Annotated in this window: 76 protein-coding genes (1 of these 76 cut by a window edge); 34 read left to right on the top strand and 42 right to left on the bottom strand. The window is 68.8% G+C overall.

Going from position 1 to position 48286, the window contains the following annotated elements; translation table 11 throughout:
- On the bottom strand, positions 1–116 hold the 5' portion of the coding sequence (locus tag ACK4TT_RS03465; RefSeq protein ID WP_410212449.1) for a hypothetical protein. The gene continues 67 nt to the left of window position 1, outside the view; 116 of the gene's 183 nt are visible here — the first part of the coding sequence; its start codon is at positions 114–116; its stop codon lies beyond the left edge, outside the window.
- Positions 117–147: 31 nt separating this feature from the next.
- On the opposite strand from ACK4TT_RS03465, the gene ACK4TT_RS03460 reads away from it, so the two are divergent.
- Entirely contained in the window at positions 148–270 is a 123-nt protein-coding gene (locus ACK4TT_RS03460; RefSeq protein WP_410212448.1) for a hypothetical protein, read from the top strand.
- A 120-nt stretch (positions 271–390) separates the two neighbouring features.
- On the opposite strand, the gene ACK4TT_RS03455 is transcribed toward ACK4TT_RS03460, so the two are convergent.
- The 3 genes from ACK4TT_RS03455 to ACK4TT_RS03445 are packed head-to-tail and all read right to left on the bottom strand — an operon-like array spanning position 391 to position 2257.
- Positions 391–834 (bottom strand): flagellar basal body protein, encoded by a 444-nt coding sequence (locus tag ACK4TT_RS03455; RefSeq protein ID WP_410212447.1) that lies wholly within the window; start codon positions 832–834, stop codon positions 391–393.
- Positions 834–1139: a rod-binding protein gene (locus ACK4TT_RS03450; RefSeq protein WP_409641263.1), complete on the bottom strand. Its 306-nt coding sequence runs from the start codon at positions 1137–1139 to the stop codon at positions 834–836. The genes ACK4TT_RS03455 and ACK4TT_RS03450 overlap by 1 nt, the downstream gene beginning before the upstream one ends.
- Positions 1139–2257, bottom strand: a complete 1119-nt coding sequence (locus ACK4TT_RS03445) for a flagellar basal body P-ring protein FlgI (RefSeq protein ID WP_409641260.1) — start codon at positions 2255–2257, stop codon at positions 1139–1141. The genes ACK4TT_RS03450 and ACK4TT_RS03445 overlap by 1 nt, the downstream gene beginning before the upstream one ends.
- Before the next feature lie 200 nt (positions 2258–2457).
- Between ACK4TT_RS03445 and ACK4TT_RS03440 the strand changes: the two genes are divergently transcribed.
- The 3 genes from ACK4TT_RS03440 (at position 2458) to ACK4TT_RS03430 (ending at position 5596) form a co-directional block, all read left to right on the top strand.
- A complete protein-coding gene (locus ACK4TT_RS03440) occupies positions 2458–2889 on the top strand; it encodes a flagellar assembly protein FliX (RefSeq protein ID WP_409641257.1) in 432 nt (143 codons plus the stop codon).
- Between the two features lie 92 nt (positions 2890–2981).
- A complete protein-coding gene (gene dksA, locus ACK4TT_RS03435; protein WP_409641254.1) occupies positions 2982–3410 on the top strand; it encodes an RNA polymerase-binding protein DksA in 429 nt (142 codons plus the stop codon).
- A 140-nt stretch (positions 3411–3550) separates the two neighbouring features.
- Positions 3551–5596 carry an NAD(+) synthase gene (locus tag ACK4TT_RS03430; protein WP_410212446.1) on the top strand — a complete coding sequence of 682 codons (2046 nt, stop codon included), beginning with the start codon at positions 3551–3553 and terminating at the stop codon, positions 5594–5596.
- Between the two features lie 109 nt (positions 5597–5705).
- Here ACK4TT_RS03430 and ACK4TT_RS03425 read toward each other — a convergent pair whose 3' ends face one another.
- Complete coding sequence (locus ACK4TT_RS03425; protein ID WP_410212445.1) at positions 5706–5843, bottom strand: hypothetical protein; 138 nt, start codon at positions 5841–5843, stop codon at positions 5706–5708.
- Between the two features lie 101 nt (positions 5844–5944).
- Here ACK4TT_RS03425 and ACK4TT_RS03420 point away from each other — a divergent pair, with 101 nt between their 5' ends.
- Entirely contained in the window at positions 5945–6895 is a 951-nt protein-coding gene (locus tag ACK4TT_RS03420) for a LysR substrate-binding domain-containing protein (protein WP_410212444.1), read from the top strand.
- Here ACK4TT_RS03420 and ACK4TT_RS03415 read toward each other — a convergent pair.
- Positions 6892–7500: a TIGR00730 family Rossman fold protein gene (locus ACK4TT_RS03415; RefSeq protein ID WP_409641243.1), complete on the bottom strand. Its 609-nt coding sequence runs from the start codon at positions 7498–7500 to the stop codon at positions 6892–6894. The genes ACK4TT_RS03420 and ACK4TT_RS03415 overlap by 4 nt on opposite strands.
- Positions 7501–7666: 166 nt before the next feature.
- On the opposite strand from ACK4TT_RS03415, the gene ACK4TT_RS03410 reads away from it, so the two are divergent.
- Positions 7667–9496, top strand: a complete 1830-nt coding sequence (locus ACK4TT_RS03410; RefSeq protein ID WP_410212496.1) for an ABCB family ABC transporter ATP-binding protein/permease — start codon at positions 7667–7669, stop codon at positions 9494–9496.
- On the opposite strand, the gene ACK4TT_RS03405 is transcribed toward ACK4TT_RS03410, so the two are convergent.
- Genes ACK4TT_RS03405 through ACK4TT_RS03395 form a run of 3 tightly spaced genes read right to left on the bottom strand, consistent with a single transcriptional unit; the run spans position 9493 to position 14345 of the window.
- Entirely contained in the window at positions 9493–10020 is a 528-nt protein-coding gene (locus tag ACK4TT_RS03405; RefSeq protein ID WP_410212443.1) for a GNAT family N-acetyltransferase, read from the bottom strand. The two genes, ACK4TT_RS03410 and ACK4TT_RS03405, sit on opposite strands and share 4 nt — an antisense overlap.
- A gap of 2 nt (positions 10021–10022) precedes the next feature.
- Positions 10023–13250 (bottom strand): efflux RND transporter permease subunit, encoded by a 3228-nt coding sequence (locus ACK4TT_RS03400; RefSeq protein ID WP_409641237.1) that lies wholly within the window; start codon positions 13248–13250, stop codon positions 10023–10025.
- A gap of 27 nt (positions 13251–13277) precedes the next feature.
- Positions 13278–14345 (bottom strand): efflux RND transporter periplasmic adaptor subunit, encoded by a 1068-nt coding sequence (locus tag ACK4TT_RS03395; protein WP_409641234.1) that lies wholly within the window; start codon positions 14343–14345, stop codon positions 13278–13280.
- A 229-nt stretch (positions 14346–14574) separates the two neighbouring features.
- On the opposite strand from ACK4TT_RS03395, the gene ACK4TT_RS03390 reads away from it, so the two are divergent.
- Both ACK4TT_RS03390 and ACK4TT_RS03385 read left to right on the top strand, forming a co-directional pair.
- Positions 14575–15015, top strand: coding sequence for a VOC family protein (locus ACK4TT_RS03390; RefSeq protein ID WP_409641231.1), 441 nt, complete (start codon positions 14575–14577; stop codon positions 15013–15015).
- A 212-nt stretch (positions 15016–15227) separates the two neighbouring features.
- Entirely contained in the window at positions 15228–16472 is a 1245-nt protein-coding gene (locus ACK4TT_RS03385; protein WP_410212442.1) for a tyrosine-type recombinase/integrase, read from the top strand.
- Here the strand turns inward: ACK4TT_RS03385 and ACK4TT_RS03380 are convergent.
- The 32 genes from ACK4TT_RS03380 to ACK4TT_RS03225 form a co-directional block, all read right to left on the bottom strand.
- Entirely contained in the window at positions 16469–16648 is a 180-nt protein-coding gene (locus ACK4TT_RS03380; protein ID WP_410212441.1) for a helix-turn-helix domain-containing protein, read from the bottom strand. The genes ACK4TT_RS03385 and ACK4TT_RS03380 overlap by 4 nt on opposite strands.
- Positions 16645–17268 (bottom strand): hypothetical protein, encoded by a 624-nt coding sequence (locus ACK4TT_RS03375; protein WP_410212440.1) that lies wholly within the window; start codon positions 17266–17268, stop codon positions 16645–16647. Before ACK4TT_RS03375 ends, ACK4TT_RS03380 begins: the two co-directional genes overlap by 4 nt.
- Positions 17265–17498, bottom strand: coding sequence for a helix-turn-helix domain-containing protein (locus ACK4TT_RS03370; RefSeq protein ID WP_410212439.1), 234 nt, complete (start codon positions 17496–17498; stop codon positions 17265–17267). Before ACK4TT_RS03370 ends, ACK4TT_RS03375 begins: the two co-directional genes overlap by 4 nt.
- Positions 17499–17879, bottom strand: a complete 381-nt coding sequence (locus ACK4TT_RS03365; protein ID WP_410212438.1) for a hypothetical protein — start codon at positions 17877–17879, stop codon at positions 17499–17501.
- Entirely contained in the window at positions 17869–18357 is a 489-nt protein-coding gene (locus ACK4TT_RS03360) for a hypothetical protein (RefSeq protein WP_410212437.1), read from the bottom strand. Before ACK4TT_RS03360 ends, ACK4TT_RS03365 begins: the two co-directional genes overlap by 11 nt.
- A complete protein-coding gene (locus tag ACK4TT_RS03355) occupies positions 18350–18652 on the bottom strand; it encodes a hypothetical protein (protein WP_410212436.1) in 303 nt (100 codons plus the stop codon). The genes ACK4TT_RS03360 and ACK4TT_RS03355 overlap by 8 nt, the downstream gene beginning before the upstream one ends.
- Positions 18645–18881: a hypothetical protein gene (locus ACK4TT_RS03350; protein WP_410212435.1), complete on the bottom strand. Its 237-nt coding sequence runs from the start codon at positions 18879–18881 to the stop codon at positions 18645–18647. Before ACK4TT_RS03350 ends, ACK4TT_RS03355 begins: the two co-directional genes overlap by 8 nt.
- Entirely contained in the window at positions 18874–19128 is a 255-nt protein-coding gene (locus ACK4TT_RS03345) for a hypothetical protein (protein ID WP_410212434.1), read from the bottom strand. The genes ACK4TT_RS03350 and ACK4TT_RS03345 overlap by 8 nt, the downstream gene beginning before the upstream one ends.
- A gap of 34 nt (positions 19129–19162) precedes the next feature.
- Entirely contained in the window at positions 19163–19873 is a 711-nt protein-coding gene (locus ACK4TT_RS03340) for a hypothetical protein (protein ID WP_410212433.1), read from the bottom strand.
- Complete coding sequence (locus tag ACK4TT_RS03335; protein WP_410212432.1) at positions 19870–20187, bottom strand: acyl carrier protein; 318 nt, start codon at positions 20185–20187, stop codon at positions 19870–19872. Before ACK4TT_RS03335 ends, ACK4TT_RS03340 begins: the two co-directional genes overlap by 4 nt.
- Positions 20184–20483: a hypothetical protein gene (locus ACK4TT_RS03330; RefSeq protein ID WP_410212431.1), complete on the bottom strand. Its 300-nt coding sequence runs from the start codon at positions 20481–20483 to the stop codon at positions 20184–20186. Before ACK4TT_RS03330 ends, ACK4TT_RS03335 begins: the two co-directional genes overlap by 4 nt.
- Positions 20480–21145, bottom strand: coding sequence for a hypothetical protein (locus tag ACK4TT_RS03325; RefSeq protein ID WP_410212430.1), 666 nt, complete (start codon positions 21143–21145; stop codon positions 20480–20482). Before ACK4TT_RS03325 ends, ACK4TT_RS03330 begins: the two co-directional genes overlap by 4 nt.
- The gene (locus ACK4TT_RS03320) at positions 21138–21434 is read right to left on the bottom strand and encodes a hypothetical protein (protein ID WP_410212429.1); all 297 of its coding nucleotides are present in this window, start codon (positions 21432–21434) and stop codon (positions 21138–21140) included. Before ACK4TT_RS03320 ends, ACK4TT_RS03325 begins: the two co-directional genes overlap by 8 nt.
- Entirely contained in the window at positions 21431–22042 is a 612-nt protein-coding gene (locus tag ACK4TT_RS03315; RefSeq protein ID WP_410212428.1) for a hypothetical protein, read from the bottom strand. The genes ACK4TT_RS03320 and ACK4TT_RS03315 overlap by 4 nt, the downstream gene beginning before the upstream one ends.
- Complete coding sequence (locus ACK4TT_RS03310) at positions 22039–22272, bottom strand: hypothetical protein (protein WP_410212427.1); 234 nt, start codon at positions 22270–22272, stop codon at positions 22039–22041. The genes ACK4TT_RS03315 and ACK4TT_RS03310 overlap by 4 nt, the downstream gene beginning before the upstream one ends.
- 25 nt (positions 22273–22297) lie before the next feature.
- A complete protein-coding gene (locus tag ACK4TT_RS03305; protein ID WP_410212426.1) occupies positions 22298–22480 on the bottom strand; it encodes a hypothetical protein in 183 nt (60 codons plus the stop codon).
- Positions 22477–23850, bottom strand: coding sequence for a DUF5131 family protein (locus ACK4TT_RS03300; protein ID WP_410212425.1), 1374 nt, complete (start codon positions 23848–23850; stop codon positions 22477–22479). The genes ACK4TT_RS03305 and ACK4TT_RS03300 overlap by 4 nt, the downstream gene beginning before the upstream one ends.
- Positions 23850–24068: a hypothetical protein gene (locus ACK4TT_RS03295; protein ID WP_410212424.1), complete on the bottom strand. Its 219-nt coding sequence runs from the start codon at positions 24066–24068 to the stop codon at positions 23850–23852. Before ACK4TT_RS03295 ends, ACK4TT_RS03300 begins: the two co-directional genes overlap by 1 nt.
- The gene (locus ACK4TT_RS03290; protein WP_410212423.1) at positions 24061–24357 is read right to left on the bottom strand and encodes a DUF1153 domain-containing protein; all 297 of its coding nucleotides are present in this window, start codon (positions 24355–24357) and stop codon (positions 24061–24063) included. Before ACK4TT_RS03290 ends, ACK4TT_RS03295 begins: the two co-directional genes overlap by 8 nt.
- Positions 24350–25261 (bottom strand): hypothetical protein, encoded by a 912-nt coding sequence (locus ACK4TT_RS03285; RefSeq protein ID WP_410212422.1) that lies wholly within the window; start codon positions 25259–25261, stop codon positions 24350–24352. Before ACK4TT_RS03285 ends, ACK4TT_RS03290 begins: the two co-directional genes overlap by 8 nt.
- Entirely contained in the window at positions 25258–26316 is a 1059-nt protein-coding gene (locus tag ACK4TT_RS03280; RefSeq protein WP_410212421.1) for an AAA family ATPase, read from the bottom strand. The genes ACK4TT_RS03285 and ACK4TT_RS03280 overlap by 4 nt, the downstream gene beginning before the upstream one ends.
- Positions 26313–27242 carry a PD-(D/E)XK nuclease family protein gene (locus tag ACK4TT_RS03275; RefSeq protein ID WP_410212420.1) on the bottom strand — a complete coding sequence of 310 codons (930 nt, stop codon included), beginning with the start codon at positions 27240–27242 and terminating at the stop codon, positions 26313–26315. Before ACK4TT_RS03275 ends, ACK4TT_RS03280 begins: the two co-directional genes overlap by 4 nt.
- Complete coding sequence (locus ACK4TT_RS03270; RefSeq protein WP_410212419.1) at positions 27239–27442, bottom strand: hypothetical protein; 204 nt, start codon at positions 27440–27442, stop codon at positions 27239–27241. The genes ACK4TT_RS03275 and ACK4TT_RS03270 overlap by 4 nt, the downstream gene beginning before the upstream one ends.
- Positions 27439–27732, bottom strand: coding sequence for a hypothetical protein (locus ACK4TT_RS03265; RefSeq protein WP_410212418.1), 294 nt, complete (start codon positions 27730–27732; stop codon positions 27439–27441). Before ACK4TT_RS03265 ends, ACK4TT_RS03270 begins: the two co-directional genes overlap by 4 nt.
- Positions 27729–28001, bottom strand: a complete 273-nt coding sequence (locus tag ACK4TT_RS03260) for a hypothetical protein (protein WP_410212417.1) — start codon at positions 27999–28001, stop codon at positions 27729–27731. Before ACK4TT_RS03260 ends, ACK4TT_RS03265 begins: the two co-directional genes overlap by 4 nt.
- 207 nt (positions 28002–28208) lie before the next feature.
- Positions 28209–28577 carry a hypothetical protein gene (locus tag ACK4TT_RS03255; protein ID WP_410212416.1) on the bottom strand — a complete coding sequence of 123 codons (369 nt, stop codon included), beginning with the start codon at positions 28575–28577 and terminating at the stop codon, positions 28209–28211.
- Complete coding sequence (locus ACK4TT_RS03250) at positions 28577–28840, bottom strand: hypothetical protein (RefSeq protein ID WP_410212415.1); 264 nt, start codon at positions 28838–28840, stop codon at positions 28577–28579. Before ACK4TT_RS03250 ends, ACK4TT_RS03255 begins: the two co-directional genes overlap by 1 nt.
- The gene (locus ACK4TT_RS03245; protein WP_410212414.1) at positions 28840–29088 is read right to left on the bottom strand and encodes a hypothetical protein; all 249 of its coding nucleotides are present in this window, start codon (positions 29086–29088) and stop codon (positions 28840–28842) included. The genes ACK4TT_RS03250 and ACK4TT_RS03245 overlap by 1 nt, the downstream gene beginning before the upstream one ends.
- Positions 29088–29333 (bottom strand): hypothetical protein, encoded by a 246-nt coding sequence (locus ACK4TT_RS03240; protein ID WP_410212413.1) that lies wholly within the window; start codon positions 29331–29333, stop codon positions 29088–29090. Before ACK4TT_RS03240 ends, ACK4TT_RS03245 begins: the two co-directional genes overlap by 1 nt.
- Positions 29334–29335: 2 nt before the next feature.
- Positions 29336–30523: a hypothetical protein gene (locus ACK4TT_RS03235; protein WP_410212412.1), complete on the bottom strand. Its 1188-nt coding sequence runs from the start codon at positions 30521–30523 to the stop codon at positions 29336–29338.
- A 9-nt stretch (positions 30524–30532) separates the two neighbouring features.
- Entirely contained in the window at positions 30533–30820 is a 288-nt protein-coding gene (locus tag ACK4TT_RS03230) for a hypothetical protein (protein WP_410212411.1), read from the bottom strand.
- Complete coding sequence (locus tag ACK4TT_RS03225) at positions 30820–31080, bottom strand: hypothetical protein (RefSeq protein ID WP_410212410.1); 261 nt, start codon at positions 31078–31080, stop codon at positions 30820–30822. The genes ACK4TT_RS03230 and ACK4TT_RS03225 overlap by 1 nt, the downstream gene beginning before the upstream one ends.
- A 125-nt stretch (positions 31081–31205) precedes the next feature.
- Between ACK4TT_RS03225 and ACK4TT_RS03220 the strand changes: the two genes are divergently transcribed.
- A complete protein-coding gene (locus ACK4TT_RS03220; RefSeq protein ID WP_410212409.1) occupies positions 31206–31706 on the top strand; it encodes an HIRAN domain-containing protein in 501 nt (166 codons plus the stop codon).
- On the opposite strand, the gene ACK4TT_RS03215 is transcribed toward ACK4TT_RS03220, so the two are convergent.
- Positions 31703–32386 (bottom strand): S24 family peptidase, encoded by a 684-nt coding sequence (locus tag ACK4TT_RS03215; protein WP_410212408.1) that lies wholly within the window; start codon positions 32384–32386, stop codon positions 31703–31705. The two genes, ACK4TT_RS03220 and ACK4TT_RS03215, sit on opposite strands and share 4 nt — an antisense overlap.
- Positions 32387–32443: 57 nt before the next feature.
- Between ACK4TT_RS03215 and ACK4TT_RS03210 the strand changes: the two genes are divergently transcribed.
- The 25 genes from ACK4TT_RS03210 to ACK4TT_RS03090 all read left to right on the top strand — a co-directional run bounded on the left by ACK4TT_RS03210 (position 32444) and on the right by ACK4TT_RS03090 (position 48146).
- Positions 32444–32674, top strand: a complete 231-nt coding sequence (locus ACK4TT_RS03210; protein ID WP_410212407.1) for a hypothetical protein — start codon at positions 32444–32446, stop codon at positions 32672–32674.
- A 2-nt stretch (positions 32675–32676) separates the two neighbouring features.
- Complete coding sequence (locus ACK4TT_RS03205) at positions 32677–33564, top strand: hypothetical protein (protein ID WP_410212406.1); 888 nt, start codon at positions 32677–32679, stop codon at positions 33562–33564.
- Positions 33548–33994: a hypothetical protein gene (locus tag ACK4TT_RS03200; RefSeq protein WP_410212405.1), complete on the top strand. Its 447-nt coding sequence runs from the start codon at positions 33548–33550 to the stop codon at positions 33992–33994. Before ACK4TT_RS03205 ends, ACK4TT_RS03200 begins: the two co-directional genes overlap by 17 nt.
- Positions 33995–34178: 184 nt before the next feature.
- Positions 34179–34658: a hypothetical protein gene (locus ACK4TT_RS03195; RefSeq protein ID WP_410212404.1), complete on the top strand. Its 480-nt coding sequence runs from the start codon at positions 34179–34181 to the stop codon at positions 34656–34658.
- A gap of 102 nt (positions 34659–34760) precedes the next feature.
- Positions 34761–35450, top strand: a complete 690-nt coding sequence (locus ACK4TT_RS03190; protein WP_410212403.1) for a hypothetical protein — start codon at positions 34761–34763, stop codon at positions 35448–35450.
- Complete coding sequence (locus ACK4TT_RS03185) at positions 35450–35899, top strand: RusA family crossover junction endodeoxyribonuclease (RefSeq protein WP_410212402.1); 450 nt, start codon at positions 35450–35452, stop codon at positions 35897–35899. Before ACK4TT_RS03190 ends, ACK4TT_RS03185 begins: the two co-directional genes overlap by 1 nt.
- A complete protein-coding gene (locus ACK4TT_RS03180; protein WP_410212401.1) occupies positions 35896–36573 on the top strand; it encodes an HNH endonuclease in 678 nt (225 codons plus the stop codon). Before ACK4TT_RS03185 ends, ACK4TT_RS03180 begins: the two co-directional genes overlap by 4 nt.
- On the top strand, positions 36573–36797 hold the full coding sequence (locus tag ACK4TT_RS03175; RefSeq protein ID WP_410212400.1) for a hypothetical protein: 225 nt from the start codon (positions 36573–36575) through the stop codon (positions 36795–36797). The genes ACK4TT_RS03180 and ACK4TT_RS03175 overlap by 1 nt, the downstream gene beginning before the upstream one ends.
- Entirely contained in the window at positions 36794–37135 is a 342-nt protein-coding gene (locus tag ACK4TT_RS03170) for a hypothetical protein (RefSeq protein ID WP_410212399.1), read from the top strand. Before ACK4TT_RS03175 ends, ACK4TT_RS03170 begins: the two co-directional genes overlap by 4 nt.
- Positions 37135–37632, top strand: a complete 498-nt coding sequence (locus tag ACK4TT_RS03165) for a GcrA family cell cycle regulator (protein ID WP_410212398.1) — start codon at positions 37135–37137, stop codon at positions 37630–37632. The genes ACK4TT_RS03170 and ACK4TT_RS03165 overlap by 1 nt, the downstream gene beginning before the upstream one ends.
- A complete protein-coding gene (ctrA, locus tag ACK4TT_RS03160; protein WP_410212397.1) occupies positions 37632–38327 on the top strand; it encodes a response regulator transcription factor CtrA in 696 nt (231 codons plus the stop codon). The genes ACK4TT_RS03165 and ctrA overlap by 1 nt, the downstream gene beginning before the upstream one ends.
- The gene (locus tag ACK4TT_RS03155) at positions 38324–38809 is read left to right on the top strand and encodes a hypothetical protein (protein ID WP_410212396.1); all 486 of its coding nucleotides are present in this window, start codon (positions 38324–38326) and stop codon (positions 38807–38809) included. The genes ctrA and ACK4TT_RS03155 overlap by 4 nt, the downstream gene beginning before the upstream one ends.
- Positions 38809–40200, top strand: coding sequence for a hypothetical protein (locus ACK4TT_RS03150; protein ID WP_410212395.1), 1392 nt, complete (start codon positions 38809–38811; stop codon positions 40198–40200). Before ACK4TT_RS03155 ends, ACK4TT_RS03150 begins: the two co-directional genes overlap by 1 nt.
- Complete coding sequence (locus tag ACK4TT_RS03145; RefSeq protein WP_410212394.1) at positions 40197–41204, top strand: DNA-methyltransferase; 1008 nt, start codon at positions 40197–40199, stop codon at positions 41202–41204. Before ACK4TT_RS03150 ends, ACK4TT_RS03145 begins: the two co-directional genes overlap by 4 nt.
- The gene (locus ACK4TT_RS03140; protein WP_410212393.1) at positions 41201–41404 is read left to right on the top strand and encodes a hypothetical protein; all 204 of its coding nucleotides are present in this window, start codon (positions 41201–41203) and stop codon (positions 41402–41404) included. The genes ACK4TT_RS03145 and ACK4TT_RS03140 overlap by 4 nt, the downstream gene beginning before the upstream one ends.
- A 72-nt stretch (positions 41405–41476) precedes the next feature.
- Positions 41477–42262 carry a DUF1376 domain-containing protein gene (locus tag ACK4TT_RS03135; protein WP_410212392.1) on the top strand — a complete coding sequence of 262 codons (786 nt, stop codon included), beginning with the start codon at positions 41477–41479 and terminating at the stop codon, positions 42260–42262.
- Between the two features lie 223 nt (positions 42263–42485).
- On the top strand, positions 42486–43973 hold the full coding sequence (locus tag ACK4TT_RS03130) for an AAA family ATPase (protein WP_410212391.1): 1488 nt from the start codon (positions 42486–42488) through the stop codon (positions 43971–43973).
- Positions 43970–44545: a hypothetical protein gene (locus ACK4TT_RS03125; RefSeq protein WP_410212390.1), complete on the top strand. Its 576-nt coding sequence runs from the start codon at positions 43970–43972 to the stop codon at positions 44543–44545. The genes ACK4TT_RS03130 and ACK4TT_RS03125 overlap by 4 nt, the downstream gene beginning before the upstream one ends.
- Complete coding sequence (locus ACK4TT_RS03120; protein ID WP_410212389.1) at positions 44542–45201, top strand: hypothetical protein; 660 nt, start codon at positions 44542–44544, stop codon at positions 45199–45201. The genes ACK4TT_RS03125 and ACK4TT_RS03120 overlap by 4 nt, the downstream gene beginning before the upstream one ends.
- Positions 45198–45395 (top strand): hypothetical protein, encoded by a 198-nt coding sequence (locus ACK4TT_RS03115; protein WP_410212388.1) that lies wholly within the window; start codon positions 45198–45200, stop codon positions 45393–45395. The genes ACK4TT_RS03120 and ACK4TT_RS03115 overlap by 4 nt, the downstream gene beginning before the upstream one ends.
- A complete protein-coding gene (locus ACK4TT_RS03110) occupies positions 45392–45967 on the top strand; it encodes a transcription termination/antitermination protein NusG (protein WP_410212387.1) in 576 nt (191 codons plus the stop codon). Before ACK4TT_RS03115 ends, ACK4TT_RS03110 begins: the two co-directional genes overlap by 4 nt.
- Complete coding sequence (locus tag ACK4TT_RS03105) at positions 45968–46300, top strand: hypothetical protein (protein ID WP_410212386.1); 333 nt, start codon at positions 45968–45970, stop codon at positions 46298–46300.
- On the top strand, positions 46290–46670 hold the full coding sequence (locus ACK4TT_RS03100; protein WP_410212385.1) for a GIY-YIG nuclease family protein: 381 nt from the start codon (positions 46290–46292) through the stop codon (positions 46668–46670). Before ACK4TT_RS03105 ends, ACK4TT_RS03100 begins: the two co-directional genes overlap by 11 nt.
- Before the next feature lie 259 nt (positions 46671–46929).
- Positions 46930–47331 carry a hypothetical protein gene (locus ACK4TT_RS03095; RefSeq protein ID WP_410212384.1) on the top strand — a complete coding sequence of 134 codons (402 nt, stop codon included), beginning with the start codon at positions 46930–46932 and terminating at the stop codon, positions 47329–47331.
- 308 nt (positions 47332–47639) lie between these two features.
- Positions 47640–48146 carry a GIY-YIG nuclease family protein gene (locus ACK4TT_RS03090; RefSeq protein ID WP_410212383.1) on the top strand — a complete coding sequence of 169 codons (507 nt, stop codon included), beginning with the start codon at positions 47640–47642 and terminating at the stop codon, positions 48144–48146.
- The last annotated feature ends 140 nt before the right edge of the window (positions 48147–48286 follow it).

Raw genomic sequence — 48286 nt, 5'->3', positions numbered from 1 at the left:
ATCTCGGCGTCGCCGACGCCCAGCTCCTTCAGGGTGGCGGCCAGGTTCTCGACCACGGCGTCGAAGTGGCTGTCGTCCAGGCCGCGGGCGACGAGGTGGGCGTGGCCGCGGCGCATGTCGGCGCCCGAATAGGCGTTGGGGCCGCCGGTGTGCCGGCTGAAGCACAAGCTGAACGCGGCCCTAGAGGCCTACCTGACCGTGCTGGACGACTGCACCATCGCGGAAATGGCGGCGAACGGGGCCGAGCTGCGGGGCCTGCTGAAGCTCTAGGCCCAATGGGATATTCGAAGGCCCGCAAAGACCATCCGAAGAGCCGGGAGCCCCCTTTCTCTCCTCCCCCACTGGGGCAGGAGAGAGGACGGGTCGGACGGCTGCCGATGAATTTGGACCCTAGGCCCGCTGGTTGAGCGTGATGGCCGTGGCCGTCCCGTCGGTCGAGGCGCGGGCCGAGGGGCCGTAGGAGACGCCGCGCGTCCGCTGTTTGGCGACTTCCTCGGCGATGGCCTTCACCAGGCCCTCGGTCACCGTCTTGGCGGCCTCGAGCGCGCGGCCCTGGCGGGCGAGCACGGCGTCGAAGGCCTCGGTCGCGCGGACCAGGCGGGTGCGCTGGGCCAGGGGCGCGCCGGACACCAGGGTGGGGTCGGCCCGCACCCGGGCGGACTCGTGCCGGTAGAGATTGGCCAGGCGGCTGGTCTCCTCGTGCAGGGCGGCGGCGTCCTGCGGGCGGCGCTGCTCGAAGGCCTGGGCCTGCTCGGCCACGAGTTCGGTCAGGCGCTCGGTCAGGATGATGAGCTGTTCGACGCGGTCTTCGGCGTTGCTGGCGGCGATGGCCATCAGGCGAGCCCCTGGAGCTTGAGGATTTCACGTTGGACAGTGTCGGCCAGGCCGATGCCGCCGTGGCGGGCCATCTGCCTGCCCATGGCCTCGGTCATGAGGGAACGGAACATGGTCTCGCCCGGGCCGCCGCCGAAGGGGCCCTCGACGTCGGTCCCCTCGAACATCGGTTGCAGCATCACCGACAGGAACTGGGCCTCGAACTCCTCGGCGGTGTCGCGGATCTTGGCGCGCTTGGCGAGCTCGGCCGCCGAGGGCGTGACTGGCGTCATGGTGAAGGCGGGGGGGACGGCCAGGTCGCTCATCACATCACCTCGATTTCGGCCTGCAAGGCGCCGGCGGCGCGGATGGTCTGGAGGATCGAGATCATGTCCCGGGGCGTGACGCCCAGGGCGTTCAGCCCGGCCACCAGGTTGGAGAGCGAGGCGCCCGACTTCACGGTCAGGAACTGGCGGCCGCGCTCCTCGTCGACGCTGATGTCGGTCTGCGGAACCACCGCGGTCTCGCCGGTGCGGGCGAAGGGGCCGGGCTGGCTCACCGCCGGCTGCTCGCGGACGGTGATCGTCAGATTGCCCTGCTGGATGGCGACGGTGGAGACGCGGACGTTCTCGCCCATGACGATCACGCCGGCGACCTCGTCGATGACCACCTTGGCCGGCGCGTCCGGCTCGACCGCCAGGTTCTCGACCTGGGCCATGAAGCCGATGAGGTCACCGCCGGCGGGCCGCAGCGAGACGATGGTGGGGTTCTCGGCCACCGCGCTGCCGGGGAAACGGGCGTTGATCGCGTCGGCGATGCGCCGGGCCGTCGTGAAGTCCGGATTGCGCAGGGTCATGCGCATCTGGTCCATGTGGGCGAGCTGGAAGCCCGTTTCCAGTTCGACGCTGGCCCCACCGGCGATGCGCCCGGCGGTCGGCACGCCCTTGGAAACCGACGAGCCCGATGCGCCCGAGGCGCTGACCGAGCCGGTCTGCACCGTGCCTTGCGCCACAGCGTAGGCGCGTCCGTCGGCGCCCAGCAGCGGGGTCACCAGCAGCGAGCCGCCCTGCAGGCTCTTGGCGTCGCCGAGCGCCGAGACGCTGACGTCGATCTGGGAGCCCGGCGCGGCGAACGCCGGCAGCTTGGCCGTGACCATCACCGCGGCGACGTTCTTGGTGTTGAGCTGGGCGTCGCGCGTATTGACCCCCAGGCGCTCCAGCATGGCTTCCAGGCTCTGCTTGGTGAAGGGCGCGTTGCGCAGGGCGTCGCCCGTGCCGTTCAGGCCGACCACGATGCCGTAGCCGACCAGCATGTTCTCACGGACCCCCTCGAACTCGACGATGTCCTTGATCCGCGACTTGGCGGACGCCGGCTGGGCGGCCACGCCGCCGAAGGCCAGGGGAACGGCGAAGAGGAGGGCGCTGAGAGCTTTGAACCGACGCATGGGGACCCTGGCGAAGCTGCTTCGCTCACGCACATGCGAGGGGCGTGCCAGTCGGCTGGTGGCGAAAAATACAAGTAAAAACAAAGGGTGCATCTGCCGCCGCGGCGTCTTCGCCCCGGCAGAAATTGCCGCCCGTTAACCATGCTGCAAGTTTGGCCGGCGAAGCTCGACCTCAGGTTGGAGAGGGTTGGCGTCCACCCATGAAAGTCACTGGTGCAGGCGGCGTATCCGCGACCACCGGCGCGCGTCCGGCGCGCGGCGGGGGAGGCGAGGGCTTTCGTCTCCCCGCGGCCGGCGGCGCGAACGGGCCGGCCCAGGCGGCTGCCGTGTCGGCCGCGGCGGGGATCATGGGCGTCGAGGCGCTCATCGCCCTGCAGGAGGTAGGATCGCCCCTGGAGCGCCGCCGCCGCTCGGTGGCCCGCGCGGGGCGCATCCTCGACGTCCTGGAAGGCCTCAAGGTCGCGCTGCTCGGCGGCGAGCTCGGGCCGGACGATCTCGAGCGTTTGCGCAGGGCCGTGCGCGAAGAGCGTTCCTCGACGGAAGATCCTCGGCTAGAAGGACTCCTCGACGAGATCGAGACTCGCGCGGAGGTAGAGCTGGCGAAGCTGGAAATGGCGGCCCGTGCGGCGTAATCGCCCCGGAGACTGGTTGCCGTTGAAACCGGCGTTCGTTTTGCTATACAGCCCCCGCGTGTCTCAGGGCGTCCAGGGGGCGTGAGGTTTTCATGAAGACAGCCGCAGTTCTGGCTGAGAGTCCTGAATACCGTCCTTCCGAGGACGAGGAGTTCATGAACGAGCGTCAGCTTGAGTATTTCAAGCAGAAGCTCCTGAAGTGGAAAGAGGACATTCTCCGCGAATCTCGCGAGACGCTGTCCCATCTCCAGAGCGAGACCGAGAACCACCCGGATCTGGCCGACCGCGCCTCTTCCGAGACAGATCGGGCTCTTGAACTCCGCACGCGGGACCGTCAGCGGAAGCTGATCTCCAAGATCGACGAGGCGCTGCGCCGGATCGAGGACGGCTCCTACGGTTACTGCGAGGAGACTGGCGAACCCATCGGCATCGCCCGGCTCGAGGCCCGGCCGATCGCCACCCTCAGCCTGGAAGCCCAGGAGCGGCACGAGCGCCGCGAACGCGTCCACCGCGACGACTGATTGAACGGCCCCTGTTCGGGGCCGTTTTCGTTTCTGCGGCGTTGAAGGACGGGCGCGGGCGTGGCGGCTTTGCCGTGACGTATCGGCGGGCTAGTATATGCTCAAAATGAGCATTTCCCCGGGCCGGACACGGAGCCGTCGTGACCAAGTCGTTCTACGCCATCCACACCCACGGCTTTGTCCGGGTCGCGGCCTGCACGCCGCGCGTCGCGGTGGGCGATCCGGGTTTCAACGCCGCCGAGACCCTGCGCATGGCGAAGGAGGGGGACGCCGCCGGTTGCGACCTGATGCTGTTTCCGGAGCTTGGGATCAGCGCCTACGCCATCGACGACCTGCACCTGCAGGACGCTCTGCTGGACCGGGTGGAGGCCGAGATCGCGGTCCTGGCCGAGGCCAGCGAGAAGCTGGCGCCGGTCCTGGTGGTGGGCGCGCCGGTCCGCCGCAACGGGCGGCTCTACAACTGCGCCGTGGTCATCGCGCGCGGACGCATCCTGGGCGTCGTGCCAAAGAGCTTCCTGCCCAACTACCGCGAGTACTACGAGAAGCGCTGGTTCGCCCCGGGCCAGGGCCTGGAGGGCCTGGACGTCGACATCGCCCACCAGACCACGCCGTTCGGGACCGACCTCGTCTTCGAGGCCCGCGACCTGAGGGATTTCATCTTCCACGCCGAGATCTGTGAGGACTTCTGGGCGCCCAACCCGCCCTCGACGCAAGGGGCGCTGGCCGGGGCGCTGATCCTCTGCAACCTGTCGGCCTCGAACATCGTGGTGGGCAAGGCCGACGAGCGGGCGCTGCTCTGCGCGTCCCAGTCCACCCGCTGCCAGGCGGCCTATCTCTACTCCGCCGCCGGGCCGGGGGAGAGCACCACCGACCTCGCCTGGGACGGCCAGGCCAGCATTCATGAGCTGGGCCGCGAACTCGCCTGCACCGACCGCTTCCCGACCGAGGCCCAGATGGCGGTGGCCGACATCGACGTCGAGAAGCTGCGCCTGGAGCGGATGCGCACGCCGACGTTCAACGACGCGGCGATCGCCGCCGGCCATCCCGAGCGGCGCTTCCGGCGCGTGCGGTTCGACCACAAGCCGCACTTCAAGGACGTGGGCCTCCGGCGGCCCATCGACCGCTTCCCCTTCGTGCCGGACGACCCCGCGCGCCTCGACAGGGACTGCTACGAGGCCTTCAACATCCAGGTGGCGGGCCTGGCCAAACGCCTGGAGGCGACGAAGAGCCGCCACATCACCATCGGCGTCTCTGGAGGGCTGGACTCCACCCACGCCCTGATCGTCGCGGCCAAGGCCTTCGACCGGCTGGGGCTGCCCCGCGCCAACATCCTGGCCTTCACCATGCCGGGCTTCGCCACCAGCGAGGGGACGAAGGCGAACGCCTGGGCGCTGATGAAGGCCATCGGCGTGACGGCCGAGGAGATCGACATCCGCCCGGCGGCGAAGCAGCTGCTCAAGGACCTGGGCCACCCGTTCGCCAAGGGCGAGCCGGTCTATGACGTGACCTTCGAGAACGTGCAGGCGGGCCTGCGCACCGACTACCTGTTTCGCCTCGCCAACCAGCGGAATGGCTTCGTCCTGGGGACGGGCGACCTGTCCGAGCTGGCCCTGGGCTGGTGCACCTACGGCGTCGGCGACCAGATGAGCCACTACAACGTCAACGCCTCGCTGGCGAAGACGCTGATCCAGCACCTGATCCGCTGGGTCGCCAAGACGGGGCAGTTCGACGCCGCGGCCTCCGAAGTCCTGCTGTCGGTGCTGGACACAGAGATCTCGCCCGAGCTGGTGCCGGCCGACGCCACGGGCGCCATCCAGAGCACCCAGGCCAGGATCGGCCCCTACGAGCTGCAGGACTTCAACCTCTACTGGATCACCCGCTACGGGCTTCGGCCGTCGAAGGTGGCGTTCCTGGCCTGGCACGCCTGGAAGGACGCGGGGGCCGGCCATTGGCCGCCGCACTTCCCGGAGGAGGCGCGCAACGCCTACGACCTGGCGGCCATCAGGAAGTGGCTGTCGCTGTTCCTGTTCCGCTTCTTCGAGATCAGCCAGTTCAAGCGCTCGGCCATGCCCAACGGGCCGAAGGTGGTCTCGGGCGGGAACCTGTCGCCCCGCGGCGACTGGCGGGCGCCCTCGGACGGGACCGCCCGCGTCTGGATCGAGGAGCTGGAGGCCAACGTCCCCTAGAGCACGATGGGGTCAGATGGAATCATCTGACCGCTGAATCGTGCTCTAGATTCAAAAGTGTAGAGCGCGTTCTGGCGGCGAAACCGCTCCCACTTTCGCCTAACGCGCTCTAGCAGGCGATCGTCGTCGGCTTCGGCAGGGGGCGCCGCTTCGGCGTCCGCTGGGCCAACCTGCGCAGCGCCGGCTCGATCCAGAGGACCCAGTAGCCGAACGGAACGTCCTTATGGATCCTGTGCAGCTCTTCCATGACCCGCTCCTGTGGTTAGGCTCGTGTTGTAGGGAGGAGAAATGGGTCCGGTAACGCGGATCGACAAACGGGTTCTCCTGCTGTACCCATAAGGCTTGCTTATGCCTGATCCGCTCGCCAGCATTCCGCTCAGCGCCATCCGCGTGTTCGAGGCCGCCGCCCGCCTGGGCAGCTTCACGCGCGCCGCGGGGGAGCTGGGGATCACCCAGGCGGCGGTAAGCTGGCAGGTGAAGGCGCTGGAGCGCCGGCTGGACCAGCCCCTGTTCCGCCGGCTGACGCGCGAGGTGGCGCTGACGCCGGCGGGCGAGCGCCTGGCGCGGGCGGCCACCGAGGCCATGACGGCCCTGCGCGGCGCGCTCTCCGACCTGTCGGACACCGGCGACGGCGTGCTGTCGATCACCACCCTGCAGACCTTCGCGACCCAGTGGCTGGCCGGCCGGCTCGGCGCCTTCCAGGTGGCGCATCCGAAGATCGCCGTGCGCCTCGACACCGACAACAAGGTGGCCGACCTCCTGCGGGGTGATTTCGACGTGGCGATCCGGGGCGGCCTCGGCGTCTGGCCGGGACTGGAGGCGAAGCTGCTGTTCCCGGCGGTCCAGACCGTGCTCTGTTCGGCGGCGGCGATGGCCGAGCTTGGGCCCGATCCCAGGCCCGCCGACCTGCTGCGCGCGCGCCGCATCGGCTGGGAAGGGGAGTGGAGCCAGTGGTTCAAGGCCGCGGGCGTCCGGTTCGGCGACGCCGACCCGCCGTCGGCCCCGGGCATCACCGCCGACACCCAGACCCTGGAGGTGGCCGCCGCGCTGGCCAACGGCGGCGTGGCCATCGGCTCGCCGGTGATGTTCGGCCGCGAGATCGCCGAGGGACGGCTCTTCCAGCCCTTCGAGGTCTATTTCGGCCCCAACGCCTATTGGCTGGTCTATCCGGCCGACCGGCGACGGACGCGCAAGATCGCGGCCTTCCGCGACTGGCTGTTCGAGGAGGTGGCGAAGGACCCCGCCGCCCAGAAGCTGCTGGCCCGACCGGAACTCCTGCCGCCGGCCGCCCGAGCCTAGCTGATCTTCAGGACCTCGGTCTCTTCCGACGGGGGCATGGGCTCGCCGGCCTGGGCGTAGAGGGCTGGCACGATCTCGTCCACGCGCTCGACCGCCGACCAGGCGCCCATGAAGCTGGCCGGCGTCAGCCTGGCGTCCACCGTGTGCTGGAAGAGGTCGAACAGCGGCTTCCAGAAGCCGCCCGGATTGTGGAACACCACCGGCTTCTGGTGCAGCTCCAGCCGCCGCCAGGACAGCAGCTCGACGATCTCCTCCAGGGTGCCGATGCCGCCCGGCAGGACCACGAAGCCGTCCGACTGCTCGAACATGATCGACTTGCGTTCGTGCATCGAGCCCACGATCAGGTGCTCGACGGTCTCCAGCGCCCGCTCGGCCCCCACCAGGAAGTCGGGGATGACGCCCAGCACCTCGCCGCCGGCCTCGTGCGCGGCCCGCGCCGTCGCCCCCATCAGGCCCACCCCGCCGCCGCCATAGACCAGGCGCAGCTTCGCCGCGGCGAGCGCGCGGCCCAGGTCCGCCGCGGCGGCCAGGTAGGCGGGGTCGGCGGCGTCGGACGAGCCGCAGAAGACGCAGACGGATTGCAGGCGTTCGGTCTCACGCCCCATGAACGGTCACTCCAGGAAAACGGCCCCGGAACACGCGCGCGCTTGCCAGCGCGCTCCGAAGACCCAAGTAGCTATGGCCACGTCTAAGGAGATTCAAGCAAGCCGTGTTCCCGCATTTCGTTTCCCGCGCCACGGTCGGGGCCTAGCCGCCTTGGCCCATGCCCACATGGCCCACGCCCGCTTCGGCGGGCCCGGTTCGGTCGCGCCCGCGGGGACGGCCTTCGACTTCTGGGGCTCGATGGCCGATCTCGGCCGCCTCGTCATGCGCTCGGGCGCGCCTCAGCCTCGGCTGCGGATCACGGCGGCCCTCGTCCTGGTGTTCGCGGGAAAGCTGGCCGGGGTGCTGGCCCCGGTGCTGCTGGGCGACGCCATCAACACCCTGACGCCGACCGGGCAGGGCGCGGTCCTGGTCGGCGCGCAGTTCGTGGGCCTGGCGATCGGCTTCGCGGCGCTCCGGCTTGTCGCCGCCTGCGCGCCCTACGCGCGGGACGCCATCTTCACCCGCGTCTCGCAGTCCACCATGGCCCGCGCCGCCGTCGAGAGCTTCGGTCACGCCCTCTCGCTCTCCCTCGACTTCCACCAGACCAAGCAGACCGGCGCGCTCTCGCGGGTGATCGACCGGGGCGCGCGCGCCACCGACTTCCTGATCCGCAGCCTGGTCTTCAGCCTGGGCCCGACGGCCGTCGAGCTGGTCCTGGCCATGGCCGTGATGGTCGTGCGGCTGGACTGGCGGTTCGCGGCCACCGCCCTGGTCACCCTCGTCCTCTACGCCGTCATCACCTTCAAGATCACCGACTGGCGCCTGGAACACCGCCGCGAGCTGAACGAGGCCGAGACGCGGGCCGCCGGCCTCTCGTCGGACGCGCTGATCAACTACGAGACCCTGAAGGCCTTCGGCGCCGAGCCCCGCCTCGTGGACACCTACGCCCAGGCCATGGCCCGCTATGTGGACGCCAGCTCCCGCGCCAACGGCTCGCTCAACCTGCTGAACGCCGCCCAGGCCCTGATCCTCAACGTGGGCCTGGCCGCCATGACCGTCATGGCGGGGATGCAGGTCGCCGGCGGGGACCTGCGCATCGGCGACGTGACCACGGCCATCTTCCTGCTGTCGGGCCTCTACGCGCCGCTCGGCATGCTGGGCTTTCAGTACCGCGAGATCCGCCAGGGCCTGATCGACATGGAGCAGATGGTGGCCCTGCGCGACATCCGCCCCGAGATCGTCGATGCGCCGAACGCCCGCGATCTGCCGCCGGCCACGGGGCGGGGCGCGGCCATCGCCTTCGACCGGGTGAGCTTCCGTCACGACGCCCGGTCGGTCGGGCTGATCGACGTGAGCTTCGAGGCCCAGCCGGGGCAGACCGTGGCCCTGGTCGGCCCCTCGGGCGCGGGCAAGACCACCGCCATCCGGCTGGCCATGCGGCTGATCGATCCGCAGGAGGGCGCGGTGCTCATCGACGGCCAGGACATGCGCCAGGTGAAGCTCGCCGCCATCCGCCGGACGGTGGCCCTGGTGCCCCAGGACGTGGCCCTCTTCAACGACACCCTCTACGCCAACATCGCGTTCTCGCGGCCCGAGGCGACGCCGGCCGAGGTGCGCGCCGCCGCCGACGCCGCCGAGCTTGGGCCCTTCATCGACGGCCTGCCGGACGGCATGGCCACCCGCGTCGGCGAGCGGGGCCTGAAGCTGTCGGGCGGCGAGCGCCAGAGGGTCGGCATCGCCCGCGCCCTGCTGGCCGACCCCCGCCTGCTGATCCTCGACGAGGCCACCAGCGCGTTGGACGGTCCCACCGAGGCGGCCATCCAGGAGACGCTGCGCAAGGTGAGGGCGGGGCGCACGACCCTGGTGGTCGCCCACCGGCTGTCCACCATCGCCGACGCCAACCTGATCCTGGTGCTCCGACGCGGGCGGATCGTCGAGCGCGGGACCCACGAGGCCCTGCTGGCCAACGGCGGGGAGTACGCCGCGCTGTGGCGGCGTCAGACCCGCCAGGGCTAGATGCTTTTCCCCATCCGCACCAGCGGCACGGGCGCGCCGCCGCGGGCGTCCTCGATGGCCTCGATCGGCTCGAAACCGAAGGCCGTGTAGAGGGGCAGGCCGGAGAGCGTGGCCATCAGCTCCAGGCGGCCGAAGCCCTCGGCCCGCGCCGCGTCCTCGCAGAGCGAAAGGATCAGCCGCCCGACGCCCCGCCGGGCGAAGTCGGGATGGGTGTACATGGCCCGTACGCGGGCGGGCTCGGTGGCCGGGTCCAGCAGGGCGGCGTCGCGGCCGGGGGTGTGGTCGCCGCCGTAGAGCGTGGCCCGCCGGCTCCAGCCGCCGCAGCCGGCGAGGCGGCCGTCCGCCTCGACGACGAAGTAGGTTCCGTCGGCCACGAGCTGGCGGTCCAGGCCCATGATCATGCGGCTGGAGGCGATCTGCTCAGGCGCCAGGTAGCCTTTTTGCAGCTCGCCGATGGCGGCCTCCATCACCGCCTCCAGGGCGGGCAGGTCGGCGGTCGTGGCGATCCGGTGGGCCAGCGCCACGGCTACTCGGCGGCCTTGGGGAAGTCATCGCCCAGCATCACCGGCGCCGGGCGTTTGCGCGGACCCCAGCCGAGCTTCTCGCGCAGCCAGCCGAAGCGCCGGGAATAGACCCGGGGCGCGGCCAGCATGACCGGCGTCAGCACCAGGGTCAGCAGGGTGGCGAACGACAGGCCCCAGACCACCGAGGCCGAAAGCTGCACCCACCACTCCGAGCCCGGCGCCTGGTACTCGATGTGGCCGGTGCGGAAGTTCGGGTGGATCTGGAACATCAGGGGCAGCAGGCCCACCACCGTCACCAGGGTGGTCAGCAGCACCGGCCGGAACCGCTGGGCGGCGGCCCGGACCGCGGCCTCGTCCGCCGTGTAGCCCTCGTGACGCAGGTGGTAGAAGGTGTCCACCAGCACGATGTTGTGGCCCACGACGACGCCGAACAGGGCGACGACGCCCGTGCCCATCATGATCACCGAGATGTAGTCGAAGGTGTGCAGCAGGTTCACCTGCACGCCCAGCAGCACGCCTACGGTGGACAGGATCACCGCCGAGAGCGTCACCAGCACGCCGTAGAAGCTGTTGAACTGCCAGAGCAGGATCACGAACATCATGAACAGCGCGGCGGCCATGGCGGCCATGAAGAACTGCGCCGCCTCCTGGCCCTCCTCGTCGGCGCCGCTGAACTTCCAGCGCACGGAGGGGTCGATCGGCGCCTTCTCCAGCCAGGGCTTGAGGTCGGCGATCTTCTGGTTGGCGGCGACGCCTTCGACGGCGTTGGCCTGGACGATGACGATGCGCTGGCCGTCGCGGCGCTGGATCTGGGTGACCTGCTGGGCCGGCACGCGCTTGATGAAGTAGCTGGCCGGCACCGGGCCCTGCGGCGTGGTGATCTTGAGCTGGTTGAAGGCGCCCACGTTCCGGGCCGAGGCCGGGAAGCGGACGCGGATGTCCAGCTCGTCCTCGGCGTCGTCGGGGCGGAAGCGGCCCATCAGCACGCCGCCGGTCAGGAACTGAATGGTCTGGCCCACCGACAGGACGTCGACGCCGTAGCGGCCGGCCGCCTCGCGGTCGACGGCCAGGTTCCACTCGATGCCGGGCGAGGTGCGGTTGTCCTCCAGCTCCATCAGTTGCGGGTCGGCGGCGAGCTTGGCCTTCACGAGGTCGGCGGCGGCGTTCAGGGCGGCCGGGTCGTGGCTCTGGAGCTGGACCTGCACGTCCTTGCCGATCGGCGGGCCGTTCTGCGGGCCGCGCACCTCGATCTGCAGCCCGGGGATGTCGGTCACGCGCTTGCGGATCTCGGTCTCGATGTCCTTGCCGCGCAGGCCGAGCGCCTTGCGGCCCTCGTAGTCGAGGAAGTCCACGCGAATGCGGCCGATGGTGTCGTTGGGGGCCGAGTTCGGGCCGCCGTTGCTCGTGAAGCCGCCGGCCCGGACATAGAAGGACTCGATGCCCTTCACGCCGGTCAGGCGGCTCTCGACCTGGGCCACCAGGTCGTTCTGCGCCTCGGGCGAGAGGTTGCCGCGGGCCTTGACGAACACCGAGACGAACTCGGGATCGGCCTCGAAGAAGAACTCCGTCCGGTGCTTGGTCTCCTTGAACCAGATCGCGATGGCCAGGACGATGACCGCGGCGGCGGCCAGGGTGCGGGTCGGATGGGCTCCCAGCATGGTGATGGTCCGCGCGTACCAGCCCATGAAGCCCCTCATCTGGCGCGGGTCGCCGTGCTCGGACTTCATGATCTCGGCCAGCTCCTCCTCGTCCACGGCGGCCTTACGGCCGAAGATCGAGCCGAGGGCGGGCGTGAAGATCAGGGCCACGAAGATCGAGGCGCCCAGCACGAAGAACAGGGTCAGCGGCAGGAAGCTCATGAACTTCCCGGCGATCGAGTTCCAGAACATGAACGGCACGAAGGCGCACAGCGTGGTCAGGGTGCCGTTCACCACCGGCCAGAACATGCGCTTGCCGGCCGCGGCGAAGGCGGCCTCCTTGGGCAGGCCCTCGGCCATCTTCCGGTCGGCGTACTCCACGACCACGATGCCGCCGTCCACCAGGATGCCCACGGCCAGCACCATGCCGAACATGACCATCTGGTTCAGCGTCACGCCCATGCCGTTGATCATCAGGAAGGCGAGCAGGAAGCAGATCGGGATGGCGACGCCCACCATCAGGCCCTGGCGGATGCCGAGGCTCGCCACGATGATCAGGGTGACGAGCAGGCTGGCCATCAGCAGGCCGGATTCCAGCACCACCAGGGTGCGGCCGATGAACTCGGACTCGTCGTAGATGTAGTCGACCTTCACCGTGGAGGGCCAACGGGCGGACTCGGCCTTCACCACGCCCTTCACGACCTCCACGGTCTCGAGGATGTTGGCGCCGCCGCGCTTGGAGACCTCGAGGATGAAGGCGGGATGGCCGTTGAAGCGGCTGATCGAGCTTGCTTCCTTGAAGGTGCGGCGCACCTCGCCGATGTCGCCCACGGTGACGAGGCGGTCGCCGTTCTTCTTGATCGGCAGGGCCAGGATGTCGGCCGGTTCCTCGACCACGCCGGGCACCTTCACCGCGAACTGGCCCGGGCCCGAGCGCAGGCTGCCCGCGGGGACGAGCTGGTTGTTGCGGCCGATCACCTGGGCGAGTTCGCCGGTGGTGACGTTGTAGGTCTCCATCCGCACGGGATCGATGGTGACCTCAAGCACCTCCTCGCGGCCGCCGCTCATGTAGACCTCGAGGACGCCGGGCGTGCCCTCCAGGCGCTCCTTCAGCGCGCGGGAGACGCGGTGCAGCTCGCGCTCGGGCGCGGCGCCGGAGATGACGATGCCGATGATCGGATCGGCCGAGAAGTTCATCTCCTCGATGATCGGCTCCTCGGCGTCGGGCGGGAACTTGCCGCGGGCGAGGTCCACCTTGGCGCGGACGTCCTCCAGCGCCTTGTCCTTGTCGAAGTCGGCTTCGAACTCGAGCGTCACCACGGCCACGCTCTCGCGGGCCACGGCGTTCATCGACTTGATGCCCTGGATGGTCTGGAGCTCGACCTCCAGCGGCTTCACCAGCAGCCGCTCGGCGTCCTCCGGGCTCACGCCGGGGTAGGGGACGACGACCGAGATGTAGGGCAGGTCGATGTCCGGCTCCGACTCCCGGGGCATCCCCAGGTAGACGAAGAAGCCGAACAGGGCCGCGATGAGCGTCACGCCCAGCACCACCTTCCGCCGCTTGATGGCTCCGTCGATCAGGGCGCCGATCATCGCTTGCTCTCCAGGGTCCCCGAGGCGTCAGCGCGCCGCGACGACCCGAACCTTCTGGCCGTCGGCCACGAACGACTGGCCGACCGTGATGACGCGGACGGGCCCCGACAGGCCCTCGACCCACAGACCCTGCGGGGTTTCCTCCAGCACCGTCACCGGCGCGAAGGCCACGCGGTTGTCGGCCAGGACGTAGCGCACCCCCTGGCGGCCGCTGGCGTCCAGCACCAGGGACGAGACGGGGACGATGTGGGCCGCGCCCATGCCCGCGGCGATCTTGAGTTCGGCCGAGAGGCCCGAGCGGACATCCAGGCCCGGGTTCGGAACGATGACCTCCACGTGGTAGGTGCGGGTCTGCGGGTCGGCGTCGCGGGCCACGTAGCGGACCTTGCCGGTCAGCTTCTGGCCCGAGATCAGGGTGGCCGAGGCGGGGGCGCCCAGGCGCAGCTTGGCCGCGTCCGTCTCGGGCACGTCGCCCACCACCAGCAGCGGGTCGAGTTCGATCATCGTGCCGCACGCCTGGCCGGGCGCGAGGTAGGTCCCGATCTCGGCGTCGCGCCTGTCGAACACGCCGGCAAACGGCGCGCGGATGTCGACCTGCGACAGGGCGATCTCGGCCTGGCGCACCTGGGCCTGGGCGGCGTCGAGCGCGGCCTGGGCCTCGAGCACCTGGGTCTGCGAGCGGTAGCCCTTCTCGGCGAGCTGCTGCGCCGCCTGGCGCTGGAGCTGGCGGGAGCGGAGGTTGGCGCGGGCCTGGTCCAGGCTGGCCTGGCGCGCGTCCACCGCTAGACGGCAGAGCACCTGGCCCTTGCGGACGAAGGACCCTTCGGCGGCGGGCGTGGCGGCCACGACGCCGGCCGTCTCGGACCGGACGACGACGGCGCGGGTGGCCTCGGTGCGGCCGCGCAGCACCACGTCGACCTCGCGCGCGGTTTCGGGCGTCAGGGTGGCCTGCACGCTGGGCAGGGCCTCGGCGGTCTTGGCCTCGGCCGCGTTCGGCGTCTCGCCGCCGCCGAACAGCGAGCGGACCAGGAAGTACAGCACCGCGACCCCGATGACGGCGAGGATGAAGGCGTACTGCGGTTTCAGGCGTCGCAAGATCAAATCCCCCAGGGCCTTCGCAGCTTCCGCGACCGGCCGAGCGCGCGAAGGATTCTGTGCCCCTCGCGCTTGTGATGCCGCCGTTATGCGAGAGCAAATGAATTTGCCGTCACGCCGCGGGCGTAGAACTATTGGTCGCAGAACGAGCCTGGATTGTGAACATCGTTCGCTCGCGCCTAGCGCGACTCGTTCGGCTACGGTTTACATAGTATAGGAAAGAGCGGCGGTGCGATACCTCCACACCATGGTCCGGGTGACCAACCTCGAGGACTCCCTCGACTTCTACTGCGACAAGCTCGGCCTTAAGGAACTGTACCGCAGCGAGCACGAGGCGGGCCGCTTTACGCTCGTGTTCCTCTGCGCGCCTGGCGACGAGGAGCTGGCCAAGGCGCGCAAGGCGCCGCTGGTGGAGCTGACCTACAACTGGGACCCCGAGGCCTACGAGGGCGGCCGCAACTTCGGCCACCTGGCCTATGCGGTGGACGACATCTACGCCGTCTGCCAGCGGCTGAAGGACGGGGGCGTCGTCATCAACCGTCCGCCGCGGGACGGCCGCATGGCCTTCGTGCGTTCGCCGGACAACATCTCGATCGAACTGCTGCAGGCGGGCGACGCCCTGCCGCCGGCCGAGCCCTGGGCGTCGATGCCGAACGTGGGGGTCTGGTAGCGGCAGGCCGCGAGCAAAGACCTGGGATGTGGGGAAGGCTAGGTCTCGATGGCTCCCCGGGCAGAGTTCGCAGGAGGGCGAACGGTGGCGCATGGCCGCGCGAAAAACCCCTTGCGCGTCAAGGCCTCATGGTCAAGCGTGCGCGCCGTCGTGCATATCCGCGCACCTAAAGCACGGCTGAAACTTAGGACGGAACTTAGGACGGACTTAGGATGGCCACCCGCTCGCTGAACCGCCTGACCGACCTCGGAGTGAGGCGCGCGAAGGCGCCGGGCTGGTACGGGGACGGCGGCGGCCTCTACCTCCGAATCGGAGCCGATGGGGCCAAGCGGTGGGTGTTCGTGTTCCACCGCCTCGGCAAGCGGACCGAGATGGGGCTGGGATCGGCGCAGGATGTCGGTCTCGCCGAGGCCAGGACCGCGCGGGATGAGGCGCGGAAGCAGCTCGTCGCTGGCCAGAACCCCGTGGAGGAGCGGAGGCGGGAGCGCGAGCGCCAGGCCGCAGAGGCCGCGGCCGCAGCGCCCCGGACCTTCGCGCAGTGGGCCGAGGAGATCGCCCCCGTGCTCGCGCCCAAGGCCGAGAAGGCGAGGGCGGCCTGGGTCCGCATGCTGACCGGCTGGGTCGGCAAGATGAAGGACAAGCCGCCGGCCGAGATCACGACCGAGGACGTCCTGGCCGCGCTGAAACCGTACTGGACGACCCGCCCCGAAACCGGCCGGCGGATGCGGATGCGGATTGAGGCCGTGCTGGATGCCGCCAGGGCCAGGGGCCTGATCTCCTCGCCGTGGGAGAACCCGGCGCGGTGGAACGGCCACCTCGAGCACCTCCTGACCAAGCGCGCGACGCCGGTGCGTCACCACAAGGCGCTCCCCTACGGCGAGGCGGCGGCCTTCATGGCGCGGCTGCGGGAGAAGGAGGGCATGGCGGCCAAGGCGCTGGAGTTCACCGTCCTGACCGCGGCGCGGACGTCCGAGACGATCTTCGCCGTCTGGTCGGAAATGGATCTGGACGCCAAGGTCTGGACGGTCCCGAAAGAGCGGATGAAGAAAAGGCGGGAGCACCGAGTTCCGCTGTCGCCGGCGGCGCTGGCCGTGCTCGAAGCCGCGACGCCGCCCGAGGGGGGCAAGCCGGGGGCGTGGGTGTTCCCCAGCCTGTGGCGGCCGGGCAAGCCGCTGAGCACGGCGGCGATGGAGAGGGTGCTGGACGATCTCGGCCTGCAGGGAAGGGCCACCGTCCACGGCATGAGGTCGACGTTCCGGGACTGGGCCGGGGATTGCACGAACTTCGACAAGGAGACGATTGAGGCCGCCCTGGCGCATCTCGTCGGGGACGAGACCGAGCGGGCCTACCGCCGTGGCGACGCGCTGCTGAAGCGCCGGAAGCTCATGGAGGCCTGGGCCGGCTTCCTGGCCGAACGGGCGGGCGCCAACGTCAGGCCGTTCATCAGGCCAGGCTAGGCGGCCTTGCCCCCGCTGGCCCGGTCGATCGCGCGCTGCAGCACGTCGGCGCGGATAAGCGTCCGGCCTGCGAACTTGAACGTCGTCAACTCGCCCCGGCTAACGAGGTCATAGACCTTGCGCTTGGAGCATCCCAGGGCCCGGGCGGCCTCGTCCATGTTGTAGGAGATCTTCACGGCGCGTCTCCATTCACCAAGCCTTGAGCTTCAGAGAGGAGAGCGGCTACGCGGCGCCAGTGGCGAACCTCGATGCCATCCAGCGTCACGCCGTCGTCGGGCTGTGATGGGTGCAGGTGCGCACTGGCCTCGCCGAACGGCTCCATCCCCTCCACCATCCTACGTACTAGAGCTAGGGCGGTGTCTCGTTGGGATTCGGCGGTAGTGGCGCGTTCTCTCCAGCCGTCCACGATCCCGACGGCCTCGGACATTTCCAGCCTGCCGGTCGCCTCGCCAGCTTCGCGGGCGTACTGCGACATCAAGCGCGCGGCTTCGTCGCGAGCCGCCCGCGCCTCATCCCGCTCTTTCTCCAGGGAGGAGACATCCGGCAGCATGGCGAGAACGCGATCTGCGTTCTTGATGGCCGCAACCCACTGGCGCAGAGTTTCCGGGCCGGCGGTTTTGAAATCAGGCTCGTGGAAGCCTGCGAACAGCGCCGCGATCTCCACGCGCCGCCGGCCCACCAGTTCTTCGGTGTCAGCCATTAGAGGCTCCGTGGTGAGCGAGGGCTTCGGGCAAATGCAGAACACCGTGTTCTCGCGGCATTTCCGGCACTGGCCGAACACGTCGTACTCGCTCATGGCAGAAGGTCTCCGGCCCTCATATCCATCGCCGCCGCGATCCGCATGAGCGTCCCGGTCGGTATGTCGCTGCGACCGCTTTCGATGTTGGCGAGCTGAGCGCGACTGATCCCGGCGCGCGTCGCAACGTCCTCTTGGCGGAGTTGTCGCGCATCACGAGCTGCGCGTATCAGGGGACCTGGGCCGTGGGCGATAAGCTCGCCCGTCCCGTTGCAGTAGGGACAGCGCATCTACCCTTCCCCTTCCTTGGTGGTGGGGGTGGCGAGGGCGGCAATCATGTCTCCACGGTGCTCCAGAACGGCCTCGGCTTCGGCTCGGGTGATGCATTGAGCGACCCGAATGCGGGGATCGTCCTCACCGTCGAAAGGCCGCTCAAAGATGTCCCGCAGGCCGCCCATATCCCCCGAGGGCTTGGCTTCTGAGCGGGCGGCGTCGGGATATATCCGGTCCACACCGGCGATCAGGTCGCTTTCCCGGTCGTTCCACCCCGCGCGGTAGCCCGCTTCTCGGGCGGCGTCGAGCATCCGCGACCAGACCAACGATTCAAGCTCATCTGTCGGGGGCGCGTGCCCCATGCGCTCGAAAAGCGCCAGATCGCGTTCACTCAGCATCTCGGGTCTCCTTGAGGGCGGCGTAGGCGATCTCGACAGCGCGCCGAGCCTTCGACAGCGCAAAGGCGGGTCCTCGGCCGACGAACTCCTTGGAGCTGACGCGGCACTCGCTGTTGATCCGCTCCAGCGCCTCTCTCAGCCGCTCTACCTCTCCAGGGGCGGGGAGAAGGGCGAGGATTTCGCGGGCGGCTTCCCGTATGGCGTTGCCTTCATGCATCCCGGCCGCCACGACGCGGTTGATCTTGCGGACGTGCTCAACGAGCAGCTTTTCCACCTCTTCAGCGTCCACCGTGGGAGGGGGAGAGGCGCGGCGGTTCCAGGAGGCGATGGCTTCGTCTTTGGATGCGACGCGAAACGTAGCAACGCCGCAGGCGCAATAGACGCGCCACCCCTCGCGCTTGAGGAAGACCGGCAGTGGAAGCGCCTTCGACGTGCACCACGGATTCGGGCACGGCTTCATCTCCACGGTCTCAGCCATTCTCGGTGTCCTTGGGTTGGAGGGCGGCGCGCCATTCATCTGCCACTCGCTTGTTGTGGCGACGGCCGAAGTTCATCGAGCGCCCGTCGGCGATCTGAAGTGCTGTGGGGCCGTGTTCGAAGTCCGGGCCGTCCGGCCCCATCGTCACGTAGTCGATGATGGCCGCTGGCCTGGCACGCATGAACTCGCGCAGCACCTTGGCGGTCTGCTTCATCGGCCACGGCCCTTTCCGTACCGGCACGCAGCCCGGCTCATGCAGCACGAGCCAGAACAGGTCGGACAGCCTCTCACCCACTGGTCTTCTCCCCTTGTTGGGAGAGGAGGGCGCGGGCTTCGGCGACCTCGGTGACGGGCCGGCAACGCATCAGCGCCGGTCGGGCGACGGGGCCGAAGTCGAAGTCATCCTCGTCGTCGTCGTAGAACTCGTCCTCATCCGTCCAGCAGGCGGATTCGGGACAATGGTCGCAGCCGCAGCCTGAGAAGCCGTCGTATGCGCAACAGAGGAAGCCGCAGGCGTTACACATTGCGGTCGGTCCCTTGGGTGGACGGGGTGTAAAACCCGAGCCCCAGGAACAGCGCCGTTCGGTCAGCGTCGCCGCTGAAGTGAAGCGTCTCGCCGTCCTTGATGCGATGGTTCACGAGGTCGTAGAGGCGCAGCGCGCACCGCAGAACCTGCGTCTTCGACATGTCGTGCTCGGCCGCCCACTTTTCGACCGCCGCCATCTCCCGAGCCGGCAGATTGAGCGTCATCGTCAGCTTCTCACCGCTCATGTCTGGTCTCCTGGGGAGGGATTAGGGGTCCGCCTCATGCCGCCCTCCGTTGCGTGGTGATGTGCCGCCGGAGCTGGATCGCGATGAACTCGCTGAACGCCGGCGGGACGCCTTGGCTGATCTCGTCCGTGGTGAAGCCCCGGTCGACCAGACCCATGGCGCCCAGCATCAGCGGGCGTTTCTCCAGGCCGACGAAATCGGCGGTGCCGCGCCCGCCGGCCCGGGCGGCGCGGTTCCTCGCATGGCCGCCGTAGATCCCGATCACGGGGCTCCGGTGGGCGCATTCGAGCCTTGCCAGCGGCCAGTTGGTCTCGAACAGACGATGGCGCCTGAGCTGGTACGTCACGCCCCCAGCCTCGACGCCTAGCCCGAACATCGAGCCACAGAGCCGCACCGGATCGATCATGCAGGCCCGCACGGCCGGGCTCTCGACGTTCTCGATCACGTAGGGCAGGCCGGACGCCTGCAGCAGCTCTCGCGTGGCCGGGATGAGGTTCAGGTGCTCCTTCCCGTTCGGCGCGTGACGCAGCGCGGTCCCGAACTGGCACGGCGGGCTGGCCCAGACCGCGTCGAAGGAGCGGATGAAGCGCTGATCCAGGCTGAGCGCGTCGGCCTTGATGAACGGGCCCGGGTAGCGGGGCTGGTCGAGGAGATCGACGCCGACCACCTCCCAGCCGGCGGCCAGGAGGCCGTCGGCGACCAGGCCCGCGCCGCAGTAGAGGTCGAGGATGCGGAGGCGGGTCATGCCGCGTCCGCCTCCCTGACCTCGGCAGGTCTGGCCCTGCGCTTCGGCGCCGCCTCCGCGCCGCTGAGGCCGAGCACGCCGGCCACGTAGGCGATCACGTCCGCGACGGTGCGGAGGTCGGCCACGCGGGCGTCGTTGAGCTCGGTCTCGAACTCGTCCTCGACGGCCATGGTGACCTCGATCAGGTCCAGGCTGTCGTAGTTGAGGTCGGCGAGCGTGGTCGCGTCGGTGACCTCGTGGTCGAAGCCGGTGCTGGACTTGTAGTGGTCGGAGATGATGGCGCGGATGCGCGTGCCGAGTTCGTCTCGGGTCATGCTGCTCTCTCGAATGTGCGGAAGTAGGTGGTGGGGGCGGTGTCGACGGCGTGCCCGGCCTCGAGGACGGCGAGCGCGTCCATCCCGGTCGGGGTGACGACGTAGAGCCCGCCGGTCATGGTCACGAAACCGTCGGCGTCGAGGGCGCGGAGGATGCCCCGGACCTTGAGCTTGCGGCGGCGCCGGTTCTCCGGGTGCTGGATCAGCGCCAGCAACTCGGCGAAGGTCGAGCGCCCGTGGTCGGCGAGGTGGCGCAGGATCGGGACCGCGCGGCTGGTGGGCTTGTACCGGCTCACGGCGTCACCCGCTCGAACGTGACCACCCAGACCCACGGGTTGGCCTCCCAGGAGCCGCGGCCGTTGATCTGCTCCCAGAGAGCTCGGAAGGCGGCGCTGGCGGTCTCGAAGAAGCGCTCCCTGTGATCGGGCGTCGGGAGCCAGCTCACCGTCTTCCCGCCGTAGACCGCTGCCGGGAAGACGCCCTCGGCCTGGGCATCCGTCTCGCTGATGTCGGTCAGCCGCTCGACCCGCACGTCGGTGATGCGGAGGGTGATGCGGGAGGCCCAGCGGGGCATGTGGATGGATGGCCGCCACCCCATCCCACGAGGATCGCCCGGCGCGTCCGCCGCGTAGGCGAAGCCGCTAGGCGTATCCGCCTCGCACCACGCCTCCCGCACCCAGAGCTGGTCGCCAGGGGCGCCATAGGGGCAGCGAATGACGCGGCGGCTGTGATCGTCCACGTCTGTCTGCACGTCGAGGTGCCAGCGGTCGGTGCGAGCGATAGGGTTGTTCGGGTCGTAGGTCTCTTGGTGGATGCCCGAGAGGCCCCAGTCCATGATGTCTCGGCCGTAGTGGTCCCAGGACGGTACGCCCTTGATCACCCGCCGCGTCTGCGTCTTCCGGCCTTCCAGGATCGCGCGGACCATGGGCGCCGAGAACAGTATCGGCCGCTCACGCATCGGCGGCCTCCGTCACGATCAGGGGCGCGAACTCCTGCGGCGGCTGTCCCCAGCGGGCGTTGGCGTGGGCGACCAGGGCATGCAGGAGGTCGAGCTGTTCAGCCCGCCCGATCCGCAACGTCATTCGGTGGATGGCCCGGTCGAGCGCCTGGTAGCGGCCCTGCGACATCTCGATGCCGAGCCGGTCGCAGCGGAGAAAATCGGCCCAGGTCAAGAGGTCGCCGTAGTCGACGTCATAGTCCTGGGCGAGGTTCATCAGCGGGTAGGACCCGCAGCGCTGGGCGGTCATGCGGCCGCCCTCTCAGCTTCTTCGATCAGCCGGACCTCAAGGCTCAGGTCCGGCGCGCACCGCGGCGAGCGCGGGATCACGACGCGGGCCATCGCCTCCTCGTCGAGGTCGCCGAAGTCGGGCCGCAGCCAGTCCGCCAGCTTTCGCGCGACCGTCTCAGGATCCTTGAGGAGCTGCTCGAACTTGAACTCACGCTCGATGGGGCAGCCGGCTGCGACCAGGGCCAGACGAGCTCGGCGGCGGTCCTGCGGCAGACCGGCGATCCAGCGCCGCATGTGCGCGCGGTTCGGCTTTGCGAAGCCGCCGAGCGTGACGGCCATCTTGGCCTGGCTCTTGGCCTGCTCGACGGGGTCGCGGTCGAGCCAGAGGACGCGGCGCGGCGTCGAGGCGGCCGTCATGGGCGGCAACTGGCCGCCGTGAGCGTCCAGGAGCTTCACGCAGCGACCGGCCTGGGCGTCGAGCCACGCCGGATCGATATCGCCCTTGATCTCGTCCGGCTCGTATGCCGGAGCGCGCCCGGCGCCCGGGATGCCCCCGGCGGCCAGCATGTTCATGGTCAGGGTGGTGCCGCAGCGGCCGAGGCCGGCGACAATGACGACGGGCTTCATGCGTCGGCTCCGAGCCGATCCTCGTCGGGGAGGTCAGCGATGGCGGTGGGAGAGGTGAGGGCGGACATCGCCCAGGTGGCGGACTTGGCGGCATGGGCGCAGTCCGCCTTCGTCACGCCGTAGCTGACGACGTGGATGCGCTCGCCGTCGAAGCCGAGCACTACGACTTGGCGCAGGCCCTGGGCGTCGGCGAGCGCCTTGGCTGCTGAAATGGGGACGCGCTTAGCCATCGCGACGCACCGCCGACCTGATCGCCTAGGCGACCAACGAGACCCAGGCCAGCGGCCAGATCACGGCGCCGATGACGGAGACCACAACGGCCAGCCATTCGGGCAGGACGCGACCGTCCTCCACCGGCTTCATGTTAAACTCAAACAGGGCCGGGAACGCCGCGACGGCGCCGACGGCCCAGAGCGTGAGGGCGAGCTGCAGGGTCATGCGGCCTCCAGGTATTGGACGGTGGGCCGTTCGTCGTGGACGCGGCCGTCGAGCATCCGGCCGGCGGCCTTCTTGCCGACGCGGTAGAGGTCGGGCTCGTCGTCGATGTGGCCGTCCGTGTCGGCGAGGTTCTCCTCGCCGTACTGCCACTGGTCGTTGAACCACCAGGCGACCGGCACCCGGCCGCGTTTCCGCCGAACGTTCTCGCCCGGCGTCCACTCGCCCCACTGCTTCAGCAGGAACGGCACGCCGGCGGCGGCGCAGTCGTCGCGGACCTTGCGGAACGCGGCGATGGGCGTTGGATAGGCCTTGTGCTTGCCCTGGTCGGTGCCGCCGCCGGTGATCACCCAGCCAATCCGAGGTTCGGCCAGGGGTCGTTCCCCAGGACGTGGATCGAATGAAGCTGCTGCTCCGAATAGGTCGCCAGCTCCAGGTTGAGCGGGTGATTGCGCTTCTTCTTGCCGTCCTTGTGGTTGACCGTCAGCCCCGGCGGGATCGGTCCGTTGAAGTGCCTCCAGACCAGCCGGTGTGCCAGGGCGTTCGCCCGGCGCAGGTCGACCATCGCCCGAACCTGAAGGTATTCCCCCGAGTCCTTCTCCGCGCGCCGCGGTTCGCAGGGGATCAACCTCGTCGCTTGGGACCAACGATCCCATCGACGCGCCGCGTGCCGCCAAACCCTCCCTTCCTCGTCTATCGAGAGCTCCCCCGACAACACCAGCGGATAGACCAGTTCCTCGACGTTCTTGGGCGTCATGGGCCCCTCCAAGCCAGCGGTAGATGTCCACGACCTCCACCAGCGGCTCCATGGACAGGAAGGCGAAGGCCGGGTTGAGCGCGGCCTTGGCCCGCAGCAGATGCGGGACGTCCCGGTCGGCCTCGGCCTGGGTGACGACGGTGCAGCCGATGGCGACGTTGCGGGGCCAGAGATAGGCGAAGCCGACCTCGCCAACCTGGGCCGCCATTTCCTGCTCGTCAGTGAGCATCTGGCGGAACAGCTTCACGATCATCTGCGGCCGCTTGGTCAGCAGCAGGAAGGTCAGGTGCGGGTGCTTGGCGAACTCGGCCAGAGCCTCGGCCCGCAGCTCGGGATCGGCCTGGTTATCCCAGAAGTCCGAGAGCGAGTTGACGAAGACGAACCAGGGGCCGCCGGGCCGTTCCTTCAGCGCCTTGCGGCTGATCGCCCGCAGCTTCGCCCGCCAGGTCTTGGCCTCGACGCGCTTGCCGTGCGGGCCCCAGGTCGTCCAGCCCATGCGGGTCTCGACGAAGTGGCGGGCGTAGCAGGGCTCGCAGGCCGGAGAGCCGGTCTCCTGGCAGCCGAACCAGATGTTCAGCGTGGAGTCGGCCCACTCGATGTGCGTGGTCTCTGCCATCAGTGCACGCCCGGCGCCTTGGGCGCGGTATCGGCGAGCAGGGCGTTCACCACGGCCTCGACCTGATCGCCGAGGTCCTCAAGGACGTCAGCGGCGACGTGCACGTCCATCGGAGCGACGGCGAACACCGATCCGGCCCCGTCGTGGAGGTGGATGAAGATCGTGCCGTGCTCGCATCTGCTGATCGAGATGCTGGCGGCGCGGATCGGCTCAGCCATGGGCCCGGCCCTCCCGATAGTCCTGGATCCTGGTCGCCCGCAGGCCGGCCATGCCGTGGTGCTGAACCGCCCCGCGCCAGGACGCGAACTCCTCGGCCGTGAGGGCGTAGCGATCCAGCGCCTCGGCCTCGGAGATCAGGGCGCCCTCGACGGCCGCCACGACCTCGGCCTTGCGGCGCGGGGTCCAGCGGACGGTGTCCGGCGGCGGCAGATCGGCCAGGGTCAGCGCGGCGCCCATGGGGCCGATCACGTAGGCCTGGCCGGCGCGGTTGGTGCGGGGGTCAGGCATCGCCGTCGCCCTCCCAGCCCTTGGGAGCCGAGAAGCCCGCTGCCTTGGCGTGCCCGCCGCCGCCGTAGCCCGCGGCGACAGCCGACACATCGACGCCGTGTGCGTCGGAGCGGAGGCTGAAGACCCGAGCGCCGTCCGCGCGGTCGTAGTAGCAGGCCCCGAACGCGTTCCCCTCTGCCAGCCGGCCGGCGGCGTCGCTGGCCATCGTGTAGGGGAGGTTCGCCACCGGGACCCGGTGTCCGCCGATGATCATGTAGCGCGTGGTGACGCCCAGCAGTTCGTCGACGTCCTTGAAGTGCTTGCGCTCTATGGCGGCGCCCTGGCTGACGATGTCGGTGAAGCCGTCGGCGGAATCGAGCTTTCGCGCCAAGCTGTCCCAGACCTCGAAGTCGTACGGGTGACTGAAGACCGTCGCCTGCACTTCGCGAGTGCCGGGAATCTCGAAGCGCCACAGGTCGCGGTCCTGCACGTGGCGCACCAAAGCCGGCGCCGGGGAGCCCGGGTGGGCGAACTCCCAGGCCAGCATCGCGCCAGAGCGCTCCATGTCGAAGCACGCCGCGACGCGCGGCATGTTGTGGCAGTAGCACTCGTCCAGGGCCGCCTTCAGGTCGTCGGCATCTTCGCAGCGGAAGCGCGGAAGTCGGCCGAGATCGGCGGCGGCTGTCTTGTGGTGGTCGAGTACGATGAGGCTGTTGGCCGCGTAGGACAGCGGAACCAGCGCGTCGTACTTGTAGCTGAAGTCGACGATCAGGACGTTCTTGCCGGCCACTTCAGGCGGCGCATCACCGTAGATGCCGGCGAAGAACTCGCACTCCGGCCAGCGCTTCCAGATCGCCCAGGCGGCGGTGAAGCCGTCGGCGCAGTTGCCGTGATAGATGCAGAGGTCGGGGGTGAAGCCGTTCATTGGCCGCCGCCCCTGATCTCGGCCAGCCGGGCCTTCACGGCATCGACGAGCTGCTGGGCCAGATCGCGGTTCTTGCCGGTCAGCTTGGCGACCTTCCCGGCCGTGCGGGCCTCGGTCCACGCCTGCTCAAGCTCGGTGTCGGTCATGAAGCCGTCGAGGGAGCGGTTGAACTCGCCGGCCCAGGCGATGGGGTCGAAGTCCGCGCCGACGAGCTGGACCGGCGGCGCAGGATCCTCGGTGAGCTTCTTGGCCGCTGAGGTGTCGCCTTGAGCCCAGGTCGCCAGCGCGAGGCCCATGTCCTCGTCGAGCGGCCGCGGCCGTTCCATCAGGCCTTTGAACTGCTCCGGCAGCTTCATCATCATCTGCTCGCCGCGGTTCTGGCTCTGCCAGGTCGGGACACCACCGGCGCCGGGGAGCAGCAGGGCGTTCATCGTCATCTCGAAGACGAACTCGTCGCCCGCGATCGGCATGAACCCCATGGGCTCGATGACGGTCTTCTCCCGGCCGTTGTCCTGCAGCTTCTTGACCGGCTTCGAGGTCTCCTTAGCCCGGAAGCAGAAGATGAAGTTGCACTCCATCTGGAGCAGGCCGTTGATGAGCTTGCGCCGGTTGGCCTTGGGCTTCTGCCAGGCCAGCATGTTGAAGCGGTCGGCCTTCCAGGTCCCGTAGTCGTCGCCGGCGAGGCGCTGGAGCTCCTGGTCCTGGAGGTCGAGGAGGCCGCCGGGGCCCTCGTGTTCGTGGCTCATGCTGTCCACGATGACGGTCCGGGCGCCCTCGCTGGCGCAGAACCGCAGCGCCTCGAGGTAGTCCAGCGAGCCGAACGGCGCCTTGAAGTCGAGGTGCCGGAACCGGAACCGGTCGGCGTAGTGCAGGGCCCGGCGAGCCTCGGTGTCGATGACGAAGATGTCGCCGCCGACGACGCGCTGGATGCCCGTGGCGAGCCGGAGGGCCGAGAAGGTCTTGCCGCCGCCGCTGGGTCCCATGAGGCCGATCAGGAGCGGGACGTGCTCGCGCACGGCGAGGGGCGCGACGAAGTTGCGCGTATGAGCGTTCATGCGATCACCGGGGGGTTGAGGTTTTCGTCGTAGGCGGCGCGCGCCTCCCACTGGCTGAGCAGCCAGGGCGGCGGCGAGGCCTGGTAGGGGCCGAGGCTCCAGCCCGGCCAGGCGCCGGAATGGAGGGCGCGCTTCCAGAGGTTGACCGCGCCCTCGACCTGTTCGTCGGCCAGCGTCCGCCCCGCCTCTGAGGTCTCGATCAGGCAGGGCATGTGGGGCGGCTCCTGCTCCTGGTAGAGGAAGCAGAAGCGGCGGCGGCCGCGGCCCTCGGGATCGAGGGTGTCGAGGCCCCACCGGTAGAAGCCTTCTTGGAAGTAGGCCTTGGACTTGTAGACCAGGTCCATGGCCTCGGACGGCGAGCTCACGAGGTTGGTGGTCTTGAAATCGATGACCACGCGCGCGTCGGCGCGCATCCGGTCGATCAGCCCTCGGAACCAGAACCCGTCTTCGTCCCGCCAGACGATCATGGCCTCGGCGACGAGCGAGCCCTCCAGGAGCCCGTCGAGGATCGGCTTCGCGATTTCGGCCATGGCCTTGGCACGCCGATACTCCTTCGGGATCAGGGGTATTTCCCCCGCTTCCCAAGCGGCCTTCCGCGCCTCCTGGTCGGCCTTCTTCCGCCAGTTCGGGGCGTGGATCAGCGCGATCTCGGGGCCGACGCCGAAGGCCAGCCGGTGGGCGGCCGAGCCGATGTCCTGGGCGCGCGTCGGAGACGACGGCTCGTCATCCTCGTCGGGCTCAGTCGGGGCGATCTTCGGGTGGGCCGCAGCGCCGTGGGCGAGGCTCTTCTTCAGGCAGTCCCAGGCCACCGAGGCGTTGAGGCTCGGCTCCGGGCAGGGGTCGGCGCGATAGACCTCATCGGGCACGCCGAGGTAGATCCCGGGCTCGTCGACCACCGTCTCCGGCGTCCAGATCACGGTCTTCATGTCGCTGTCCTGTAGATGCGGGCCCGGCCGGCGCGGGTGGCATGGACCCGCTGGGGCTGGTCCTTGCTGATCGTCGCGAACTCGAAGGCGGCGAGGCGGCAGGCATTGCCCACGCCCACGGCGCTGAGCAGGAGTCCGGCCGATCCGGCGTCGATGAGGGAGCGCAGGGCGCTGGCCTGGGCGGGGGTGAGCTCGATCACGGCGCCCTCGCCATGACGGCTTCAAGGGTCTGGACGCGGCTGTCGATGTCCTCGACCAGCCGGCGAGCCAGGTCGCGCGCACCGACCGGATAGGCGTCGCCGCCCTCCGCGATCTCGGCCGCCATGTGCTGAGCCGCGACCAACTGCGCCACCAGGGCCTTGATGTGGTCCTTGGCGAGCTGTCGCGCCTCGGCCTGGAGACGCCGGACCCGCTGGGCCACGGTCTCGGGCTTGGGCGGCGCGGCCTTGAGGTCCTCGTCGGTCACGACGTGCAGCGGGGCGCGGCTCATTGGGGCTCCCCGGCGAGGCCGCAGTAGCCGCCAAGAACGACGGCGCGAGAGATGCCCGTCTCGCTGTTGGTGGCGATATCGCGGCTCTCCCGCCACGCCATGCAGGCAGAGCCGATGCAGAGGGCGATGCGCTCGGTCGGCTTCGAGCCGGCGGTCCAGCGATTAGCTACGGGCCCCGCTGGCATCACTGTGCCGTAGTGATCCGTCGTCTGAAGCGTCGCGACCCGCGCGAACGGGCACCACTTCGCCTTGGCTTCGTCTTCGGTCACAGCGGCATCCTCTCGATGTTGATCGCGCCCAGGACCGCCCACTCGACGACGATGAAGAGCAGGGTCAGGACCAGGACGCGGGTCTGGCGGGCGACGGGGCTCAAGGTCAGGCTCCCGGCGCGGTGACGACGGCCGCGATGACCCGGACCAGGGCCCAGGTCGCGGCGGCGATCAGGATGAAATCTCGGCTGGCGCGGAGGACGGCCATCAGTCCCGCGCCTCCGCGCGACGCTCTTCCCAGCGGCGCTCCATGGCGTCGTCATGGGCGGTGATCTCGTCTTCGGCGGCGGCTTGCAGCAGCTCGGACAGCAGGGCGTCGGAGCACTCGATGTGGCACTCCAGCGTGTCGGCCTCGTACTTGCCGTAGGTGCGGGAACTGACCGGCTCGCCGTCGATGTGCGTGACCTTCACGTCATCGACTTCCGGGTCCTCGGCAGGCAGGCCGCCGTGGCTGTACGCAGGCGGCGCCTCGGGGCGGCCCCAATAGACCTTGTACGAGACGGTCGCCTCGCCTTCCCAGGTCGGCTCATCGCCGCCTAGGGACAGGCTCAGGGTGTGGGTGTAGTGGCGGGCCATCAGGCGGCGCTCCTCTGGCCGTGCTTCAGCTTGCCGAGGTGCTCGGGCGCGGCGCCGAAGGTGATCCCGTCGTCGCGCTTCCACTCCCAGGCGATGCTGTCGCCGCTGTCGGTGATGATCACGCGGACGGTCGTGCCCAGACGGGCGCCGACGCAGGTCGCGTAGTGGATGGCCGCGTTGACGGCCTCCTCGGCTCCGACGCCCTGGCGCACGTACTCGTGCGAGCCGTCGGGGAAGAACTGGCAGACGGAGAACAGGTCCATCACGCCCGGCCCTCCGGCAGAAGGCCGCCGAGACGTTCCTCGGCGAGCCGCTCGCGAAGACGCTCGACCATGACGTCGAAGACGATGTTGTCGCCTCCGAGCCGGACGGCCATGACGAAGGCGCCGGCGACCACGCTTTCGAGCGCGATCAGCAGGTCGGTGCCGGTCCCGCCATTGGCGATGATGGGCTCGCAGAGCGTGCGCAGGGCAGCAGGCGCGACTTGGTTGTGAAGGGCTGCGGCGTCCATCAGCGCGCCTTCCGCAGCTCTTCGGGGATCGGGACAGCGGGGCCCCAGACGAAGGCGTCGAGCTTCTGCGCCCGGTCGACGCCGGGCACGAAGGCCATAAGCTTCTCGTCACCTTCGCCGTTGTTGTCGTAGACTTGGACCACCTCCCAGTCCGGGGAGTTCCAGTCTTCGCCCTCCGGCTGATCGGCTAGCCTCAGCTTGGCCCAGTAGTGGCCCTCGCTGGCGGGTGCGGGGTATGAGGGCATGGTCAGGCGGCCTCACGCACGGCCGGGCGCGTGTCCGCCTCACGGGCGAACTTCACGACCAGATCGATGAGGAAGTCCTGGAAGCCGCGGCTCTCGTCAGCGAGGCCCTGCGTGAGGTGCAGGTGCTCCTCAAGGATGGTCCCGATCAGGAAGTTGCCGCCCCGGTTCAGGGTCAGGCGCGAGAGGTAGATCTTCTCGTTCCGCGCCATGCCGAACACGTCTGGGCCAAGCGTCTCCGCGACCACGATCTCGTGCGTCACCGGGAAGCCGATCCTTGCCAGGAAGGCCTTGGCGGCCTCGATCTCATCGGCCTCGCGCTTGGTCAGCGGGACCGGCTTCACGCGAGCTTCGCGCTGAGCCCAGACCTCGGCGGCGGTCACGGCTGACGCAACCACCGCCGCCGCTCCCTTGCGCTCGCAGAGTTCCAGTGCGGTCTCGGCGAACTCCTCGGAGACCTCGCCGAAGGTCAGGCCCTTCTCGTAGCCCTGCGACAGCAGCGCCTTGGCGATGACCGCCCGATCCGTGCTGTGCCCGAGCGTGTAGGTCACCCAGGACGAGACGACGTAGCTGTCCTTGAGCGTGCGGTCCTCGGTGAGGGTGACGCCGCCCACGAGGTTGTAGGTGAACGCCGCCGTGTGGGGGAGCCGTGCGACGAGGACGCCGCGATAGTAGACGCACGAGCTCTCGCCGGGATGCACTTCGACGAGGCTGTTCTTGTAGAGCGGCTGGGTCTGGAGAAAGTACCGCTCCCGCTCCTGGGCCGCTTCGGCGAACGCCGCGCCCTCGATCCAGATCGTGGTGTGATCCTCGGCGGGCTCGGCTTCCGACATCCAGATGTCGCCGCCTTCGTCCAGGCAGTTCGCGTAGAGCTCACGGAAGACCTGCCAGGTCTCCCAGTGGGCGCCGAGGTGCGTGGTGAAGCCGAGGCGCTCGCGGCCCTCCGGCCCGGTCATGTAGATGAAGTCGAAGCCCTTGCCCCGGACCTCACCGGCCTCTTTCGCGAAGTCGTAGCGGTCCAAGCCGCGCCAGATCGTGATGCGCTGGCCGGTCCTGAGCAGGCACGCGATGGCGTACTTCAGTCCAGTGCCGAACATGCCGATGGGGGCTTCACCATCCTTGGCGCTGACGCCCATGGTGGTGACGGCCTCCATGGGGATGAGGCCGGGGTTGGTCAGGGAGACAAAAGCCACGTTCGGCTCCTAGGCAGCAGCGGGGGGCTCGGTGGGGCCGCCCTCGTCCTCGTTCAGCCGCCGCAGCAGCCGTCCAGCGAGGTCGAGGTTGGGACCGTGAATCGTGACCACGAGCGCGCCGCAGTCGTAGATCGCGTAGCCGTCGGCCCAGGACCAAAGCTCGTAGCGGTCCGGGCGCCGGCGCGGCCTGTGCTCCGGCGGGTGAGGCCGATAGGCGCCGAAGTCATGGGTTCCGGCGGGCGACTGCTCGACCACGCGGAGGGGGCGAGCCGGGAAGGGGGTGACGTTGCCGTCCATCACGCGGCCCGCCGGTGCTGAGCCGCAGCGCTGATCAGGTCGCCCTGGGCGCCGATCAGGTCAGGGGCGGTGAGGCCCAGGAGATGGGCCGGGAGGTCGCCGCGACCGGCGGCCCAGGCCGACAGGGCCCGGAGCTGCTGCTCGACCCAATCGGCGCGCTGGCGCAGCAGTTCCGCGCCGTTGCTCCGGCCCTGGGCCTCGCTGATCCAGCGGGCCACGGCGGCCTGCATCTTGTCCTGGTTGGGGTGGCGTTGCGCCATCGACGTCCTCCTGTCGGTAGGAAGACGTTAGCAATCCTGCAACGCAATGCAACAGGAAAGTTGGCAACAATGCTAATCGAAGCCGTGGATGACCTGATCTAGCCTTCGCCAGAAGAGGGCGAGAGATGGCGTTGGCGATCCTGATCGGCGCAGGCGTTTTGCTGGTGATGGGCCTCATTGCGATCCTGAGTGGAAAGCCCGCGCCGCCAGTTGTGGTGACGCACCCAATCGACCGCGGCGAGCCGGCGCCAGAGGCTCCCCACATCGAAGGCCACGGCGACTTCGACCAGCCGGTCGTTGGCGAGGCGCACTATCAGGCCGCTCTTGATGCGATATGCGGCGGCAAATGCGAGGAGGGGCACGAACTGGAGGTCGTCGCCGAACTCGTGCCGGAGCCCAGCAATCCACACGACGCGAACGCGGTGGCGGTGTTCATTGGCGGGCGCAAGGTCGGATACCTCCCCCGCGATATCGCCTACGCTTGGTCGGAGGGGCTGCGAAATCGCGGGTCGGCTGGGCGGCGCTATTCCTGCGATGCCATGATCGTCGGCGGATGGCGGCGAACCAAGCGTTCTGGCCAGCTAGACGAAGGCAGCTACGGCGTCCGGCTCGACCTACCGCTCTAGCGCACCTGGCGGCCGAACCACACGACGCGGCCCTGGATATCGATCTCCTCGACCAGGCGCTCGTATGGCGGGTAGAGGTCGTGGTTGCGACTGATCACGCGGACCCTCTGGGGTTCCGATCCCTGGACGCGCTCCAGGTATTTCACGACATAGCCGTCCCCGTCCCATAGGCAGAAGGCGCCGGGAGACGCCAACGACCTGCGCCTCTTGTCGATCAGGATCTGATCGCCCCCGAGATAATCCGGCTCCATCGAATTCCCCTCGGCCTCTATGGCCAGCAGGTCGGCGGGCTGGGCGCGCAGGATCGATTCGACCAGATTGCGTGAGAACGCGATGGCTCCGCGGTCCCCCTCTCCCGTACCGCCGCCCCCCATGCCGGCGAACGTCGGCAGGCGCTCGATCAGAACCATGTCGTCGTCGCGGCGGTCTTCGAGCCGGTCGGGCGTCACGCTGAAACCCGGATACTTCGGGAATGCGCGCTTGAGCTTTTCAATCGTGGGAACGCTGAGTCGCGTCGTGGCCGTGCCCCGGTAGGAGCGTGTGATCGTCGTCGGGGTCAGCCCGGCCGTCTTCGCCAGCGCCGATGGCGTCAGCTTTGCCCAGCGGCACAGCTCGCGGACGAACTCCGTATCGGTAGCGAGGCCTTCCACGTCGAGGCTGTTAGCAAACTCGCTACGCACGCGCCCTTTGCAAGATTGCACTTGTGAGTTGGCAATCATGCTAATATCGTCCAGCGCATGGACCAGCAGACGATCATCAGCGAGTTCGAGGCGCGGGCCAGGGCCGTCGGCAAGCCCATGTCGGACATCTGCGCAAGTGCGGGCGTGCACCCCACGACATTCAGCCGATGGAAGCGGACTGAGAAGAATCCGGAACCCGTCGGCGCGACGCTTGCCAGCCTGTCCAGGATCGATGCGGCGCTGACTGCCGCCGAGTCTGTTCTCTCCAACGATCGAGACGCGGCCTGATCATGAGCGCCGTCGAGATCGCCCACGCCGAACCAGAGGTCCAGCCCTTCGATGGGGCGTACCGACCGCACCCGCTGGCCGAGCTGTTCCCGCTGATCGAGGGGCAGGCCTACTGGGATCTGGTGGCGGACATCCGGGAACACGGCGTCCGCGAGCCTGTCGTCATGCTGGACGGCATGGTGCTGGACGGCCGCAACCGATACCTCGCCGCGCGCGAGGCCGGTCGCCCGGTACCGGTAGTGCAGTACGAGGGAGACGACCCCCTTGGCTTCGTGGTGAGCCTGAACCTTAAGCGTCGGCACCTGAACGAGAGCCAGCGCGCGATGGTTGCGGCGAAGCTGGCGAAGCTGCCACCGGGACGGCCTAGCGCCGAAAACCCCCCAAATCTGGGGGTTTCCGTCCCCGAGGCGGCCAAGATGCTCAACGTCGGGCGCGGAACCGTGGAAAGCGCCCGACGGGTCCAAGACCGCGCAACCCCCGCCCTCATCGCCTCCGTCGAGGCTGGCGCGGTCAGCGTCAGCGCCGCCGCAGAGGTCGCCAAGCTTCCCGAACCGGTCCAGGTCGAGATCGTCGAGGGAGGTCCGGTCGCTATTCGCGAGGCGGCGAAGAACATCCGGGCCGAGATCATCGATGTCTCGACAGGACGAGCGCGCGCGCCGGTCGCCAGCCGCAAGAACCCCGACTACGCCCCAAACCCGCTGCGCGACGCCGCCCTGGCCCTGCGCGATAGCGCCGCAGAGGTCTCGCGGATCATCGGCGCCCATGACGGCGCCGCGCTGCGGGCGGCCTTCCACGACGACGCCAGCCGGGACCGCGCGATCGCCGTCCTGGCCGATGCGCGCGCCGCGCTCTCGGCCTTTCTGGAGATCGAGCATGCCCGAACCACATGACCTGACGGGTGCGATTTGGGAATCGGCCGCCCGGCTGGGATCGCGCAACGCCCCGCGCATCGCCGACGATCTGCTGGCGCGGAACTTCCCCGAGAGCATGGCCGCGACAGAGCGCGACGGGCTTTCGGCCATCCTTCGCCGAGGGCTTGTCGAGCACGTCACGCGCATCCTCAAGGCCGCGAACGACGACGCGGCGCAGATCGACCTCTCGGAGGTCGACCCGTCGTTCCGGTCGCTGGTGAGGGCGCTCAAGAGCAAGTCCTACTACGTCGAGGCGCTGGCCGAGCAAGTGTCGGTCGCGCGGCTGATCGCGGAGCCGGCCCTTCTCGATGACGCCCGCCGGTTCATGCGGCGCAAGGGCCTCGAATGTATCGAGGAGGCCCGGCGGTTGGACGCGCTGTACGAGGCCGTCGCCGGGGTGGCGGCCTGATGTCGACCTCCCCACAGAACGCCCACGCGACCCCCCGACTTCCTCGCGTGGACCAGGCGGGCGCTGTTGCTCTCCGCAGCGCCCGCCACCCCTCTGATGCCGATCCCGTTCATGGCGCGAACCTGCGCCGTGCGGGCCCGGCCGTCACGTTCCATCGCGAACCCCGGAATGAACGGACCGCCCGATGACCAAGGCCCGCGTGCCCTCGACATTCGCTGACGCCGTGACCCGTATCGCCGGCCGCGTCGGCTGGACCGCCATGGCCGAGGCCGTGGGCAAGACCGAGCGGGCGGTGCGGAACTGGTCGGACCCCGACATGGACCGCCAGCCCGCGCTCGACGACGCCCTTCAGCTCGACCGGCTCTACGTCCAGGCCGGCGGCGGGGAACCCCCGCTGCTGGCCGTCTATCAGCTCCTGCTCGACCGCGCGGTCCAGCCGCCGGCCGATACCGCCGAGCTCGTCAGGGCCACGGCGACGACCGCCAAGGAAGTCGGCGAGGCCGTCGCCGCGCTGGTCCAGGCCGCGCAACCCGGCGCCGGCCATGTCGACCGCGCGGTGGCCGACCGCGAGCTCACCGAAGCCATCGACGCTCTCAACGAGGCCAAGCGGAAGCTCGGCGCGCCGCCGGCGGCATCGGTGACGCCGCTGCGCCCTGCGGGCTGACCGACAGCACACCCGGCTCGCGCGCCCCCGAGAGCAGCGCGGCCGCATCGAGACGGGGCACGGATCGCGCCCCTTGCGAGCGGTCCAGGACGGAGGGGCCGCATGGCTCGTCGGAACACCAAGGGGAAGGGCCACAACCTCGCCCTGACCGAAGAGGAGCGCCAGGCGCTCGCCACCCACTACGCCAACAAGGTCATCGCGTCGGACCGCGAGATCGCCGCGATCCAGACCGACCTCAGCGCCGCCAAGGGCACCCTGAGCGGTCACTTCAAGCTGATCCAGAAGCACCTCGGGATCACGAAGCAGGAGTTCCGCGACGAGTTCCTCGGCGCCCTCCAGATGAGCGACAAGGAATATGCCGCCGCGGAGAAGCGCCGGTTCGATCTCCATCGTCTGGCCGGCAAGGATGTTCCCGAGGGCGCTCAGCTCGATCTGCTCGACCGGATCAACGACACCGTCGATGACCAGATCGCAGCGGAGGCCGACGGCTACCGCGCCGGCCGGCTCGCGCTCGATCCGACGCCGCCGGACCATATCGCTACCTTCCTCCACCCGGACTGGCTGCGGGGCTGGACCCGGGGCCAGGAGGTCAACGCCAACGCCGACGCCATGGCCTACGACATCCTGTCCCGCCCGCAGCCCGGGGAGATGGCGGCGGATGACGGCGAGGACGAAGACGAGACCGGTGGTGACGGCGACGAGGAGTTCGATCCCGACGCCGAGGCACGGGCGCTGAAGAAGGCCGGCTGGGCCGACCCGACGCCGGCCGAGAGCGAGTTCGCGGAAGCGTGATGTCGGTCTTCACGCTCTCGCTGAAGGGTGACGCGCGGGGGAAGGGACGCCCCCGCGCTACGACCCGCCGCGTCGGCAAGCGCGTCGTGGCCAGCGTCTATACCGACGGGCCGACCAAGCGCTACGAGGCCAGCGTCAAGAAGGTGGCCGCCATGGCGATGGCCCCGCGGTCGCCGATGACCGGCCCCTTGAGCGTGTCCCTGCGTTTCCGGCTCCGCGTTCCCGCGAGCGCGACCAAGCGCCAGCGCGCCGCCTACCTCTCGGGCGAGGAGGCGTACCTCGGGGCCTACGACATCGACAACCTGGCCAAGAGCATCCTCGACGCCTGCAACGGCGTGGTCTGGGTCGACGACCGCCAGATCACCCGCCTGTTCGTGACGAAGATCGCGGCCGAGGAGCCCGGCGTGGACCTCCGCGTCGAGGCGCATGCTCCGCAGGTGTCGGCATGATCCCTGGCGTCGCGTGGAACCCCCACAATCGCCGCTGGCGCGCAAGTCTCTCTGGCTATGGAAAGCGCGGCTACATCGGCGAGTACCGCTCCCTGGATGAAGCGATCTCGGCGCGGCAGAGCGCAGAGCTGCTGGTCGACGGCCGCCTGCACGATCAGGCCCAAGTCCGCATCGATGGCGACAAGGCATATGTTCCACTGTGGGCCAGCCGCGGGCGCCTCAAGGGCTGGAGCGCCGTTGACCTGACTGACCTTGGCGTCGTGGGTCCGCACCGGTGGACCCTGGCCCCGAGCGGATATGCTGTTGCCCGCATCGGCGGCCGTACCCTCGCGATGCACATCCTTTTGATGCCCGGTGCCCGCATCAGGGACCACGCGAACGGGGATCGGCTCGACAACCGCCGATCAAACCTCCGGGCGTGCACCGCGTCGGAGAACGGCGGGAACAGCGCACCGACCCGGGGCCGTGGCCTATTCAAGGGCGTCTCGCCAATGGCGACTGGCGGCTTCCGCGCCCGCCTCATGCTGAACCGCCATGAGGTTTGGCTGGGCCGGTACGACACCGCCGAAGAAGCGGCGCGCGCCTACGACCGTGGCGCACTGGCCCATTTCGGCGCCTTCGCCCGCACGAACTTCCCCCCTGAAACCTACGCGCCCCAGGAGGGCCAGGGCTGATGTCCAGCTACATCGATCACTACGAGGGCCGGATTGAGACCGTGCCCATCCCCGGAGGCGCCGTCGCCCACCGCACAACGGGGGTCCTGATTCACTCTTGGGACGCCTTCACTGACGCCCGCCTGGCCTGGCTCTACGGGCCGGCTCACGACGTCGAGCGGGCGGCCGCCTCGATCGCTGACCTTGAGGCCTGGAACCGCCTCGGGACGCGGAGGGTGGCATGAGCGCCGCCGACGACCTGGACGAGATGATCGTCCTCTACACCCAGGACCGGACACCGCTATCCCGCATCGCCATCCGCTTCGGCTGCACCGAGGCCGTGGTCCGTGACCTTCTGGTTGGCGCCGGCGTCGTCCTCCGCAGGCGCGGCGACGGTGACGCCAACCACATCCCCACGCCGCCGGCGCCGCGGATCATCGAGGAGCCCCCGCGGCGTGGCCGTCGGAAGGCCGCGCGGGACCTGACCGCCGATCTCGATCCCGCCGACCGGATGCACATCCGCCGCGTGGTCACCGCCCTTGGCGGCAAGGGCTTCCCCTTCCTCGCGATCAGGAGCGCGTGATGAGCTGGACCGACGAGCGCATCGAGAAGCTGAAGAAGCTCTGGCAGTACGGCCTCAGCGCCAGCCAGATCGCCAAGCAGCTCGGGGGCGTGACCCGCAACGCGGTGTGTGGCAAGGTGCACCGCCTGGGCCTGTCGGGCAGCGCGACGCCGTCGAAGCCCCAGCGGACCGTCTTCAAGGCCCCGCGCCCGGCGCGTCCGGCCGCGGCCGCGCCCTCGGCGCCGCGCCGCATCGCCGAACCGGCCACGCCGGCCCCGGCCCCCGTGCGCTACGTGGACGAGGCCCCCGGCATGGCCACCGTGCTGACCCTGGGCGCCCACATGTGCAAGTGGCCGATCGGCGATCCGGCCATGGACAATTTCACCTTCTGCGGCCGCCGGGCCGACGAAGGCGGCCCCTACTGCTGCGAACACGCCCAGGTCGCCTACCAGCCGGCCCGGGCCAAGAAGAAGACCAGCGCGGCTGAACTCGCGAGATCGCTTCGGAGGTTCGCCTGATGCGCGTGCTCTACGTCGAGGATGACTCCGCCACGGCCCAGGCCGTCGAGCTGTTCCTCAAGGCCGAGGGCTTCAACGCCTACACGACCGACCTCGGCGAGGAAGGCGAGGAACTGGCCCGGCTCTACGACTATGACCTCATCCTCCTGGACCTGAACCTGCCGGACATCGGCGGTCTGGAGGTCCTGCGCAGGATCCGGGCCGCCAAGATCACGACGCCGGTCATGATCCTCACCGGTTCGTCGGACATCGAGACCAAGGTCCGATGCTTTAGCGCCGGCGCCGACGACTGCGTGGCCAAGCCGTTCCACAAGGACGAGCTGCTGGCCCGCATCCACGCCGTGGTCCGCCGCTCCAAGGGCCACGCCCAGTCGGTCATCAAGACCGGCGACATCACGGTCAACCTGGACGCCAAGACGGTCGAGGTGAACGGCATCCGCGTCCACCTGACCGGCAAGGAATACCAGATGCTGGAGCTCCTCTCGCTTCGGAAGGGCATGACCCTCACGAAGGAGGTGTTCATGAACCACCTCTACGGCGGCATGGACGAGCCGGAACTGAAGGTCATCGACGTCTTCATGTGTAAGCTGCGCAAGAAGATCGCGGCGATCACGGGCGGCCCGCACTTCATCGAGACGGTCTGGGGCCGCGGCTATGTCCTGCGCGATCCGGTGAGCGGGGGCGTCAGCGCATGAGCTTGGCAGCCCGCTTCTCGTCGAAAATCGAAGCCGACCCCAATAGCGGATGCTGGCTCTGGATTGGCTCGCTTAGCACTGCCGGCGGCTACGCCCGCATGCTCGGCCCGAACCGAAAGGTCGTTCCGGCTTCGCACGTCGCGCTGATCCTCGACGGCCGGCCGCGGCCGTCGCCTCAGCATGAGGCGATCCACCGCTGCGATACGCCAGCGTGCGTGAACCCCGCACATCTCCGCTGGGCGCTTCACGCCGAGAACGTGGCGGACATGATCGCGAAAGGCCGCGCGTCGGACGCCGGGCTGCGGATCTTCTGGGAAATGCCCTCAGAGCGTCGCTACCGAGCGACCTGCCGTCGGGGCCACCCGCTCTCGGGACCTAACCTCTACGTCAGCCCTCGCGGCTGCCGCAAATGCGCGACCTGCATGCGCGAACAGAACAGAGCCGCCAGCGCCAAGCGCTCCGCCGCTCGGAGGGCCGCGTGATGTCGGACGACGCCTACACCGAGTTCCTGGCTAGGAAGGCTATCCGCGATCCGGCGACGGGCCTGAGCGCGGTGCCGCCTCTGCCTGACGCCATGTTCCCGTTTCAGCAGCAGATCACGGCCTGGGCTCTTCGCCGAGGTCGGGCAGCGCTGTTCGCCGGGACTGGCCTTGGCAAGAGCTTCATGGAGCTCGCGTGGGGCGATGCGGTGGCCCGCGAGACCGGGCGCGGCATCCTCCATCTCGCGCCGCTGGCGGTGTCAGCTCAACTCGTCCGCGAGGCTGAGAAGTTCGGCATCCCGGCGCATCTAGCCCGCAGCGCGTCCGACGTTGGGCCGGGCATCGCGATCACGAACTACCAGAAGATCGAGCACTTCGACCTCGCCGCTTTCGGGGGCGTGATCCTCGACGAAAGCAGCATCCTGAAGTCGACGGACGGGAAGTACCGGACGCGGCTGATCCAGGCATGTGCGCAGATCCCGTTCCGCCTGGCCGCAACGGCCACGCCGGCGCCCAACGACTTCATGGAGCTCGGCAACCACGCCGAGTTCCTGGGGGTCATGTCGTACACCGACATGCTGGCCACGTTCTTCGTTCACGACGGCGGAGATACGCGATCTTGGCGGCTCAAGGGTCACGCCGAGGACGAGTTCTGGAGGTGGATGGCGTCGTGGGCCGTGATGCTCCGAAAGCCGTCCGACCTCGGCTTCGCCGACGACGGCTACAACCTCCCGCCGCTGAACTACGTGCAGCACACCGTGGGTGTGGAGTACGCGCCGAGCGTCGAGACCGGAATGCTCTTCCCCATGCAAGCCGCAAGCCTGCATGAGCGCATCGCCGCCCGCCGCGACACGGTTGCGGAGCGGGTCGCCAGGGCCGCAGAGATCACGCCCGCGGACCGACCCTTCGTGTGGTGGTGCAACCTCAACGCCGAGAGCGAGGCGCTCACCAAGGCGATCCCCGGCGCCGTCGAAACCAGGGGCTCTGATCCTGACGACGTGAAGGAGCGCAAGCTCACCGACTTCAGTGAGGGCCGCATCCGCGTCCTGGTCACCAAGCCCAGCGTCGCCGGCTTCGGGATGAACTGGCAGCACTGCGCCGATACCGGCTTCGTGGGCCTGAACGACAGCTGGGAGCAGTTCTACCAGGCCGTCCGTCGCTTCTGGCGCTTCGGGCAGATCAAGCCGGTCACCGCCCACCTGATCGCCGCCGAAACCGAGGGCGCTGTGGTCGCGAACCTCCGCCGCAAAGAGGCCGACGCGGATCGCATGGCCGCCGCCATGGTCCGCCACATGGCCGACCTCTCATCGGTCGAGGTGCGTGGCGTCACGCGTGATCGCGGCGCCTACCACCCCACGCAACCCCTCCAACTTCCCGAATGGCTTGCCGCATGAAACAGGTCGCGCACATCAAGGCCGTGGAGCAGGTCGTGAACGACCGCTTCGCAATCTACCAGGGGGACGCCTGCGAACTGATCCGGGCGATCCCCACCGGCTCTGTCCACTACGGCCTGCACAGCCCGCCGTTCGAGGGGCTCTACAAGTTCAGCAACTTCGATCGAGACATCTCGAACAACGAGGGCGGCGCCTTCTGGGAGCACTACGCCTTCCTGATCCAAGAGCTGCTCCGCGTCACGATGCCTGGCCGGCTGCACTCGGTTCACGTGATGCAGCTCCCGACGTCGAAGATCCGTCACGGCCACATCGGGATGCGCGACTTCCGAGGGGAGGTTGTGCGCGCCTACGAGGACGCCGGCTGGATCTTCCATTCCGAGGTCTGCATCTGGAAAGACCCCGTCGTGGCGCAGCAGCGCACGAAGTCGATCCGCCTGCTGCATAAGCAAGTCGTCAAGGACTCCACCGTTTCCGGCCAAGCCTTGGCCGACTACGTGCTCACCTTCGGCAAGCCGGGCGAGAACCCCGAGCCGGTCGCTGGCATGTTCGACAGCTTCGTCGGCGCCGGTCTGGACGTCAGCCGCGGGGCCTACGACCGCCATGCCGCGGCCATGAAGGATGAGGGCAAGACGCCGTGGCCCTTCGAGATGTGGGTCTCCGTCCTGGTCTGGCAGCGCTACGCCTCGCCGGTCTGGATGGACATCGACCAGACCCGCACCCTGCAATACCGCGGCGGTCGCGACGAGAAGGACGAGCAGCACATTAGCCCGCTGCAGCTCGACGTGATCGAGCGCTGCATCGACCTCTGGAGCAACCCCGGCGACGTCGTGCTGACGCCGTTCCTGGGGATCGGCTCCGAGGTGTTCGGCGCCGTCGAGCGAGGACGGCGCGGCGTCGGCTTCGAGCTCAAGCCCTCGTACTTCGCCCAGGCGGTGCGCAACCTTGCCGACGCGGGCAAGGCGCGAGACGACGCCCCTCTGCTCTCGCTCGCGGGGGCCGCATGAGCCGCTTCCACACCAACGGCCAGGATCACGAGGCCCGGGAGACCCGCGTCAGGCTCCACGCCGCCGAGCACGCGCTCGTCGAGGCGCTGGCCCTGATCGAGGAACTGCACGTCCAGCTCGACCGCGCCAACGCCGCCGCGGTCAGGATGGCGCGGCGGGGCGGGGTGTTGGCCGATGGGCTGCGGGGGCGGGCGGCATGACCTCCAACCTCACCGCCGCCCTGGGCTATGCCGAACGTCTCGGCCTCGCCGTCATCCCCACGGGGGGTGCGAATGGCTAAGCGCGACAACTTCTATCGCAGGGATCCGATGGCCGCGCTGAACGGCATGATCGGGATGAGCCTGGAAGAACGGGCCGTCTACAACGTCGTGCTGGACCTCCTCTATGCGACCTGGCGGCCGGTCGAGGACAACCGCCAATTCATCGCCAGGTGGTGCGAATGCGCGGTCCAGAAGGTCAACCCGATCATCGATCGGCTCATCGCCAAGGGGAAGCTGCAGAGGTTCGAGGAGGGCGGATTCTGGTACCTCACGAACCCTCGTTTTGATGACGAACGGAGCGCCGTGAAGGGCGCCGGCGGAGGCCGGAAATCGAGCGGACCTAAGGCAGAAGTCGGGGAGAAGTCGGGAGAAGTCGGGGAGAAGTCGGGAGAAGTCGGGGAGAAGTCGGCGGGTGTCAGAGAGAACGTGCCACTTCTAGAACATGAAACGACGGAAAATCAGTCGGTTACACCCCTAGAGAAGAGAAGAGAAGAGAAGAGTAGAGTAGAGGCGGCGCAAGCGCCGGACCCGCCCGCTGGGCGGCGACGAGGCGAGCGTATCAAGCCCGACTGGCGACCAAGCGCCGATGATGTGGCGTTCGCGGTTCGCGAGGGCTTCACCGAACGCGAGGTCGGAGGCATCGGCGAGAGGTTCCGCGACTACTGGACCGCGGCTCCGGGCAACAGCGCGGTCAAGCTCGACTGGAGCGCGACCTGGCGGAACTGGGTGCGCCGCGAAGCCGAGCGCAGAGGCGTTCACGGCGCCAGCCCCCGGCCAAAGCAGGTGGACTGGTGCTGATGCGCAAACACCTTCGGAGATCGATCGATGACGGCCGAGGAAAAGGCCAGGGCGGCAGGACTCTCGCTCAGGGCGTCGGACTACCGGCAACCATGCCCGAAGTGCTCGGCCAAGCGGTCAAAGCCGAACCAGAAACTGCCGTGCCTGCACGTCACCGTGGGCCGCGGCGAGATCAAGGCGAAGTGCTTCCACTGCGATTGGGGAATGGTGTTCAGCGATGACGATGAGCGACGCGATCATGCGCCGGCTGGAGGCGCGCGGGCTGGACGTGGAACTCGCCGACCGCCTGGGCTTCGCCAGCGTACAGCGCGGGGGTGGTGAGTGCCTGGTCATCCCGTTCGTTCGCGAGGGGCAGGTCGTCCGGCGCAAGTACAAGCGGATGGACCCAGCCCCAGGCGAGAACCCGTACAGCCAGGACAAGGGCGGGATCCGTTGCGCCTGGAACGAGGACATCCTCCGGGAGACGAGGCTCGCCGGCCGGCCGCTGATCATCACCGAAGGCGAGCTCGACGCGCTGGCGGCTATCCAGTGCGGCTTCGAGCGGACGATCAGCGTTCCTGATGGGGCCCCGCCACCCGGCGAGCGCAGCAGGGACGACCTCGAGGAAGGCGCGAAGTACGCCTGGCTGCACGACCTGAAGCCTCTCCTCCACAAGGATCACGTCCCAGAGGTGATCATAGCCTCCGACGGCGACGAGAACGGCGCGGCGCTGCTGCAGGACCTCTCCGTCCTTCTCGGCCGATACCGGTGCAAGTTCATCCGCTACCCCATCGCCCCGGATCGCGAACACGAGCGGCTGGGCAGGGTCAGATGCAAGGACCTGAACGAGGTCTTGCAGTTTTACGGCCTGAAGGGCGTCGTCGAGACGATCAGCCGGGCGGAGTGGCTGCAGGTCGATGGCGTGTACCGGATGAGCGAGTTGCCGCCGGTCGCCCAGCAGCCTGTGTACGACATCGGCTTCGACGCCTTCGGCGAGCACTTCAAGCTTCGGCCGGGCGACTTCTCGGTGTGGACCGGCATCCCGAGCCACGGGAAGTCGACCCTGCTCAACGACGTGATGTGCCGGGTGTCCGAGCGGCACGGCCTGAAAATCGCGTGGGCCTCGTTCGAGCAGCGCCCCCAAACCGACCATCGTCGCTACCTGCGGACGTGGTTTCTTCGGAAGAAGCCGCATCAGTGGTCGCCCGCGGACATCGCCGACGCCGACGCCTGGATCGATCGCAACCACCTGTTCCTCTACCCGAAGGAAGACGACGACGTGACCCTCGACTGGTTCCTGGAGAAGGCCGAGGTCGCCGTCGTGCGCCACGGCGCGAAGGTCATCGTTGGCGATCCGTGGAACGAGATGGACCACGAGTACGACATGCGGGCCATGACCGAGGCGCAGTACATCAACGGCGCGATCAAGATGCTCCGGCGGTTCGCCAGGGCGTTCCAGGTGCACCTCGCCATCGTCGCGCACCCGACGAAGCTGCAGAAGCTCGCCGACGGGCGATACCCCATGCCAAGCCTCTACGACATCAACGGCGGCGCCGTCTGGCACAACAAGGCCGACCTTGGAGTCATCGTCCACCGCGAGAGCGAGAACGACACGCGCGTGAAGACCGCCAAGTCCAGGTACCACGACATCATCGGCAAGCCGGGATCGGTGCTCATGCAGTTCTGCGGCGACGACCGGCGTTTCCGCGAGACCGAAAGGGGGCTGACGTGAGGCCGACGACTTCGATCCCGACCAAGTACGCCGGTGTCCAGTTCCGGTCTCGTCTGGAGGCGAGGTGGGCGGCGTTCTTCGACCTGGCAGGCTGGTCGTGGGAGTATGAGCCCAGCGATTATGCGGGGTGGACGCCTGACTTCGCGCTCCTGGGCGCCAAGTCGGTGACGCTCGTGGAGGTGAAGCCGATAAACTGGCCGCTCACCCACCAAGGCATGAGCGAAGAGGCGCTGAGGCGCAGCGACCTGCTGAAGACGCGCGGCGACGTGGAGGGAGGCCACGAGGTCCTGATCCTCGGCGCATATCCCGTGATCAACGGCATTGGATCCTGGGCCGAGCCGGTCTTGGGGCTGCTCTTCAACAGCCTCGACTTCGGACCTGAGGCCGACATTGCGCTGATCTGGGATGGTCCGGACAGCACCCTCGACTTCGCCGCGGCGCTCGGATCGTACCGCCACCGAATGAGCGGCCTCCACGACGGCGACCACCATCTGCGGCCAGTGGAGCGCGATACCGTTCAACACCTCTGGGGCCTAGCCGCGTCGCGGGTGCAGTGGAGGCTAGGTCAATGACCCGCTGGTTCCGATCCGTCGCGGCGGTCCTGCGCCGCCTGCTCTGGCCGCTGCCGAAGGACGTGGAGCCTGACGTGGTCCTGGCCGGCTCCGAGGGGCCGGAAACCGCCGGCCTCATCCTAGACCCCGCCAGCGGGAAGTGGTCTTTCAGGTCCAGCGACGGGTCGGTTTTTGAGCTCGACGCCAGCACTTTCGCCATCTTCGATTTCGCTGGCGAGCCCAGCGCCGGGGCCGGCGGCGAGGAAGACGACGACATCGACGACATCAGCCAAGATGATCCGCCACCACTAAAGCCGCGCGACGGTCGCCAGGAGCTCGCCATGCCCGCCACGGGATCGGCGTTCGACGCCTTGTTCGGCCGCGGCCGGTCCTGGGCGCCGCGCCGGGACTTCCGCTGCGCCCCCTGGGAGAACCTCCACACCTTCGCCGGCCCAAGACCGCGACGTGACGACTACGGCCTGCACGGCGACACCTCGCCCCTGTCCATGATCTGCCCGGCTTGCGAGCTGGAGCAGCCGCCGCTGACCCAGGGCGAGCGCCGCTGTCCGTACTGCGGCCTCAGGCTCCAGATCAGCGGGACCTACGTGCTGTGGTGGCGGGCGGCGATCGAGCCGGCGCTGCAGTGGCCGCCGCGAGCCCTGGACGGTGGCCGATGAACGCCTTCACCCCGGCATTCGCCCCCGCGACGGTAACCCGGACCAGCCTGCATGTCTGGCGCGCCGACCCCTTCACCACCGCCAGGGCTCCGCAGGCCGGCTACTACGCCGTCGCCCTCAGCTCGACGATCTACCACCGCGCCGGCGAGGCCTTCGCGCCGGAGCTGCTGGCCAGGGCCCGGAGGTGGCGGTGAGCGATCCGAAACCCCGGCCGTGGTTCATCCTCAGGGTCAGCCCCAACACGGAACGGCGGGTTGTCGAGGCCCTGACCGAGAAGGGACTGACGGTCTATGCGCCTGTCGAGAAGTACGTTCCGGCCAACACCTGGCGGGCCAGGACCCGGGCGCTGATGCCGGGGTACGTCCTCGCCGACCTACCGGACGATGACGCTCTGGACCTGGCGCGGGGGAACAAGGCCGTGCGGGAGCTGATGTGTCGCGACGGCCGCCCCCTCCGCGTCCCCGCGATCTTCGTCGGGACCATGATCCTGTTGGAAGGCTGGAAGGCCTTCGACCGGACCTGGAAGAAGACCGGGACCCGCCGGCGTAACCGCCGCAAGGGCCGCAAGGGCACGGTCTACGAGAGCCGCTTCGAGCACGGCCAGCGGGTCAGGATCAGGACCGCGGCCGAGGACCACCCCTTCGAGGGCTTCGAGGCCAGCGTGTTCCGGACGGTACGCGAGGAGCGGATCGAGGTCCTGGTCTCGCTGTTCGGCAGGGCGACGCCGGTCGAGGTGGAGGAGGGCTGGCTGGAGGAGGTTGCGTAGATGTTAGATCCCCCGATCGACCCCGATATTCGGCGCATTGCAGAGCAGGCGGCGAGAGAGGGCGCGCACGCTGTTGTGACAGCGAGCTATCGCGAGGCGGCAGCGCACAGGAAGGTGGTGAACCACCGGCATGTCACCGCGTCCTGGTTCGAGTGGCTAGTCACCGATTCTGGTCAACAACAATGGCTGGTCTTGGAAGTACGCCTCCCGCTGGCTGGCGAACTCCTCAACTTCAACGGCGAGCTCGACGATCTGACTGCGGAGCTCCGAGACAAATTTCCCGGGACCCGCCTGAGGATCACGCCGGCATACGCGGGAGGAAATGGTGGCTAAGGGGTTCGTATACCTTGTCGCAGAGGCGGAGGAAGGACCGGTCAAGATTGGACGGTCATCGGACTATTGGAAGCGTTTGAAGGAAATCCAAATCGGTAACCCTCGCCCACTTCGACTAAAGGCACTGCTCTATACCCGGGAGTGCGAGGTTATTGAGGCGCAAGTACACGACAGGCTCGGCCGGCGTCGCATTCGGGGCGAATGGTTCGACGTCTCAGTCCCAGCGGCGATTGTTGCGATGCAACGTACGATAAAGGCGCGCCGCCGAATGGGCCTCGCGTGGGATGCCCCCTCGCTGGACGACCTCGTAACGATGGACGTGGCAGTCAGCGGCGGGCGCGTGGTTGGCCCTGTAGCGGACGCAGCATGAGCCGGCCTCCTATCCAGGCGCCCCCGCCACCTTGCTATGGGCCAAGCCCAGAGGCTCGCCGCAAAGCCGACCTGCTCTTCCTGGCATTCCTCGGCACCTTCGTCGTTGTCCTGGTTGGTCTGATCGCGCTGGCGATCGCCTACGGCCCTCGAGAGCCTTCCTTGCGGCTAATTGCTGAGACGCCGGAGGGCTGCCGCATCTACCAGCCGCGCGGGCTGGACCAGGTGACGATCTGCCCGGAAAGCTGGAGGGCGAGCTGATGGCCGGGACCGGCCCCACCGGCCTCTCGACGAACTGCGAGATGGTGCTCGCCCACCTTCGCACCGAGCCGGATCAGCGCATCGTCCACCAGCAGCCGTGCCCGCCCGGCGAGACCGGCCACTGCGTCTTTCCCGAGAGCGTCTACTTCCGGATCGGCATCTGCGGGATCAGGCTCCCAGGCGGGAAGGTGACGTTCCGCCGGCTGCTCAAGGCCGGATGGCTGACCGTGGCGGCGGTGGAGGGAAGCGCCGCGACGGGCCACCAGATCGAGTATCGGCTCAGCCCCGGCGCGCTGGAGCGGTTCGACGCCGACCCGGAATGGCAAAAGGTCGAGCGCGCCTGGAGAGAGGTCGCTAAGCTGCCCCCGAGACTGAAGCTGATCGAGGGAGGGGCCCCATGACCCTGGCCGACATCCTGGCCGAATTGTCCCGCCGTCACGGCCGGGCCGTGCGCGCCGCCGACTACCCGAGCCTGCGGGCCATGCTGGAGGAGCTGTGGAATGGGTGAGCGGAGAAGGCGGTAACAAAGCCTTAACGCCGGTGGGGCATTTCTCTGCGGGCTACAGGCCCGCTTCGGTGGGTGGGACGACCAGCAGTAGGGCGAGGCTCCCCGCAAGGGCGGTGCCCCCGAGACTGGCCCCCGGGGGCGCCCACACCGGCGACCCCTAGTAGCTGGACCTATGCCCGACCGACTCGCCAGAGGCCAAGAATGTCCCGCGCCCATGTCTGGCCCTCCGCGCCGGATGGCCGTCCCCTCAGCCGCGAAGAGCATCGCAAGGCGATCAAGCGCCAGGCCGACGATCTGCTGAAGCGGCCAAGGCCGCACGCCACGATCTCGCAGGCCCGGAGGCAGCGTCGGAAAGACAGGGCCTCGGCCAAGGAGGTCCTGCGAGACCTGGAGCCGCCGGTCCTGGTCGCCCCAGAGGGCCACTGCTGCGTCTACGTGATCGGATGCCGCCGCGATCCGGTAAAGGTCGGTTTCGCGGCGGACGTCACAAAGCGCTTGCATGCCCTGCAGACCGGCTCCCCGAAGAGGCTTCGGGTCTTTGGAACCGTGATCGTGAGAGCCGAGGCCGCACGGAAAGTCGAGTTGGCCTGCCACAACAGACTCGCGCATCGCCGCAGAACCGGCGAGTGGTTCGAGATCGATGCGGAAGACGCGCTGTTCGTGCTGCGAGGCATCGCACAGGATTGGCGGGCCGCCGGATACGCCTGACCCCATCGCCCCCGGCCCGGCCACACCTGACGCCATGCCGTGAAACCAGACCGCGAGCGCGGGGGCGAAACCCATCACGGTGCGGTCCCGCCCCGGTAGGTTCCGATCAGCACGCGGAGCCGAACGGCGGGCCGGCAAGG

The sequence above is a fragment of the Phenylobacterium sp. genome (genome assembly GCF_046463815.1).
Lineage (GTDB): Bacteria > Pseudomonadota > Alphaproteobacteria > Caulobacterales > Caulobacteraceae > Phenylobacterium.
This window is presented reverse-complemented; position numbering and strand designations above follow the sequence as displayed.

What these genes read in the sequence shown, in the direction of transcription:
- ACK4TT_RS03455 (WP_410212447.1), bottom strand. Translation starts at nt 834, where the DNA reads ATGGCCATCGCCGCCAGCAACGCCGAAGACCGCGTCGAACAGCTCATC.
- ACK4TT_RS03450 (WP_409641263.1), bottom strand. Translation starts at nt 1,139, where the DNA reads ATGAGCGACCTGGCCGTCCCCCCCGCCTTCACCATGACGCCAGTCACG.
- ACK4TT_RS03445 (WP_409641260.1), bottom strand. Translation starts at nt 2,257, where the DNA reads ATGCGTCGGTTCAAAGCTCTCAGCGCCCTCCTCTTCGCCGTTCCCCTG.
- ACK4TT_RS03440 (WP_409641257.1), top strand. Translation starts at nt 2,458, where the DNA reads ATGAAAGTCACTGGTGCAGGCGGCGTATCCGCGACCACCGGCGCGCGT.
- dksA (WP_409641254.1), top strand. Translation starts at nt 2,982, where the DNA reads ATGAAGACAGCCGCAGTTCTGGCTGAGAGTCCTGAATACCGTCCTTCC.
- ACK4TT_RS03425 (WP_410212445.1), bottom strand. Translation starts at nt 5,843, where the DNA reads ATGGAAGAGCTGCACAGGATCCATAAGGACGTTCCGTTCGGCTACTGG.
- ACK4TT_RS03420 (WP_410212444.1), top strand. Translation starts at nt 5,945, where the DNA reads ATGCCTGATCCGCTCGCCAGCATTCCGCTCAGCGCCATCCGCGTGTTC.
- ACK4TT_RS03415 (WP_409641243.1), bottom strand. Translation starts at nt 7,500, where the DNA reads ATGGGGCGTGAGACCGAACGCCTGCAATCCGTCTGCGTCTTCTGCGGC.
- ACK4TT_RS03410 (WP_410212496.1), top strand. Translation starts at nt 7,667, where the DNA reads ATGGCCCACGCCCGCTTCGGCGGGCCCGGTTCGGTCGCGCCCGCGGGG.
- ACK4TT_RS03400 (WP_409641237.1), bottom strand. Translation starts at nt 13,250, where the DNA reads ATGATCGGCGCCCTGATCGACGGAGCCATCAAGCGGCGGAAGGTGGTG.
- ACK4TT_RS03385 (WP_410212442.1), top strand. Translation starts at nt 15,228, where the DNA reads ATGGCCACCCGCTCGCTGAACCGCCTGACCGACCTCGGAGTGAGGCGC.
- ACK4TT_RS03375 (WP_410212440.1), bottom strand. Translation starts at nt 17,268, where the DNA reads ATGAGCGAGTACGACGTGTTCGGCCAGTGCCGGAAATGCCGCGAGAAC.
- ACK4TT_RS03370 (WP_410212439.1), bottom strand. Translation starts at nt 17,498, where the DNA reads ATGCGCTGTCCCTACTGCAACGGGACGGGCGAGCTTATCGCCCACGGC.
- ACK4TT_RS03365 (WP_410212438.1), bottom strand. Translation starts at nt 17,879, where the DNA reads ATGCTGAGTGAACGCGATCTGGCGCTTTTCGAGCGCATGGGGCACGCG.
- ACK4TT_RS03360 (WP_410212437.1), bottom strand. Translation starts at nt 18,357, where the DNA reads ATGGCTGAGACCGTGGAGATGAAGCCGTGCCCGAATCCGTGGTGCACG.
- ACK4TT_RS03350 (WP_410212435.1), bottom strand. Translation starts at nt 18,881, where the DNA reads ATGTGTAACGCCTGCGGCTTCCTCTGTTGCGCATACGACGGCTTCTCA.
- ACK4TT_RS03345 (WP_410212434.1), bottom strand. Translation starts at nt 19,128, where the DNA reads ATGAGCGGTGAGAAGCTGACGATGACGCTCAATCTGCCGGCTCGGGAG.
- ACK4TT_RS03340 (WP_410212433.1), bottom strand. Translation starts at nt 19,873, where the DNA reads ATGACCCGCCTCCGCATCCTCGACCTCTACTGCGGCGCGGGCCTGGTC.
- ACK4TT_RS03335 (WP_410212432.1), bottom strand. Translation starts at nt 20,187, where the DNA reads ATGACCCGAGACGAACTCGGCACGCGCATCCGCGCCATCATCTCCGAC.
- ACK4TT_RS03325 (WP_410212430.1), bottom strand. Translation starts at nt 21,145, where the DNA reads ATGCGTGAGCGGCCGATACTGTTCTCGGCGCCCATGGTCCGCGCGATC.
- ACK4TT_RS03320 (WP_410212429.1), bottom strand. Translation starts at nt 21,434, where the DNA reads ATGACCGCCCAGCGCTGCGGGTCCTACCCGCTGATGAACCTCGCCCAG.
- ACK4TT_RS03315 (WP_410212428.1), bottom strand. Translation starts at nt 22,042, where the DNA reads ATGAAGCCCGTCGTCATTGTCGCCGGCCTCGGCCGCTGCGGCACCACC.
- ACK4TT_RS03310 (WP_410212427.1), bottom strand. Translation starts at nt 22,272, where the DNA reads ATGGCTAAGCGCGTCCCCATTTCAGCAGCCAAGGCGCTCGCCGACGCC.
- ACK4TT_RS03305 (WP_410212426.1), bottom strand. Translation starts at nt 22,480, where the DNA reads ATGACCCTGCAGCTCGCCCTCACGCTCTGGGCCGTCGGCGCCGTCGCG.
- ACK4TT_RS03300 (WP_410212425.1), bottom strand. Translation starts at nt 23,850, where the DNA reads ATGGCAGAGACCACGCACATCGAGTGGGCCGACTCCACGCTGAACATC.
- ACK4TT_RS03295 (WP_410212424.1), bottom strand. Translation starts at nt 24,068, where the DNA reads ATGGCTGAGCCGATCCGCGCCGCCAGCATCTCGATCAGCAGATGCGAG.
- ACK4TT_RS03290 (WP_410212423.1), bottom strand. Translation starts at nt 24,357, where the DNA reads ATGCCTGACCCCCGCACCAACCGCGCCGGCCAGGCCTACGTGATCGGC.
- ACK4TT_RS03285 (WP_410212422.1), bottom strand. Translation starts at nt 25,261, where the DNA reads ATGAACGGCTTCACCCCCGACCTCTGCATCTATCACGGCAACTGCGCC.
- ACK4TT_RS03280 (WP_410212421.1), bottom strand. Translation starts at nt 26,316, where the DNA reads ATGAACGCTCATACGCGCAACTTCGTCGCGCCCCTCGCCGTGCGCGAG.
- ACK4TT_RS03275 (WP_410212420.1), bottom strand. Translation starts at nt 27,242, where the DNA reads ATGAAGACCGTGATCTGGACGCCGGAGACGGTGGTCGACGAGCCCGGG.
- ACK4TT_RS03265 (WP_410212418.1), bottom strand. Translation starts at nt 27,732, where the DNA reads ATGAGCCGCGCCCCGCTGCACGTCGTGACCGACGAGGACCTCAAGGCC.
- ACK4TT_RS03255 (WP_410212416.1), bottom strand. Translation starts at nt 28,577, where the DNA reads ATGGCCCGCCACTACACCCACACCCTGAGCCTGTCCCTAGGCGGCGAT.
- ACK4TT_RS03250 (WP_410212415.1), bottom strand. Translation starts at nt 28,840, where the DNA reads ATGGACCTGTTCTCCGTCTGCCAGTTCTTCCCCGACGGCTCGCACGAG.
- ACK4TT_RS03245 (WP_410212414.1), bottom strand. Translation starts at nt 29,088, where the DNA reads ATGGACGCCGCAGCCCTTCACAACCAAGTCGCGCCTGCTGCCCTGCGC.
- ACK4TT_RS03240 (WP_410212413.1), bottom strand. Translation starts at nt 29,333, where the DNA reads ATGCCCTCATACCCCGCACCCGCCAGCGAGGGCCACTACTGGGCCAAG.
- ACK4TT_RS03230 (WP_410212411.1), bottom strand. Translation starts at nt 30,820, where the DNA reads ATGGACGGCAACGTCACCCCCTTCCCGGCTCGCCCCCTCCGCGTGGTC.
- ACK4TT_RS03225 (WP_410212410.1), bottom strand. Translation starts at nt 31,080, where the DNA reads ATGGCGCAACGCCACCCCAACCAGGACAAGATGCAGGCCGCCGTGGCC.
- ACK4TT_RS03220 (WP_410212409.1), top strand. Translation starts at nt 31,206, where the DNA reads ATGGCGTTGGCGATCCTGATCGGCGCAGGCGTTTTGCTGGTGATGGGC.
- ACK4TT_RS03210 (WP_410212407.1), top strand. Translation starts at nt 32,444, where the DNA reads ATGGACCAGCAGACGATCATCAGCGAGTTCGAGGCGCGGGCCAGGGCC.
- ACK4TT_RS03205 (WP_410212406.1), top strand. Translation starts at nt 32,677, where the DNA reads ATGAGCGCCGTCGAGATCGCCCACGCCGAACCAGAGGTCCAGCCCTTC.
- ACK4TT_RS03200 (WP_410212405.1), top strand. Translation starts at nt 33,548, where the DNA reads ATGCCCGAACCACATGACCTGACGGGTGCGATTTGGGAATCGGCCGCC.
- ACK4TT_RS03195 (WP_410212404.1), top strand. Translation starts at nt 34,179, where the DNA reads ATGACCAAGGCCCGCGTGCCCTCGACATTCGCTGACGCCGTGACCCGT.
- ACK4TT_RS03190 (WP_410212403.1), top strand. Translation starts at nt 34,761, where the DNA reads ATGGCTCGTCGGAACACCAAGGGGAAGGGCCACAACCTCGCCCTGACC.
- ACK4TT_RS03185 (WP_410212402.1), top strand. Translation starts at nt 35,450, where the DNA reads ATGTCGGTCTTCACGCTCTCGCTGAAGGGTGACGCGCGGGGGAAGGGA.
- ACK4TT_RS03180 (WP_410212401.1), top strand. Translation starts at nt 35,896, where the DNA reads ATGATCCCTGGCGTCGCGTGGAACCCCCACAATCGCCGCTGGCGCGCA.
- ACK4TT_RS03175 (WP_410212400.1), top strand. Translation starts at nt 36,573, where the DNA reads ATGTCCAGCTACATCGATCACTACGAGGGCCGGATTGAGACCGTGCCC.
- ACK4TT_RS03170 (WP_410212399.1), top strand. Translation starts at nt 36,794, where the DNA reads ATGAGCGCCGCCGACGACCTGGACGAGATGATCGTCCTCTACACCCAG.
- ACK4TT_RS03165 (WP_410212398.1), top strand. Translation starts at nt 37,135, where the DNA reads ATGAGCTGGACCGACGAGCGCATCGAGAAGCTGAAGAAGCTCTGGCAG.
- ctrA (WP_410212397.1), top strand. Translation starts at nt 37,632, where the DNA reads ATGCGCGTGCTCTACGTCGAGGATGACTCCGCCACGGCCCAGGCCGTC.
- ACK4TT_RS03155 (WP_410212396.1), top strand. Translation starts at nt 38,324, where the DNA reads ATGAGCTTGGCAGCCCGCTTCTCGTCGAAAATCGAAGCCGACCCCAAT.
- ACK4TT_RS03150 (WP_410212395.1), top strand. Translation starts at nt 38,809, where the DNA reads ATGTCGGACGACGCCTACACCGAGTTCCTGGCTAGGAAGGCTATCCGC.
- ACK4TT_RS03145 (WP_410212394.1), top strand. Translation starts at nt 40,197, where the DNA reads ATGAAACAGGTCGCGCACATCAAGGCCGTGGAGCAGGTCGTGAACGAC.
- ACK4TT_RS03140 (WP_410212393.1), top strand. Translation starts at nt 41,201, where the DNA reads ATGAGCCGCTTCCACACCAACGGCCAGGATCACGAGGCCCGGGAGACC.
- ACK4TT_RS03135 (WP_410212392.1), top strand. Translation starts at nt 41,477, where the DNA reads ATGGCTAAGCGCGACAACTTCTATCGCAGGGATCCGATGGCCGCGCTG.
- ACK4TT_RS03130 (WP_410212391.1), top strand. Translation starts at nt 42,486, where the DNA reads ATGAGCGACGCGATCATGCGCCGGCTGGAGGCGCGCGGGCTGGACGTG.
- ACK4TT_RS03120 (WP_410212389.1), top strand. Translation starts at nt 44,542, where the DNA reads ATGACCCGCTGGTTCCGATCCGTCGCGGCGGTCCTGCGCCGCCTGCTC.
- ACK4TT_RS03115 (WP_410212388.1), top strand. Translation starts at nt 45,198, where the DNA reads ATGAACGCCTTCACCCCGGCATTCGCCCCCGCGACGGTAACCCGGACC.
- ACK4TT_RS03105 (WP_410212386.1), top strand. Translation starts at nt 45,968, where the DNA reads ATGTTAGATCCCCCGATCGACCCCGATATTCGGCGCATTGCAGAGCAG.
- ACK4TT_RS03100 (WP_410212385.1), top strand. Translation starts at nt 46,290, where the DNA reads ATGGTGGCTAAGGGGTTCGTATACCTTGTCGCAGAGGCGGAGGAAGGA.
- ACK4TT_RS03095 (WP_410212384.1), top strand. Translation starts at nt 46,930, where the DNA reads ATGGCCGGGACCGGCCCCACCGGCCTCTCGACGAACTGCGAGATGGTG.
- ACK4TT_RS03090 (WP_410212383.1), top strand. Translation starts at nt 47,640, where the DNA reads ATGTCCCGCGCCCATGTCTGGCCCTCCGCGCCGGATGGCCGTCCCCTC.